The following is a 56,079-nucleotide window of genomic DNA, read 5'->3' on the forward strand; positions in this document are numbered from 1 at the left end:
GGTTCTTGAGACCCCAGTCATACTGGTGGCAGCCCTTGAGGAAGAAGCCTGGGGCCTCCTGGGGGACGTCGGTGAAGAATTCCTTTTCCTTCTTGTCTGCAGCGCTGGTTTGGATGTCGGCCATGGTGTGTGTTCAGTTTGGTTGAGCTTAAATCCTTAGCCACTCCCCGCTTGCCGTCCATGCACGGGCTCGCCAGATTTGTGTCGGATTTTGCAATGCCCATGCAGACGAACAAAAACATCCTGAGCCTCGTGCCCACCGGCTCCGCGCATCGCGTGCAGGGCCAGCGCACGGTGGCGCTGCCGGGGGTGACGGTGGACATCCTGACCACACGCAAGATCGAACTGCAGCAGTGGGAGCTGCGGCGGCTGAATGATCCCTACTGGCGCCTGTACTGGCCGGTGAGCCCGGGAGGGGTGGTGGAAATCGAGGGTGAGAAGACGCCGCTGGAGCCGGGCTTCATGTATCTGATTCCGCCACACACGACTTTCAGCACCACGACGACGCGGCCTTTCAGCAAGTGGTATGCGCATTTCAACCTGGGGCCGCTGGCGGACCGCGCGGCACCGGGCATCCACCGCTTTCGCACCACGACGCTGATGCAGAGCCTGATCCCGGGGCTGATCAAGCTGAGCAAGGAGAAGGTGGCGGCGAGGTTTCCCTGGCCCACGATCCAGCTGGTGATCGCCGCCGTGCAGTGCCTGCCGGACAGTGTCTGGGAAAAGCAGCATCTGGACGCGCGGGTGCTGCGGGCGATGGAGTTCATGCACCAGCACCTCGGCATCAAGCTGACCGCCGAGCAGGTGGCGCGGCACGCGGGGCTGAGCGTGCGGAATTTAAACCATCTCTTTCAGCAAGAGCTGCAGCAGGCGCCCATGCGAGTGCTTCTGGATTACCGGCTGGACGAGGCCTGCAGGCAGCTGAGGCACACGGAGAAGAGCATCGAATCCATCGCCGAAGAATGCGGGCTGACAAACCGCTACTACCTCAGCCGCATGCTGCGGCAGTACCGCAACACCTCGCCAGCGATGTACCGGGACGAGAGCTGGGGATGAGCCACGCTGCCGATGCTTGCTTCACCACCCAATCAGCCGTGTGATCGCCGCACGGAGGGCGGTTTCCAAGATCGCGGCTTCGGCATGGGTCACGGGTATGGTGACTTTCTTGACGCTCTTGGATGCGGCCTCCTGCCGTGACATGCTCATGAAGTAAGGTGCTTTCTGCGGATCATCGCGGAAGGTGAGCTCGAAGGCGCTGTTGGCCTTTTCAGACTGGTGGAAAAGCTTGGCCTGCTCCTGGCGGCCTTGGAGGGTGGCCAGCACCGTGCCGAGATCGGAGAGGCCCCATTTCATGGTGATCTTCTGCTCCCAGTCGAACTGCTTCTCCCCGCTCTGTGAGGCGGCGTCCACAAAGACGGCACCCTTGGCGCGGTTGAACTCGAAGCGGATCACGCCGCCGGCGCCGCGACCGTTGGGCTTGTAGATGGCGTATTCGGCGGACTGCTTGGTGGAGGCGCTCGGTTTCGAGGTCATGATGGCTGGAGGCTAGAATGCCACCCGGCTGGTGACAAGCTCCGATGCGGAATCCGACACAGCATTTGCTGAGATGTTTCTGCAAGACCGTTCGTTAACGGGGCGCATGTCCAACCTGTCTCTGTCGTTTATCTTCGCGTCTTTTTTGTGTCTGCCTCTTTTGGCGGCAGAGAAAACCGTGCCGCCAAACATCGTCGTCTTTATTTCGGACGATCACAGCATGCTGGATTCCGAGCCCTATGGAGCCACGGACATCCGCACGCCCAACATGGTGAAGCTGGCGGCGGAGGGGGTAAAGTTTACGCATGCGTTTGTGGCCTCTCCTGCCTGCGGCCCCAGCCGCACCACACTGTGCACGGGGCTGTGGCCAGCGCGGAATGGGGCGGAGCCGAACCACAAGGCGAAGATTCCTGGCGTGCCCTCGCTGCCACCGGTGCTGCATGCGCTGGGATATGAAGTGGCGGCGTTTGGCAAGGTAGCGCATGGGAACTACGGCAAGGACCATGGCTTTGATGTTCTCGGCGGGCAGCAGCAGGGCGATTCGGACACCGTGGAAGTGGCCAAGTTTCTCAACACTCGCGATGCCTCCAAGCCGCTGTGTTTATTCTTCGGCACGCGTCATCCGCATGTGCCCTGGGGTGAGAATGCGGGCTATGATGTGGCGGCGCTCAAGCTGCCCCCTAAACATGTGGATACTGCGGCGACGCGGGAGCAGCGGGCGCGATACTGCTCGGACATCACGCGTGCGGACACCCTGCTCGGCGAGCTGCGGGCGCTGGCCAAGGACAAGGTGCCCGGGGACACACTCTTCATCTACACCGCTGATCACGGCGGGCAGTGGCCGTTTGGGAAATGGAATCTGTACGATGCGGGCATCCGCATCCCCTTCATCGCAGCCTGGCCGGGGCATCTGCCACCGGCTTCCACGAATGATGCCATGATCGCCTGGCCGGATCTGCTGCCCACCTTCATCGAGCTCGGTGGCGGCACGGTGCCGGAGGGTATTGACGGCAAGTCGTTTGCAGGTGTGCTGCTGGGGAAAGTCACGACACACCGGGAGAAAATCTTCACCACGCACAGCGGGGATGGCGATTTCAATGTGTATCCCATCCGCAGTGTGCGCACGCGTGACTGGAAGTACATCCGCAACCTGCACCCCGAATTTCAGCACCACACGCATATCTCCCGCTCCAGCAAGGTGACCAGCGGCTTCAACTACTGGCAGAGCTGGCTCAGCGCCGCTGAGTCTAACACGGAAGCTGCGGCCAAGGTGAAGCGGTACTCAGTGCGGCCTGCGGAGGAGCTGTACGATCTGAAGAGTGATCCGAACGAGTTGCACAACCTCGCCGCAGAACCCGCGCAGGCGGAGCGCCTGCAGCAACTGCGTGAGGATGTGGACGCCTGGATGCAGCAGCAGGGAGACAAGCAGACCGTCTTTGGCAAACCGCTGCTGATTGGCGAACCGGTGACGATGGTCGATCCCGGCGCCGACAAAAAGAAGAAGTCCAAATGAAACCTTATCTCCATTCTCCTCTCATGAAAACCATCGCACTGCTTTTATCATCCCTTCTCCTTTCGGTATCGGCCTTCGCAGCCGAGAAGCAGCCTAACATTGTCTTCTTTTTGATCGATGACCTGGGCTATGCGGACTGCGGATTCAATGGCGGCAAGGAGATCCAGACACCGAACATCGACAAGCTGGCAGCCGGAGGTACCGTGCTGGAGTCGCTCTATGTGCAGCCGGTGTGCTCGCCCACACGTGCTGCGCTGATGACCGGCCGCTATGCCACGCACACGGGTGTGTACACCATCGTGCGTCCGCATGCCACGTGGGGTCTGCCGCTGACGGAACGCACGCTGGCGAATGCGCTGCACGATGCGGGCTACGCCACGTCGATCATCGGCAAATGGCATCTGGGTGAATTTGAGCCTGCCTACCTGCCCACCTCACGCGGTTTTGACCACCACTATGGGCACTACTTTGGCATGCTGGACTACTTTACCCACATGCGCGGCCCGGATCTGGACTGGTACCGCGACGGCCAGCAGATCAAAGAAGAGGGCTACACCACGCATCTCCTCGCACGCGAGGCCTGCCGCACCATCGCCGAAAAGGACAAGGCGAAGCCGCTGTTTCTCTACGTGCCGTTCAATGGAGTGCATGGCCCCCTGGAGGTGCCGGAGGAGTACTTAAAGCCTTATGGCGCTCTGACGGGCGGACGGCAAAAACTCGCGGGCATGCTGGCAGCGGTGGACGAGGCAATCGGGCAGATCGTGGCCGCTTTAGAAAAAAGCGGGGAGCGTGAAAACACGCTCATCATTTTCTCCACCGACAATGGCGGTCCGCCTCCTGGCAGCAACGGGCCGTTGCGCGCCTTCAAAGGCAGCATTTATGAGGGCGGTGTGCGCGGGTGCGCCTTTGCCAACTGGCCGGGGCATATTCCGGCTGGCAAGCGTATCAAAGAGCCCATGCATACTGTGGACTGGTATCCCACGCTGGTGAAACTGGCCGGTGGCTCCCTGGAACAGAAGACGCCGCTGGATGGCAAAGATGTCTGGCCCATGCTCACGCAGGGTGCGCCCTCGCCGCATGATGCGATCCTCTGCGTGCAGTCTCCCACCGTGGCCGCGCTGCGCATGGGCGACTGGAAGCTCGTCGTGAATGGCAGCGACGCCGACAGCGAAGAAGCGCCCGCAGAAGGCGCGAAAGCAAAGGGGAAGGGCAAAAAGGGCAAGGGGGGTGCGAAGAAGACAGCCAACACCGCAGACACTTTCGCCCTCTACAACCTCGCCAACGACATCGGCGAAAAGAACAATCTGGCCGCGCAGGAGCCCGAGCGTCTGGCCACGATGCGTGCCAAACTGGCCGAGTCCCTGAAAGACGCCGTGACACCGGGCCAGGTGGGCCACGAAGCTGCAGCGATGTTTGACCAGACCAAGAAAAAGAAAGCACCATGAAGCTCCGCATTCTCCTCGCTCTAGGCCTCGTCATTCTGGCTGAAGCAGCCAGTGCTGCCGTAAAGCCCAACATCATCGTCTTTTACACCGACGACCACGGCTATGCCGATCTCGGCATCCGCGGTGTGGAAAAGGATGTGAAAACGCCGCACATCGACGCGCTGGCGCGCAGCGGTGTCGTGGCCAAGCACGGCTACAGCACCGCGCCGCAGTGTGTGCCGTCACGTGGAGGACTGATGGTGGGGAAATTCCAAGGACGCTTCAATCTGGACAACAACAACTCTACGCTGGATGGCTTTAACAAGGAGACGACGATCGCCACGCGGCTGCAGCGGGCAGGGTATGTGACGGCGCAGTTTGGCAAATGGCACCTCGGCCCGCAGAGCGAGATCACGAAGCATGGGTTCAAGCATGTGTATTCGCAGCATGGGCAGCAGAAGTTTCCCGCCAACATCACGGTGGATGGTCAGGACCGGCCGATGAGCGAGATGAAGCCGGAGCTTTATCACGTCGATGGTTGTGCGAAGTCAGCGGCGGCAATCATTGAGCGCTACAAAGAGCAGCCGTTCTTTCTATATGTTGCCTTTCGTGCGCCGCACACGCCGCTGGATGCACCGCAGTCGTACAAGGACCGCTTTCCAGGCCCGATGCCGGAGCGCCGCCGTGCTGCGCTGGGCATGCTGGCTGCGGTGGACGATGGCGTGGGCCTGATCACGGACACGCTGAAGCAGCATGGACTGACTGAGAAGACGCTGATCTTCCTCATCGGCGACAACGGGGCGCCGTTGAAGATTCACAAGACCGACTCGCCGCTGGAAGGAGATGCGGGCGGCTGGGACGGCAGCCTGAACACGCCGCTGAATGGAGAAAAAGGCATGCTGAGCGAAGGCGGGATGCATGTGCCGTTTCTTATCGCATGGCCCGGCACGATTCCCGGCGGGCAGACGTATGAGCATGCGGTGAGCGCACTGGATGTCGCGGCCACCTCAGCGGCGCTGGCGGACGTTTCCGTCAAGCCGGGAGATCTGGATGGCGTGAATCTCATGCCGTATCTCAAAGGTGAAGACACGCGGCCACCGCATGTGGCGCTGATGTGGCGCTGGATGGCCCAAAGCGCCATTCGCGAGGGAAACTGGAAGCTGCTGCGCGGGGGCGAGCGCGAGTACCTTTACGATCTCTCCACCGACCTGGAAGAGAAACACAGCCTCGCCTCGCAGCATCCGGACATCGCAGCACGGCTGCGCGGCAAACTCACGGCTTGGTGTGGAGAGCTGAACCCGCCAGGCCTCGCACTCGGGCCTATGGCTGGGGTGTGGAATGCCTATTTTGACTTCTACCTCGAAGGAAAGCCTGCGCCGCAGCCTGAAGCCAAAGCCGAGCAGCCCGACACCAAGGCCACACGCGGCTGGCTGGCACGCGGAGGCAGCCTCATCAATAAGAATGGAGTGCTGGTGCTCACGCCAGACAAGGGTGGCAAGGGCACCTTCATCACCCGCAGCCAGATCAAGCTGGCCGCACCTGTGACAGCCAAAATCGTTTTCAAAACGGCTGCCGCCGGCCAGGGCGCCATCGCCTGGCGCATGGATGGAGACAAAGACTTTCTCCCTGCGAACCGCGTGCCGTTTGAAGTGAAAGCGGGCGATGAATGGCAGACGCAGGAGGTGGCAATCCCGGCGAAGGGGCGTGTCATCCATGTGCGTGTGCATCTGCCGCCTGGTCCTGCTGAGTTTCGCACCCTTGATCTTCTGCCTGCGTCACGATGAAAAAACTCTTGTTCTGCTTTCTGGCCCTTTGTCCGGCACTCCTCGCTGCTGCGAAACAGCCGAATGTCATCATCATTCTGGCCGATGATCTCGGCTGGAGTGACACGACGCTTTATGGCACAACGAAGTTTTACCAGACACCGAACGTGCAGCGGCTGGCACAGCGGGGCATGACCTTCACGCGGGCGTATTCCGCGAGTCCGCTGTGCTCGCCCACGCGCTCGGCTATTCTCACGGGGCTGAGCCCGGCCCGCACGGGCATCACCGTGCCGAACTGCCACATGCCGCAGGTGGTGCTGGAAGCGACGCTGCCGAAAAAATCTGCAGCGGACCAAAAGGCGATCCAGCCCACGCCGCCGACACGCCTGAAAACTGAATATCGCACGCTGGCGGAGACACTGCACGATGCGGGCTATGCGACGGGCCACTTTGGCAAATGGCATCTGGGCCCCGAACCCTACTCGCCGCTGCAGCAGGGCTTTGATGTGGATGTGCCGCACCATCCCGGACCCGGACCGGCGGGTAGCTACATGGCGCCGTGGAAGTTTGCCGATTTTGACGCGGACCCAGACGTGCCGGACCAGCACATCGAGGACCGCATGGCCAAGGAGGCCGTGGCCTTCATGGAGGAGCACAAGGACGGGCCGTTTTACCTGAACTACTGGATGTTCAGCGTGCATGCGCCGTTTGATGCGAAGAAGGCGCTGATCGAGAAACATCGTGCGCGTGTGAATCTCAAAGATCCGCAACACAGCCCGACGTATGCGGCGATGGTGGAGAGCATGGATGACGCCATCGGCACGCTGCTGGATGCGCTGGACCGGCTCAAGATCGCGGACAATACGATCATCATCTTCACCTCCGACAACGGGGGCAACATGTATGACAAGGTGGACGACACCACTCCCACCAGCAATGCGCCGCTGCGTGGGGGCAAGGCCTGCCTGTTTGAAGGTGGCACGCGCGTGCCGGGCGTGATCGTCTGGCCAGGTCTCGCCAAAGCGGGAGCACGCAGCGATGCGTTGATCCAGAGCGAGGACTACTACCCCACGCTGCTCGAAGCCCTCGCGATCCAGCCTGCGGCAGGGCAGATCTTTGACGGCCACAGCCTTGTGCCCGCGCTGAAAGGCGGCGATTTGCCAGGCAAGGCGGTCTTCCAGTACTTCCCGCATTCCTCTCCCAATGTGCCGGACTGGCTACCGCCCGGAGTGTCTGTGCATCGCGGCGAATGGAAGCTCATCCGCCTTTTTCACGGCGGGGAGAAAGGCGCGCACCGATACCTGCTTTTCAATCTGCACGATGACCCCGGCGAGAAGAGCAACCTTGCCGCACAGAAGCCCGAACTCGTGCAGGAGCTGGACACGTTGATCGAAGCGTTTCTGAAGGAAACCCATGCGGTGTTGCCGGTGCCGAATCCGGCCTTTGATCCGAAGCAGCATCATCCCGAGCTCGAAGGCAAGCCGCAGGCCAAGACAAAAGCCAAGGCACCTGCCAAAGATGACGGCGATCCCGCGCTGCAAGGCTGGAAGGCACGCGACTGCAAGGCCACGGTGAAGGACGGCATCGTGAGTGTGACCAACATCGGCTTTGAGTGCTTCTTCGGGTTCGCTGCTGGCAAGCACAGCGGGCCGACGACAGCGAAATTCCGCATCAAGGCCAAGGCGGGCACTTCGCATTTTGACTGGGTGCCAAACGGTGGCAAAGCGCAGCGCGTGCTCTTCACGCTGAAGGGAGGCGGCTGGGAGGAGATCAGCGTGCAGATTCCTGCTGCTGGACCGCTGGGCATCGTGCGGCTTTACCTGCCCATGCAGGAGCAGCGGATGGAGCTCGACTGGATCGAGCTTCGTTCGGAGGATGGCGGCAAGGTGACACGAACGGATTTTTGAAACACCTCCACCGGCAATGGCCGGCTTGCAAATGAGCGGGAAACGCGCAAGCCATCGACAGCATGAATTTCGCATCTCATCTGGACGCTCACGGGTTCGTCATCGTGCCGAATGTGCTCGATGCTTCAGCCCGCCATGCTCTGGCTGCCTTGCTGGGTGATGCGAACGGAGCGGGCTCCCGTGGCATGCTGCGCGTCCGCGAGGTGGCTGAGCTGGCGCAGTCATTGCTGGCAGATCTGGTGAGTCCATATCTTGCCTTCAACCCCGTCCCGGTTCGCGGCATCTACTTTGACAAACGCCCGGAAACCAACTGGCTCGTGGCCTGGCACCAGGACCTGACACTTGCGCTCAAAGAGCAGACGGAAATGACTGGCTTTGGGCCGTGGAGTGTCAAGGAAGGTGTGCCGCATGTGCAGCCACCCATGATGCTGCTAGAGCAGATGCTGGCCGTGCGGCTGCACCTGGACGATACAGATGCAGGCAACGGAGCCCTGCGAGTGCTGCCGGGTACGCATCGGCTGGGCAGATTGAGCGCGGAAGCGATACAGGGGTGTCGTGAAACGCGCGAAGAGGTGCTTTGCGAAGCCAAAGCCGGTGACGTGCTGCTGATGCGGCCGTTGCTGCTGCATGCGTCCTCGCGTTCCTCCAGCCCGAGGAGGCGCCGCGTGCTGCACATTGAATACGCAGGTTTCGAACTGCCGGCACCGCTGGAATGGCATGAGGCTCCTTGCCAAAGCTGCGACAGTCTGTGAACTGGTGCGGCAGAGCGATTGATTCCACTTTTATCAAACATCGTCCGCCATGGGTCTTGATAGCGTCGAGCTTGTTTTAGCCTTTGAGGAAACCTTCCAGATTTCGATCTCCGATCAGGAAGCTGAAAAGATGCGCACTCCGCGGGATGCCATTGAATGCATCGCCGCCAAACTGGATGCGAAAGCGCAAAGCGACACCGTTGTGCTTCGGGCCAAAGAAGAGACCGTCTGGGTGCAACTGACAAAAGCTCTGCGGGTTTTGGGCTTGGTTGACGGCGAAGTCAGCAGAATTCAGAAACTCGATGATGTGCTTGCTGATCGCAGCTCGCGCCGTCGGCAATGGAGCCAACTCAAACAAGAGATGGGGGTCAAAGCATGGCCGCGCCTGCGCTGGTTCGGACTCAGCACGGACTTTCCCGCCCAACTGAAAACACTCGGAGAGCTGTCTGACTGGACGTCTTATCATCTGTTGCAACGACTCACAGAGGACGAGTGCCATGCTTTGTCACGGGGTGACATTGCCTTGCTGATCAAACACATCGTTCTAGACCAGCTAGGCCTGCCGGAGGAAAAGTATGGCGAGAACAAGAGGTTCATAGAGGATCTGGGGTTGGATTAGATTATGCCGTGGGAAACGCTCCCTTGCGCGCGAGCCGATGGAGTGAATCATTCTCCTTTATGAAACGCCCCCTGCTGCTGCCGCTACTCCTTGCCCTCGCCAGTTGCACCACACCGCCCATCGGCGGGCCGCCAGACATCCCACCGCCGATGTCTTCCTGGGGCATGCCGCAGATCATCAATGTGTCGGCGTATGATCCGAAGGAGAAGCAGCGGCCGGGTCAGGGGTACTCGGAGCATGATGTGTCCGCGCTGCGAGCCAATGGGGCCAGCGCCTTGATCGCACGGGCGGGCAAGGGTGGCAATCTGGATGAGAAGTGTGCGCACTTCCTGGCGTCGGCGGATCGCAATGGGATGCTGCCCGGGATTTACTACCGGCTGCAAACGCATGTGGATGCGGTAAAACAGGCGGACCAGTTCTGTGCAAGGGCGCATTCCCTGGCACATGGCCGTGCGTGGAATGCGCCTGCGCTGCTGCTGTGCGCGGACTTTGACGCGAACTCGCGCATGTCGGACATCCTGCGCTTCATGGACCGGGTGGAGTCGCGCACGGGGGTGGTGCCGGTGGCGTATCTGGAGAACAGTACGCACCTGAAGCAGCTGCTGAGCAGCGCGGACCCGGCCACGAAAGCCAAGCTGCGCCGCATGCCGTACTGGCTGGCGCTGTATGCCCACGACAGCGGCGCGGGGCCGGTGTATCCCGCGCCAGGCAGTCCGCACGGGCTGCTGCATCAGTATCAGGTGTGGTCAGACTGGGCCCTGTGGCAGTATGGGGGTGTGGACTGGTCTCATGGCCGCTCGCAGCCGAAGGTGTACAACCATGGCATGAACCGCAACAGCCTTTACTTTGGCAACCTCGACCGGCCGGTGGAGCGCAATGTTTTCAACGGCTCGCATGCGGCCATGCAGTCCTTCTGGGAGCAGCATGGGCTGAGGCTGCGCTGATCCGCTCAGCGCAGCGTCGCCGCGACCTGCTTCAGGGCCTCCACCAGCGCGCGGGTGGCGGCGGAGGCGCGGCCTTTTTGCCAGAGCACGATGCAGTCCCAGCGAGCGCTGTCATCACTGACAGGAACAAAGGTGATGCCGGGGTGCTGGAGTTTTTCAAAATAACCGGGCAGCAGGGTGACTGCGGATTCTGAGACGACCTGCGAAAGCACATTGGAGATGCCGTCCACAATCACGGCAAAGCGCGGCTTGAATCCGGCGGCTTTGCACATGGAAGCGACCCAGCGATTGCGCCCGGGCACCTGCTCCTCGTCCACGCCGATGAAGTCGCGGCCCTTCAGCTCTTTCAGCGTCACGCTTTTGCGAGTGGAGAGGGCATCATCATCCGCCACGGCCACGCAGACATGCAGGGAACAAAGCCTGGCACTGTGAAACTCACGTGCCGCCAGCTGGCCCTCCTGGCCGATGAGCGCAAGATCCAGCTCTCCGGCGCGCAGGGCGTCGATCTGCTCACGCGGTGAGAGGTCCTGCAGTTTGAGCTTCACGTGCGGCTGGACTTTGCGGAGCTTTGCCAAAGCTGGAGTGAGGATGCTCTGAGCGGCCGAGCCCAAATACCCTACGCGCAGCTCGGAGCGCTCACCGCGCGCCTGGCGGCGCAGATCGGCGAGAGCAGCCTCATAATTTTCGACGAGAGGGCGCATGGACTTGACCAAGGCATGGCCAAGGCCCGTGGGCTTTACGCCGCTGGTCTCGCGCTCCAGCAACTTGCCGCCGAGTTCATTTTCGAGAGCCTGCATCTGCCGGCTCAGCGCGGGCTGGGTGATGCGCAGACGCACCGCAGCGCGGTTGACGCTGCCTTCGTCAATCACGGTGAGCAGGGCTTTGATGCGGTCCATCATATCACCAAGGTTATGCGCTTCCGGCATAACGGCAACAAGGAACCGGCATTACCCGCAGGCTGAAAGGCAGAGCAGCATACGCCTGCTCCAGAGAGAGCATTCAAACCCAAACACACCATCCCATGAAAATCGCAATCATCATCACCTCCGATCCTAAAAACGGCGAAGAAGCCCTTGGCCGCGCCTTCAATGGCCTCGCCCTCGCTGCGGAAGCGCAGGAAAAGAGCGACGAAGTCAGTGTCGTATTCGCCGGAACAGGCGTCCGCTGGCCTGCTGAATTCTCGAAGCCCACGCATCCGGCGCATGGTCTCTACAATGCTGTGCGCCCGGCCATCGCCGGCGCCTCCTGCGGCTGCTCCAACGTCTTTGGTGCGACGAAGGAAGTCGAAGCCTGCGGGCTGCCTGAGATCAAAGATTTCGCGCTGGCCGGCACTCCCGGCTTTGCGAGCATCCGCCGTTATCTGGCTGAAGGCTGGCAGACGCTCGTGTTCTGAAATTTCATCATGTCTTCACTTCACTGAAACATCCCATGAACGCACCGAACCTTACTCAACGCGCCCCGCGCAGCCCGCGCGTGCGCCTCGGCGGGTACACCATCCTGCCGCGCATGCTGGACAAAGCGCGCGCCACGCTCGCCGGCACCAACGGAGAGTATGTCTATGACACTCCCAATGACGGCCACTTCTTCCGTTTCACCGGCATTCAGCCCGAAGCGCTGCTGGAGCAGGTGAAAAGGGGAGCGGGCGACTGGGAGGTGCTGGCGTGGGTGCGTGAAAAAGCGCCGCTGCAGCGCACGCCACTTGAGATCAATCAGTGGTCCGACTGGACTGAAACCGTGTCTTTCAACGATGTGGAGATGCGCGAATGGTTCACGGAACAGATCAAACGCCTCAATCCGGCGCGCGAAGATCTGCGCGGAACCTTTGACTACCTTGATCTCGACGATTTTGTCAGCTTCGGCGGCGTCGCCTAAACAACCACCTCTCACTCCACCTCGAATATGGCCGACCGATACATGCACACCGTGCTCACGCCTGCCGTGTTCGAGGCGGAGCGACATTACTACGGGCGGACGCACCCCGCCTTTGAATCCACGCCTGAGCGTGACGTGTTCACGGCTGCAGAAGCGGAGTTCATCTCGCAGCGCGACTCGTTTTACATGGCCACCATCACGGAAAACGGCTGGCCGTATTTGCAGCATCGCGGCGGGGCCAAAGGCTTTCTGCGTGTCACCGGGCCGAACGAGCTCATGTTTGCAGACCATGGCGGCAACCGCCAGATGATCAGCGTGGGGAGCCTTGCGGCGAATGACCGCGTGAGCCTTTTCCTCATGGATTATCCAGCGCGTGAAAGGCTGAAGATCATCGGTCATGCGAAGGTGCTGGATGCGCGGGAACATTCCGAGCTGGTGGAAAAGACCGCGCCACCCGGAGGTCATGCCGCGAGAGTGGAGCGCATCTTTGTCATCGACGTTTTATCCTACGACTGGAACTGCCCCAAATTCATCACACCCCGTTTCACTGCCGCCGAAGTACAAGAAGCCGTCGCTCCACTGAAAGCGCGCATTGCCGAACTCGAATCCCAACTCAAACTGCAAACACCATGAACCCACGCCCACCCCTGCCACCATTCACTGAAGAATCGGCCATCAAGAAAGTCCAGGCCGCGGAAGACGCCTGGAACAGCCGCGATCCCGAGCGCGTCTCGCTGGCCTACACACCCGACACCGAGTGGCGCAACCGCGATGTGTTTCTCAATGGCCGTGCCGAAGTCGTCGAGTTTCTGAAAAAGAAGTGGGAAAAGGAGCAGGACTACCGGCTCAAGAAAACGCTCTGGGCCTTCACAGGAAACCGCATCGCGGTGCGTTTTGAATACGAGTGGCATGACGCGGCTGGTCAGTGGTGGCGCAGTCATGGCAACGAGAACTGGGAGTTTGATGAAAACGGCTACATGGCCAGACGCTATGCCAGCATCAACGATCAACCGATCCGTGAGGAGGAGCGTAAGTTCCGCTGGGAACGGGCGTGAAGCAACGCCGCCTGATTTCATCGCATGAAACCTGTCATTCTCATCACTGGAGCCACGCGTGGCATTGGCCTTGCTGCCGCGAAGCAAATGGCCGCACGTGGTGCGCAGGTCATCATCAGCAGTCGTGATGGCGCACGTGCTGCGGCGGCGGCTGAAAAAATCGGCGAAGGAGCTGTGGGCGTGGCGGCGGACATTACGGATCAGAACAGCGTGGATGCTGCAGTGAGGCAGACCACGCAGCAATTTGGACGGCTGGATGTGCTGGCGAACAACTCGGCCATCCTGCTGGACCACTACCAGAACCTGCTGGAGCTGAAGCCCGAGGCGCTGCTAGAGACGCTGAACACGAATGTCGTGGGCACACTGCGCGTGAGTCAGGCTTTTGCGCCACTGCTGGCCAAATCGAGCGCGCCACGGATCATCAATGTCTCCAGCGGGGCCGGGCAGCTCGATGGCGAGCCGCAGGCCTGGGCGCCGGCTTACTGCATCAGCAAGACTGCTCTAAACATGCTGACGCAGCAGCTCACCGCCGCACTGCCGCAGGTGATGGTGAACAGCATGTGCCCAGGCTGGTGCCGCACGGAAATGGGCGGCAGCGAAGCACCGCGCAGCCCCGAGGAGGGTGCTGACACGCTGACCTGGCTGGCGCTGGACGCTCCGCATTCCCTGCGGGGGAAGTTCGTCAAAGATCGGGTGGTGATTCCCTGGTAGACTGGAAATTTTGGTCCTGCGGCTACGTTCAAGGGGCCATGCCACGAACGCTTTTCCTCTGCAGCATCCTTTCCTCTTGGCTGGCTCCGCTGCATGCCGCCGACCTGGCGGGAGTTCAGGGGCCAGTGGGCACCCTGGCTGGGGCCAAGCTGGTGCACCGGCTGGAGATCACCAAGCCGGGAGTGTATGAAAACTACCGCGTGGATGCCCAGGGTGCGGGCGGCAACATTGTGAAGATCACCGCGGACGATGTGACGCTGCGCAACTGCGAGATCTTCAATGGCACGGGCAATGGCATTGGTGTGTTTGGCACGCATGTGGTGATCGAGAACTGCCGCATCCATCACCTGCTCAACGGCACCTTTGAAAAACAAACGGACGCACATGGCATCACCGGTCGCTGGGGCGATGTGACCATCCGCAACTGCGACATCTCCCACATCACGGGCGACTGCATTCAGTTTGATCCTGACCGCAAACAGCGCGGCAGCCTCACGATCGAAAAATGCCACCTGTGGACCAGCCCGCTGGCGGAAGACGCACCTGGGTTCAAAGCGGGGCAGAGCCCGGGGGAAAACGCGTTTGATTCCAAGACTCCGCCGGATGGCGAGCGCTGCAAGCTCATCATCCGCCAGTGCTACATGCATGGCTGGAACCAGCCCAGCCAGATCAGCACACGGGCGGCGCTGAATTTGAAGGAGCACATTGAGGCGCTGATCTCCCACTGCGTCTTTGATGACAATGAGGTGGCCATCCGTGCACGCGGCCCGGGCGGTCGCGGAGATGCACGTGTGACGGTGGAGGACTGCGCCATCTACCGCACACGCGTCGGAGTGCGGGCGGAGGACAAAATTGAAAACCTGAAACTCGTCCGCATGGCTTATGGACCGGAGGTGACATCACGCGAAGAACGGCATGGCGGCAAAGAGCTGCCCGGTTATGAAAACACAGGCGAGCATGAGGCGCCGCCGCTGGAGAGCCTGATCATCAAACCCCGGTGAAAGACGAGCTCTGAGTCCGCATGTCAGGAAAGACTTTGCCGCACCGACGTTTCAGAATTGAAGGAGTGCCGTGCATGATCGTGCCATTCGCCACGTATCTGCGCACAATCCCATGAAGACTCTGCTGCTCGCACTTCTGTCCCTTGCGTTTTCCATGCCGTGTCATGCAGCCGGGAGACCGAACATCGTCGTCATCCTGGCTGATGATCTCGGCTATGGTGACCTGGGCTGCTATGGCCATGTGAAAATCAAGACGCCGAATCTGGACCGCATGGCGGCGGAGGGCGCGCGCTTGACGCAATTCAACTGCCCGGCACCCTTTTGCGCACCTACACGTGCTGCGCTGATGACGGGGCGCTATCCTTTCCGCTGTGGCATGACGCAGAACCCTGCACCGGATGGCGGCCCGGAGGCAGATGCGCTGCATCTGCCCGAGAAAGAGACCACGCTGGCGCAGGTGCTGAAGGCCGCAGGCTATGCCACGGCCATGGTGGGCAAGTGGCACCTGGGGCACAAGGCAGGCTTTCTGCCCACGGATCGCGGCTTTGATGAGTATTACGGCATACCCTACTCCAACGACATGAGGCCGGTGCAGGTGCTGGAGGGCACGCAGGTCATTGAATATCCTGTGGTGCAGGCAACGCTGACGCGGCGCTACACGGAGCGCGCACTGGGCTTCATCGAGCGGAGCAAGGACCAGCCTTTCCTGCTCTACCTGGCGGAGGCCATGCCGCACAAGCCGCTGGCGGCCTCAGAGGCGTTTTATAAGAAAAGCGAGGCGGGGCTCTATGGCGATGCGGTGGAGGAGCTGGACTGGAGCGTGGGCCAGGTGCTGGCGAAGCTGAAGGAGCTGGGGCTGGATGAGAACACGCTGGTGCTTTTCACCAGTGACAATGGCGCATGGTTTGGCGGAAGCAGCGGCGGACTGCGCGGCATGAAGTCGGCGCAATGGGAAGGCGGCTACCGTGTGCCCATGATCGCCCGCTGGCCGGGGCAGATCCCCGCCGGGCAGGTGAGAGATCAGCTCGCGATCACGATGGATCTCTTTGCGACCGTGCTGGATGTGACCGGCGCCAAGATGCCGGATGACCGTGCGCTGGATGGCCGCAGCCTCATGCCGGTGCTGAAGAGTGCTGAGGCGAAGCCGCCGCATGAATACATCTTCGGTCATCTCAACTCGAAGCTGGGCAATGTCCGCGATGTGCGCTGGAAGCTGCATGTGCTGCCTGCCACGCAGATCAAGCTGAAGCCCGGGGCGGATGGCAAATGGCTGGACCCGCGCGCGCCGGATGGCGTCACCATCCTTGCGCCCTACGAGCAGTACAATCTGGACGCCTTCCCGGGGCTGAACACGGGCGATGCGGCGGCCAAGATGCAGCTCTTTGACCTGCAGAACGACCCCGGCGAGCAGCACGATGTGGCCGCCAAGCATCCTGAGGAGGTGAAGCGCCTCATGGCTGTTTACGAACAGATGAACAAGGACGTGCCCGTGATTCACGAAGTGAAGCGACCGCCTTACAAAAAGTAGCCTGTATCTCGCCTCCTGACTGCATTGCTTGAAAGAGCACCGCCGCGCCTGCGTCCTCACAGTTCCGACCATGAAACTCGCCCTGACCTTTTTCTTTGCCCTGGCCCTGCACGCAGTGGCCGACCTCGCCGGCAGCAAGCCGAACATCATCCTCGTCATGTCGGACGACCAAGGCTACGCGCAGATGGGATGTGTGGGCCACCCGTGGCTCAAGACGCCGAATCTCGACGCGCTGCATGCGAAAAGCCTGCGCTTCACCCGCTTTCTCGTGAGTCCGACATGCTCGCCCACGCGCAGCGCCATCATGACGGGGCGGCACGATCTCAAAAACGGCATCACGCACACCATTCTGGAGCGCGAGCGCATGACGCTGAACGCCACCATCCTGCCGCAGGTGCTCAAGACCAAGGGCTACACCTCGGGCATTTTTGGCAAATGGCATCTGGGAGATGAAGAAGCGTATCAGCCGCACAAGCGCGGCTTTGACGAAGCCTTCATCCACGGCGCGGGCGGCATTGGCCAGGCCTACGACTGCTCCTGCGCGGATGCGCCAAACAACAAGTACATGGACCCTGTGATCCGTCACAACGGCAGCTTTGTGAAGACTCACGGCTTCTGCACCGATGTCTTCTTCACCGCCGCGCTCGGCTGGATCAAGCAGCAGAAGGACAGCGGGAAACCTTTCTTCACCTACATCGCCACCAATGCGCCGCACGGTCCCTACATTGCACCGGAAAAGAATGCGAAGCGCTTCACCGATCTCGGCTTTGGCAAAGACCAGGCCGGATTCTACGGCATGGTCGAGAACCTCGATGAGAACATGGGGCGTCTGGCGGAGAAGCTGAAGGAGTGGGACCTTTATAAAAACACGGTGGTCATCTTCATGTCTGACAACGGCACCACCGGCGGTGGCCCCGGCGTTCCCGGCAAGGACATCGTGCCGGGCTATCCTTTCTTCAATGGCGACCAGGTCGGGCTCAAAGGCTCCACGGATGAAGGCGGCGTGCGTGTGCCCTTCTTCATCCGCTGGGACGGGCATATCCATCCAGGCCGCGACATCAAGACCATCGCGGCACACATCGACCTGCTGCCCACCTTTGCCGCCATGGCAGGAGCCGAGCTGCCCAAGAACCAGGTGGAGGGCCGCAGCCTGCTACCGCTGATCGAAGACAAGGCCGGGAACTGGGAGGACCGCTACCTCTTCAGCCATGTGGCGCGCTGGCCCACAGGCGTGGAGCCGGACACGCAGGAATTTCTCAACTACGGCGTGCGCAACCAGCGCTTCCGCTACGTGGGGCCACGGGCTGCAGGCGGGAATCCCAAAAAGAAAAAGCAGGCCGCCGGTGCTGCGGCGCAGCCTTCCAAGGGCGCACTCTACGATCTTGAGGCTGATCCTTATCAGAAGACAGATGTGAGCGGCGACTACCCTGAAGTGGTGCAGAAGATGAACGCCGCGTACGAGGCCTTCTGGAAGGAGGCACGGCCGCTCATGGTGAATGAAAGCGCGCCCATGTCTCCCACCAAGCCTTTCTGGGAGCTGTACGAGAAGCAGGAGAAGGCCGGCGGCATCCCCGACTGGACGCCGCCTTCGCTTTGATTCAGGCGTGGGGGGCTGCTGACATCTTTGCCGTGCCTTGCCTCGGCTGGTAAATGCAGGCCGGGTCTTCTGCAAAGGGGTCGCCCGTGACGCCGTAGGCGCGTGCTCTGGAGCCACCGCAGACGGCGCGGAATTCGCAGCGCCCGCATTTGCCTCCGAGGGCGTCGTTGTCACGCAGGGAGATGAAGAGCGGATGATGCCGGTAGATGTCTGCGGGGTGCTCCTCGCGCACATTGCCACAGTCAAAAGGCAGGAAGCCACTGGGGGATACCACACCCGTGTGGGAGATGAACATGACACCGCGCCCATCGCGAATGCCGAGCGGCGAGCGCATGCCCGGGCGCTGTCTGCCGCTGGCTCCGTGGCGCTGGATGAGCACGCGGCGGAAGTGGTGGCCCTCGGTGGTCTTGATGGCAAAGGGGGCTTTGCCCACGAGCGAGGCCATGTCCTGAAACACATGCTCGATGTCCAGAGGATCCGGCAGATCGGCGATGCCGGCACGCCCGGTTGGCACCAGCAGAAAGACGCTCCACATGGCGGGCTTCAGCTCAAACATGAGCTTCTTGAAGGCCTCGTATTCGCGCAGATTGCCGCGAGTAAGCGTGGTGTTGATCTGCACGCTGAGGTCGGCCGCATGGGCACGGTGCACGGCGGCGATGGTGCGGTCAAAGGTACCGCTGATGCCGCGAAAAGCGTCGTGCGTCTGCCGCGTGGCGCCGTCCAGACTCAGGGAAATGCGCTCCACACCTGCGGCTTTGATTTCGGAAAAGTCGGCATGCATGAGCCGTGCTGTGGCGGAGGGGCTGAGGCCCACATGGAGCCCTGCAGCGGTGGCCTCGCGCACTAGATCGAGAGCATCCGTGCGCATGAGCGGATCTCCACCCGTGAGGATGAGCATGGGCGGCTTCAGCTCTGCGAGCTGGCGGATGAGGCGGCTCGATTCCTCCCGCGTCAGCTCATCCGGGTGGCGGTGAGACTGCGCCTCGGCCCGGCAGTGTTTGCATGCCAGCGCACAGGCGCGCGTGATTTCCCAGAAGACGAGAAACGGGCGTTCGTCGAAGCCGTCATAGGCCATTGATTCCACCTTGGACCATTCGGGTCTGCTCAGCGCTGCGTTCATGCGGGAGTAAACCGAATCCAGAAGCTGCATTCCCACCTGCACGTGGGGAATGCTGTGCTGATTTTGCGGGGAGGCTACTCCTCATCCCGTTTGACGAACCGGCGGCAGTGCCAGAGCAGCCAGAAGAGGGCCAGCAGCGCCCAGGTCAGCGCGGCATAGATGTGATGGGAGACCGTGGTGGACGGCACCCAGGCGGGCGTGGCGCGGGTGATGGCAGCCAGCACGCTGAGAAAGACCAGGAAGCGTACCCATTTGCTCTTCACAAAGAAGCCGTCGAGATCGCCGCTGTGACCGAAGAGCACGCGGCTGCCCACGATGAGCATGAGCATGCCGAAGCCGCCGATGTAGAGCAGATGCTCGACGCTGACATGCTGGGCATAGAAAGGTCCGGCAAGCACCAGGCCAAGCGAGCCCAAAGCAAGCGACCAGAACAGGCCTGTGGTGAGAGATCCGCTTTGCGAAGTCTTCCAGCTGACCTCAACCAGCAGATAGCCTGCCGCAATGCCGGCCCGCAGAGCGTAACCGAAGATCACCCAGCCGTGCGCCTCGATGAAAAAGCTGAGCACCACCAGCACTGCCGCCGTCAGGGCGAGCATGAGCTTGGCGCGTCTTTGCGCAGCGGTTTTAGGATCGCCAAAATCTCCGCCCAGCATGCGTGGAAACACAAAGGCGCCGATGCCCAGCACCGGTGGCAGCAGCAGGCCCTGGTAGAGCAGCAGATTGGCCAGACGCAGGAGCTGGAGATTCACCAGGGTGGCGTTTGAAAGCAGCAGCGACGCGCCTGTGATGCCGCAGATCAAGCCGGTGAGCGCCAGGAGCAGCTGGGGAGGGGGCGCCTCCTTGCGGAACTTCACCACACGCACCACCAGGCACAGCAGCAGCGAGCCGAGCAGCGCGATGAAGCACGCATCTCCCCACGCCATGTGCAGCGTGAGGTGAGAGATGCCGCAGGCCTGATGCAGCACGAGGAGTCCGACAAGCTCCAGCGGTGTGAGCTTTGGCGCGGTGGCCATGCGCGGCCCGGCAGTGCCGAGAAAGCCCACCACGAACGCTGCGCCAAAGGCCTCGATCATGATCCGCGCATGCACCAGGCCCGGATAAAAGCCGAGCTGCTGCGCATAGTACAGCGGCCACAGAGCGACGCCGATGATGCTCCACAGCGCTCCGCTGAAAAAGAACACTCGATACGGCTCTGATGCGAGCCAGTGAAGCCCGTCGCGGCGCGGCCCGGTGGCACGGTGCTTTTTGTGTTTGCAGGCGGGAAACTGGCTCATGCGGCTGGCTGCTGATAACGTGAATAACGCGCGCGTTGTTCCAGGGTGAGGTTTGCGGGATCGAACCGGGGATCGGGCACACCATTAATGCGCGAATAGATGACATTGGCCATGTCTGCCGCGCAGTTTTTGATGTGCTCGGCACGCTCTCCGGCAAAGAGGTCGTCCACTGTGCCGCGGAAGAGCTGCAGCCAGCGGTCAAACTTGTCACGGCCCATGTCCGTGAGCGGCACCAGTCTGGCATGCGCTGCCAGGGGGTTGCCCGTGAAGCCGCCCGTGCGAAAGAGCACGGTCTCCCAGAAGGCATACATTTTGGGCAGATGCATGGTCCAGTTGGTCTGGGCGACTTTGTCGAAAATGAAGCCGAGGGTGTCATCGGCCCGCACACGTTCATAGAAGGTGTTGACCAGGGTTTCGATCTCGGCGCGGCCGACGATGTCAGATTTGAGCAGGGGTTCCGTCTTAAACATGCATTTATGATGCAACTATAAACGTGCAATGCTCTGCACTTCCTGCGTCGTTGTGCGCCGGAATTGGCGCGGAAAGCAGCGCGCAACAAATGCGCAGAGCTGCGCAGGATCGGTGCATTGATGTATTGCTGATGCAACTTATTAAATGGCCCAACCAAACCATGAAACTCATCCTCTCATCCATCGTCACCATCACCGCTGTCATGACTCTGCTGGTCAACGCCGCCGCGCTTGCCGTTGATCCCGCCGCTGTCGCCACAGAAGCAGCCACCAACACGATCTGCCCGATCAGCGGCAAGCCTGCCGATCCTGCAATCACCGCCAGCTATGAAGGCCGCAAGTGGTCCTTTGCCAAAGAAGAGTGCAAAGCCAAGTGGCTGAAGGCGCGCGAAGACAGCCTGTACCAGAAGCTGGGCGGCAAAGCCGCCATGGACGCCGCGATTGACGCCTTCTATGTGAAGGTGCTGGCCGATGACCGTGTGAAGCACTTCTTTGATGATGTGAGCATGGACAAGCAGCGCCGGAAGCAGAAGGAATTTCTCAGCGCTGCCTTCGGCGGCCCGCTGCCCTGGACCGGCAAGGACATGCGCAAAGCCCACGACGGCATGGGCCTGACCGAGGAGCATTTCAACGCCATCGCTGAAAACCTGGTGAACACCCTGAAGGATCTCAAGATCAGCCAGGATCTCATCGACCAGGTCGTGGCCGTGGCGCTCACGACCAAGGACGATGTGCTTGGCCGTCCGAAGAAGGCCAACTGAGAGCGGTCCATCTCTCGTTGACCCAAATGCCGCCGCAGTGAGTGCCAGGAGTCGCTCGCTGCGGCGGTTTTGTTTTTTGATGAAAAAGAGGGTGAATCGCGACCTGCCAGAGCGTTTGATCACCCGCCATGAGGTTTGCTTTCTTCTCCACCGTTCTCTGTCTTGCCACTTCCCTGCATGCCGAAAAAGTCGGCCCCTGGGATCTGGATGCGCTCAAAAGCAACGTGCCCGCCATGAAGTGGGTGAGGCAGGACCAGCCGATCCATTCACTGACCTACACGGGAGAGAAATACCAGGGCAAGGACACGGAGGTCTTCGCCTTCTATGCCTCGCCCGTCACGCTGGGGGAGGCGAAACCGGGCGCGAAGTTTCCGGGCGTGGTGCTCATCCACGGCGGCGGCGGCACAGCCTTTGCCGACTGGGTGCATCTCTGGGCCAAGCGCGGCTACGCGGCCATTGCGATGGATCTGAACGGCTCACGGCCGCCTGAGGTGGAGTTTGATCCCAAGACCGGCATGGCGATCGGCAACGGGCACCGTGGCGAACGCAAGCGCCTGGCCAATGGCGGCCCGCCGCATGGGCACCCGGAAAAATTTGACTGCATCCTGACACCGGACACCAGCGATGACTGGCCCTTTCATGCCGCAGCCAGCGTGATGCGCGCACATTCTCTGCTGCGCAGTTTTTCTGAAGTGGATGCAGAGCACACAGCGGTGACGGGCATCAGCTGGGGAGGCTACACAACGTGCCTCGTGGCCTCGCTGGATGACCGCTTCAAGGCGGCGGTGCCGGTGTATGGCTGCGGCTTCCTGCATGAGGGCGAGTCCGTGCAGAAGCCCAGCATCGACAAGCTGGACCCCGAACACCGCGCGCTGTGGGTGAAGGAGTATGATCCCGGCAGCCTGCTGCCCCGCTGCCGCGTGCCCATGCTCTTTGTGAACGGCACCAACGACGTGCACTACGTGCTGGACAGCTACATGAAGAGCTACAACGCGGTGCCCGGTGAGAAGCACATCCGCATCCAGGTGAAGATGCCTCATGGACATCCGCCAGGATGGGCGCCAAAGGAGATCGGGATCTTTATTGATTCGAAATGCCGTGGTGGAGATCCGCTGCCGAATCCGGCGGCACCTGTGGTCTCAGGTGACAAGGTCACGGTGAGCTGCGAGAGCAAGGTCCCGCTGAAGAAGGCTGAGCTGAACTACACCACGGACACGGGCCTGCGCTCGAAACGCGAGTGGAAGTCCATCCCCGCCACGGTCCAGGGCGGCACCATCACCGCGCCCAAACCGCCAGCCGAGGCCAACACCTGGTACATCGGCGTGACCGATGAGAGGGATGCCATGGTGAGCACGGTGGTGGAGTTTGCGAAGTGACTTCAGCCTGACGCACCGCCATGTCCGCTCCTGCGCAAAAAGTCCGACTTGTGTCCATCGACGCCTTGCGCGGTTTTGACATGCTCATGATTGCCGGGACGGGGCAGGTGATCCATCAGCTGCAGGGGAAAACGGGGCTGGCGTGGGTGGATGCGGTGGCGGGGCAGTTCACGCATCCGGCGTGGTTTGGCTTCACCTTTTACGACTGCATCTTTCCGCTCTTTCTCTTCCTGGCGGGCGTGTCGATTCCGTTTTCGCTGGCCAAGGCCGTGGCGCAGGGAACGCCGAAAGGTGAGCTGTACCGGAAGGCCTTCGTGCGCCTGCTCATCCTCGCCGCGCTGGGCTTTCTGGACAAAAACGCGCCCATCCCGTTCTTTGATCCGCACCAGATGCGCCTGGGCAGTGTGCTGGGGCGCATTGGGCTGGCGGGCTTTGTCAGCGTGGTGCTGTATTTGAATCTGAACTCCACGAAGCGCCTCTGCGTGGCGGGCGGCATCCTGCTGGCCTACTACGCCGCGCTTTTCCTGGTGCCGGTGCCGGGATTTGGCGCGGGAAATCTCTCGTTTGAAGGCAATCTCGTGGGCTGGTTTGACCGCAGCTTTCTGCCCGGACGTCTGCTGCAGGTGACGTATGATGAGCTGGGCCTGCTCACGCAGTTTCCCGCCATGTGTCTGACGATGTTCGGTGTCTTCGCGGGAGAGCTGCTCCAGAGCAGCACGAGCACGCCTGCGGCCAAGCTCCGCCAGCTGCTGCTTGCGGGGGCCGTGTGCCTCGCGCTGGGCCTGCTGTGGAGCCTGCATTTCCCCATCGCCAAGCGGATGTGGACGAGCTCCTTCATCCTGGTGACCACGGGCATCTCCTTCACGCTGCTGGCGGTGTTTTACGGCATCATCGATCTCCTGAACTTCAAGCGATGGGCCTTCCCGCTGGTCGTCGTGGGCATGAACAGTCTCACCATCTACATGGTGTATCACTTCGTGAATTTTGGGCACACTTCCAAGCTGCTCTTCAGCGGTCTGTACCAGCCGCTGGATCCCAAATGGCACGGCGTACTGGAAAGCACCGGTGGTCTGCTGCTGGTGTGGCTCTTTCTCTACGCGCTGTACCGCAGGCAGATCTTCTTCAAGGCGTGATGGGATCTGCGGCTGCGGTCAAGATACGCCTGCCAGGAGCGTATACAGACCATGCCTGCAAAGATTGCCCGTTTCCTCGTGCTCCTGGCCGGAGGCATGGTTCATGCCGCCGACCTTCCCCCTGTGATCGAGACCGAGGGCCAGCCACTGGCGGCGAATGCGCAGCGGCTGGTGCAGGCGCTGGATTTTCTCGGTGCGCCGCTGCCACCTGAGACGCGCACGAAGCTGCAGACCGCGATCACCGCACGTGATGGCGCGGGCGTGCAGTCCGTGCTGGATCCGCAGGTGCTGTGCGTGGTGGACATCAATCCCGAATCCCGCGTGAAAGCGCAGCGCGGACCGGCTGCCGCACGACTTCAGCAAGCGGGCTACACGCCGCTGTTGATCAAGGTGATCAATCATGCCACCAGCGTGGCGGCATTGCACATCAGCAGTCCGCAGGCCGGGCCCTCCTATGCGGGCGTGGCCAAGGGCACCATGGAGAGAGAACGCCAGACGCACCTGCGGGAAAATGAGAACACGCAGGGCGCAGACCGGTTTCTGGAGGTGGGCCTGCATGACTCTGCGCCGATGACTGCGAATCTGAGCGGGCTGGAGGTGGAGTACGCCATCGCGCTTGTCTATTCCAGCGAGTCGGGGAAACGCGAAGCCACGCTCGCTTTTGACATCGGCCAGGGCACGCAGGACCTGGGGTTTCGTGCCGAGGTGCCGGTGCTGTTTCAGATTTCACCTGCGGTGACGGTGAAGCTGGATGTCAAAGACCATGACGGCAAGGACACCACAGCGCGGCTGACTTTCACCGATGCGCAGGGCCGCGTCTTCCCGCCACAGGCACGCCGGCTGGCGCCGGATTTCTTTTTCCAAAAGCATCTTTATCGGGCCAGCGGAGGCAGTGTGCTTCTGCCTCCGAGAGAGTTTGTCATGGAGGCATCTCGCGGGCCGGAATATCGCACGGTGAAGACGAAGGTGACGATCCCATCAGCAAAGGAAACGACGCTGCCGGTAAAGCTGGAGCGCTGGATGAATGCGGCGGATTTTGGGTATTACAGCGGCGATCACCACATCCACGCGGCAGGCTGCGCACACTACACCACGCCCTCCGAGGGCATGCGGCCGGAGGACATGTTTCAACAGGTGAAGGGCGAGGGGCTGAACGTGGGATGCGTGCTCGCGTGGGGTTACTGCTTCGACTATCAGAGGCAGTTCTTCGGCCCCCAGGTGGACCAATTCAGCGAACCGCTGACGCAGATGAAGTACGACATGGAGGTCAGCGGCTTCGGCTCCGCAGCGCTCGGCCATGTATGTCTGCTGAACCTGCGCGAGCTGGTGTATCCCGGTGCAGAAGGGATCAAAGGCTGGCCCACCTGGACGCTGCCCGCGCTGCGATGGACCAAGCAGCAGGGCGGCTTCACTGGCTACCCGCATTCCGGCAGCGGCATGCAGGTGAATGCTGGTGTGGCGGCCAGGCGCCTGCTCGGGCTTTACGATACAGACAAGGATGCGCGACTCTCGGCTGCTGAGGCGCAGGCCGTGCTGCTGCCGGAACCGTTTGACAAGATCGATGCTGATCGTGATGACGGGCTGAATGAGGCCGAACTCGCCAACAGTCATGAGCGTGTACTTGATGCGCTGCCCAATGTGGCGATCCCGGACGCAGGCGGGCATGAGATCTTTGTGACCACTGCGCACGGCGTGTGTGATTTCATCAGCACCATGGACACGGCGCGGCTGCTGGAGTGGAACGCATGGTACCATCTCATGAACTGCGGCTTTCCGCTGAAGGCTGCGGGCGAAACGGACTTTCCCTGCATGAGCGGCACCCGCGTGGGCCAGGGGCGCACCTATGTGAAGCTGGGCAAGGTGGACCGCATTGATTTCACGAAATGGTGTGAAGGCCTTGCGCAGGGCCGCAGCTATGTGAGCGATGGCTATGCGCATGCGCTGGACTTCATGGTTGCAGGCCAGCCGGCGGGAGACGAAGTGCGCCTCGCCCAGCCGGGCCGTGCGGAGGTGCGCGTGAAGGTCGCGTTCAGCTCCGAGACTCCGCTCGAAATTGCGTATGGCGGCGCAGTGCCCGTGGCGGGTGCGCGCCTGACCGGAGACACGGTGAACTATCACGACGTGACTGCCGCGCAGCCTTACGCTGGCGGTAAGCGCAAGGTGGAGCTGGTCGTGAATGGTCTAGCCGTGGCCACGCGCGAAGTGCCTGCGGATGATCAAGTGCACGAGATCCGCTTCAACGTGGACATCCCCCGCAGCAGTTGGGTGGCGGTGCGGCAGTTTCCGCAGATGCATACGAATCCGGTGAACGTCATCGTCGCTGACAAGCCCATCCGTGCCTCGCGCCGCAGCGCGCAGTGGTGCCTGGCCTGCATCGAGCAGCTCTGGCGCATGCGGGAGAAGAACATCGCGCCTGCGGAGCGGGACGTGGCAAGGCGTGCGTATGAGGCCGCGAAGGAAATCTATCGCCGCATCGCCGCGGAAGCTCCGGCAGCGAGCTGAGGCAAAAAGGGTGAAATTCGCTGATGGGTGCGGTGCATGAGCAACGTTGCATCGCACTCATGAAACGAAACATCTCCCGACGCACCGGACTGAAGCTGATGACGGCAGGAACCCTCATGGGCCTTGGCACCCGTGACAGAGCCACTGCCGCACCGTCCAAGCCCGCAGCTGCAACGGATGCCTGGGCAAAAACACATGACCGCGTGTTTCTCGGCGGGGAGTATTGGGCCAATCCCATGGAAGACTGGCGTGTGAGCGAGGGCGGTGCAGAGTGCCTCAGCATGGCCGGCGGGCGAAGTGTGCATTCGCTGACGCACCAGATCACACAAAACGGGGCTTTCACCATGAGCGTGACATTGACGCGGCTGGAGACCGGCAAGACCGACGGCGGCGCGGGCTTCCGCATCGGCATTCGGAGTGAGATCAATGAATACCGGAGCAACTGCTTCGTGCAGAAGGGCATCAACGCCGGATGGCAGGGCGATCAGCTCATTCTGGGCCCGAAGACCGCGCCCGTTAAAGATGGCAGCGCTTTGAAGCAGGTGAAGCTGACGCTCAAAGGCACGGCAGAAGGCGACAAGTGCGCGCTGACACTCACGGCCTACGCGGCAGACTCGGGCGCGGAGCTGGCAGCCATCATGCATCCATTTTCGGCAGACGAAATCCTTGGCAATGTCTCGATGGCCAACAACTTCGCCGCCGGTGCGGTGGCGGGGGCCAAGAAGAACAAAGCCAAGGCGGGTGCCGCAGGCGCAGGGCGCTACCGTTTTCAAAACTGGACGATGGAGGGCAATGCCTTCGCCGTGTCGCCGCAGAATCAATTTGGCCCGTTGCTCTGGTCGATGTACTCGCTGAGTGATTCACGCACAGACGAGGGCTTTGTGATGAAGCTCAGTGCGCTGACGGGACCGATGGGAGCGAAGGACAACCAGGTGGTGGAGCTGCTGGTGAAGAAGGGCGGTGCATGGAAATCTCTCGGACAGGCAAAGCTCGATCCCGACGCCTGGGTGGCGACCTTCCGAATTCCCAAATGGGATGCAAAGCAGGCCACGCCCTACAAGGTGGTTTACCGAGAACAGCACACGGACGGCAGCGAGACGCCGCATGAGTGGACCGGCACGATCAAGGCGAACCCCGAAGGCCGTCCGCTGCGCATGGCGGCGCTGACTTGTCAGAACGACTACGGCTTCCCCTACGCGCCTGTGGCGGAGAATCTGCTGAAGCTGGATCCCGATCTCGTCTTTTTCTCCGGCGACCAGATTTATGAGAACCACGGCGGCTTTGGCATCATCCGCACGCCCGAAGAGCCTGCGATCCTGAACTACCTGCGCAAATTCTACCAGCACGGCTGGGCCTTCCGCGAGGTGATGCGCAATGCGCCGACGCTTTGCCTGCCGGATGACCACGATGTCTTCCAGGGCAACATCTGGGGCGAGGGTGGCAAAAAAATGGACGTGGGCGACACAGGCGCCTCTTCAAAAGGCGGCTACATCGAACCGGCGCGGATGGTCAATGCGGTGCACAAGACGAATGTGGCGCATCATCCCGATGCCTACGATCCCAAGCCGGTGCAGCAGGACATCAGCGTGTACTACGGCGACATGGTGTATGGCGGGGTGGGCTTTGCCATCATCGCCGACCGCCAATGGAAGAGCGGCCCCGAGCATGTGGAGACTGGCGCTGGCCGCGCTGATCATGTTCCAGACCCCGGCTTTGACACTTTGAAACTCGACAAACCGGGTCTCGTGCTCCTCGGAGAGCGTCAGGAGGAGTTTCTCAAAAAGTGGGCCCAGGACTGGCGCGGGCATGCACTGAAGGCGGTGCTGAGCCAGACGGTGTTTGCGAATGTGGCGACGCATCATGGCGGGCCCGATGGATACCTGAAGGCCGATCTCGACTCCGGCGGCTGGCCGCAGACGCCGCGCAACCGGGCAGTGGAAATCATGCGCCCCTCCATGGCACTGCACATCAATGGCGACCAGCATCTCACCACGCTGACGCAATACGGCGTGGAGAAGCAGCGCGACAGCAACTGGTCCTTCTGCACGCCTGCCATCTCCGCCGGCTATCCGCGCTGGTGGCGGCCGGATGAGCTCAAGATGCCGCATGAAAACCGCCCCAAACATGGCCTGCCGGACACGGGTGAGTTCATTGAAGGCCTGGGCAACAAGGCCTATGTGTACGCCGTGGGCAATCCCGAGGTGGGCAAGGCCGCGAACCGCTACGAGAAGGCGCACGAGAAGGGCAGCGGATTTGGCTTCATCACCTTCGACACGGAGAAGAAGACCTACTTCATTGAGTCCTTCCGCTTCCTCATCGACGCGACGGATGGCAAGCCCGGCAACCAGTTTCCCGGCTGGCCGGTGACGATCCAGCAGAGGGAGAACCGCGGGGAGAATGTGATCGGGTGAGCGAAGGCAGTGGGGGGCAATCCTGCCCGCGAAGAACGCGCTCTTCACGGGCAGGATTGCCCGTGCTACTTCCAGGCGGCTGGTCTGCGCATAGAACCAGAACGCCATGAGTACAAGGGAGTGATTCCATGCGTACATGAGAGCCACCATGAGACTTTCTCTTCTCCTGCTGCCGCTGCTCAGCATCCACGCGTTTGCTGCTGACTCACCCACGCTGCACCCGAAGGCCGCTGCGCTGCCTTTCACCCATCAGGGGCCCTTTGTCACCACGGCAGACGGTGGCGTGCTGTGCATCGATGCGAAGAACGCTCTGCGCAGCACGGATGAAGGCCGCACGTGGAGCAGCACGCCGCTGTTTGCAGAAGGAGCCAAGTTCAATGTCAGCAACGAGCGCGCGCTGCTGCGCACACGTGAGGGCATCGTCATTTCCGCCTGGATGAACGGTGCGGAGCGCCAGGCGCCCAAACGCTGGGGCTGGGGTGAGCCGGGGATAGATTGGAAGGCCTTTGTGCTGCCCACCTACTCCTGCCGCAGCACCGATGATGGCAAAACCTGGGAGACGCCCGTGCGGCTCAGCACACCGTGGTGCGGCTGCATTCACTCCATGATCCAGATGAAGTCGGGGCGCATCGTGCTGGTGGGGCAGGAGATCATCCCGCAATGGCGGCATGCCACGGTGATGTGGGTTTCGGATGACCTCGGCAAAAGCTGGCAGCGCGGTGATATGCTCGATTACGGCGTGGGAACGCACGATCACGCCGGCTCTCTCGAAGGCAGTGTGATCGAGCGCAAGGACGGATCTCTCTACCTGCTGCTGCGCACGGAATCGGGCTTTCTGTGGGAGGCGATCTCGCGCGATGGCCTGAAGTGGCAGGGGCTGAAGCAGACGCAAATCGCCTCCGTCACCTGCTGCCCGCAGATGGCGCGGCTGAGCGACGAGCGCATCGCGCTGCTGTGGAACGCGCCGCCGCGCCATGACCCGAAGAATGGCACCAGCCGCGTGGAGCTAGCGCTGGCGTTTTCAGACGATGAGGCAGCCACGTGGTCCAAGCCGGTGATCGTGGCGGCGAACTACGTGCCCGGCGGCCGTGTGTCGTATCCTTACCTCTACGAGCGCAAACCCGGCGAGCTGTGGATCACCACGATGCAGGGCGGGCTGCGGATGAAGGTGAATGCCGCGGATCTCGGGGCAGGGGAGATTCCGGTGTTTGTGCCGCCGCCCAAGCCGGTGCCAAAGCCGGGCGGCATCGTGATGTTTGGAGACTCCACCACGGCCCCGCGCGGCAGCCTCAAGGTGTATGCCACTCGGGTGGAGCAGGGGCTGCAGAGCATCGGCTCCTCCATGGGGGTGTACAATGCGGGGATCAGTGGCAACACCACGCAGGACGCGCTGAAGCGCCTGCAGGCGGACGTGCTGAAACACCAGCCGCGCGTGGTGGTGATGCAGTTTGGCATCAATGACTCGGCGGTGGACGTGTGGAAAAAGCCGCCCGCCACCACCCCGCGCGTGCCTTTGGATGCCTTCATCCGCAACTACCGCACGATGATCCAGGCTGCGCAGAAACAGGGGGCCAAGGTCATCCTCATGACGGCCAACCCGCTGCGCTGGACCTCCAAGCTGCGCGAGCTCTATGGGCACGCGCCCTACGATCCCGCTGCCGAAGACGGCTTTGAGTCCGCCACGCTGGTCCGCTACAACGAGGCCGTGCGCCAGCTGGCCGCCGAGCTGAAGCTGCCGCTGCTGGATGTGCATGCCGCCTACCCGGCCTTTGCCGCGAAGCACCAGACCACCCTCGACGGCATGCTGCTGGACGGCATGCACCCGAATGACCTGGGCCACCAGCTCGTGGCGGAGCTGCTGGTGCCCGCCATCCGCGATGCTGTGCGGGGCGGATAGCCCCATGGTGTGACGCGCAGCATTGGCACTCAATCCATTGTTTATCAATGCATTAAATCAACACACTCAATAAGGAACGTTTTGAACGCAAGTTCCAAGCCCCCTCCTCGAAAAGCTTCAAAAAAGGGGGCTTTTTGAGGCTCTTCGATTGTTTGCACTCTGAGAGCAAAGCATATTGGTACGGGTGCATGAAATCCAAAAAGCACCCACGAACTCCGAAGCGAACTCCCAAGGAGACCAACGAACTCGTCCGGATTGTCCTCACCCATCTGCCGGCAGTCATCAGAGCCATCGCCATCCTGGCCTTGGCAGTTGGCGGTACCGATCAACTGCGGCCACTGATGCAGGAATTCACGGCGAAACGAACGCTCAAGCTGATGAGCAGGTGGAGTTCAGGAATTTGAACTCACGTTCACATTTTGCATCCCGGCATGTTCTCAAAAATTGGAGAGCCCCCAAGCCGCGCCCAGTGCGGCGCAGAAGCTGCGGCACCTTGGGCATTGCGCAGCTGCGTGGTCGCGTTTAGCTCTTCCGCTCTTCATTCTCCCCCCTCCAAATCATGTCCGCCAAGATCATCTACACCCTGACCGACGAAGCTCCCCTGCTGGCCACTTTTTCCTTCCTGCCTATCGTGCAGGCCTTCACCAAACCGGCCGGGATCGAAGTGGAAACGCGCGACATCTCCCTGGCGGGCCGCATCCTGGCGAACTTCCCCGATTTCCTGACCGATGCGCAGAAGCAGTCTGATGACCTCGCCTACCTCGGCAAGCTCTGCCTGGAGCCCACCACGAACATCATCAAGCTGCCAAACATCTCCGCCTCCGTGCCGCAGCTGAAGGCCGCGATCGCCGAACTGCAGAGCAAGGGCTACGCCGTGCCAAACCTGCCCGAAAACCCGCAGACGGACGCCGAGAAGGACATCAAGACCCGCTACGCCAAGGTCATGGGCAGTGCCGTGAACCCTGTGCTGCGCGAGGGCAACTCCGACCGTCGCGCGCCGAAGGCCGTGAAGGACTACGCCAAGGCCCACCCCCACTCCATGGGCAAGTGGAGCGCCGACTCCAAGACCAGCGTGGGAACCATGGGCAAGGACGACTTCTTCTCCAATGAGAAATCCGTCTGCGTGCCAGCCGCCACGGATGTGAAGATCGAGTTCATCGGCAAAGACGGCAGCACCAAAGTGCTGAAGGACAAGACCCCGCTGAAGGCCGGCGAGATCCTCGACGCCACCCGCATGAGCAAGAAGGCGCTCGTGGCCTTCATCGAGACCCAGCTGGAAAAAGCCAAGGCCGAGGGCGTGCTCTTCTCCCTGCACATGAAGGCCACCATGATGAAGGTCAGCGACCCCATCATCTTCGGCCACGCCGTGCGTGTGTTCTTCAAGGACGTGCTGGCCAAGCACGGCGCCGCGCTGACGGAGATCGGCGTGGAGCTCAACAACGGCTTCGGCGACCTCGTGGCCAAGCTCTCCAAGCTGCCTGCGGAAAAGAAGGCCGAGATCGAGGCCGACATCCAGGCCGCCTACGCCAGCCGCCCCGCACTGGCCATGGTGAACAGCGACAAAGGCATCACCAACCTGCACGTACCGAGCGATGTCATCGTGGATGCCTCCATGCCCGCCATGATCCGCGGTGGTGGCAAGATGTGGAACGCCGCCGGCAAGGAGCAGGACACGCTGGCTGTCATTCCTGACAGCAGCTACGCCGGCGTGTACCAGGCCGTGATCGACTTCTGCAAGAAGAACGGCGCTCTGGACCCCAAGACCATGGGCAGCGTGCCAAACGTGGGCCTCATGGCCCAAGCCGCCGAAGAGTACGGCAGCCACAACAAGACCTTTGAGATCCCCGCCGACGGCACCGTGCGCGTGACCGACAGCGCCGGCACCGTGCTGCTGGAGCACGCCGTGGAGGCCGGAGACATCTGGCGCGCCTGCCAGACCAAGGACGCACCCATCCAGGACTGGGTGAAGCTGGCCGTGAACCGCGCCCGCGCCTCCAAGACCCCCGCCGTCTTCTGGCTGGACAAGAACCGTGCTCACGACGCCCAGATCATCGCCAAGGTGGAGAAGTATCTCAAGGACCACGACACCACTGGTCTGGACCTCCGCATCCTTCCGCCTGCCGAGGCCTGCACCTTCTCGCTGGAGCGTATCGTCAAAGGAGAGGACACCATCTCCGTGACCGGCAACGTGCTGCGCGACTACAACACCGATCTCTTCCCCATCCTGGAAGTGGGCACCTCCGCCAAGATGCTTTCCATCGTCCCGCTCATGAACGGCGGGGGCCTGTTTGAGACCGGCGCCGGCGGCTCCGCGCCGAAGCACGTGCAGCAGTTCCTCGAAGAAAACTACCTGCGCTGGGACAGCCTGGGCGAGTTCTTCGCACTGGCACCGAGCTTTGAGCACATCGCCGAAAACTTCAGCCTGCCGAAGGCCAAGGTGCTGGCCGACACGCTCGACGCCGCCACGGGCAAGTTCCTGGAAAACGACCGCAGCCCCGGCCGCAAACTGGGCACCATCGACAACCGCGGCAGCCACTTCTACCTGGCCCTCTACTGGGCCCAGGCACTGGCTGCCCAGACGGCTGATGCGGAGCTGCAGGCCAAGTTCAAGCCCGTCGCCGAAGAGCTGACGGCCAACGAGGCCAAGATCGTCGCCGAACTCCTCGCCGTGCAGGGCCAGCCCGCTGATGTGGGCGGCTACTACAAGCCGGACACCGCGAAGGCGGATGCCGCGCTGCGTCCGAGCGCGACGTTCAATGCGGTGCTGGCGAAGGTGTAAAAGCGTCAGCCATTGACAAGGTGATGTGTGGATGAGCCTGTGGTGACACAGGCTCATCTTATGTCAGACCTAAGCTCTTCACAAGTGGGGCATTACTAAGTTTGCTCATGCAGCTCTTGCGCTCTTACGCATGGGCGGCTATCATGCACATGCCTCGACCAAGTTAGGAGGCAGGCTCCAAACAGGTGGACATGGCATTCATTGAACACGCCAGGTCCTCCACCCAATCTGGGCCGCCTGTTCCACCATATCGGCTTGGTTCCGAGGTCCATTTCATTCGATCATGACAGGAGAGCTCATCATCAAAGACACGCACCGCGGCCTGTTTTATCAGGACGGTGTGTTAAAGAAAATTCTGGAAGCCGGACGCTACGAGATCAAAGGCCCTCGCCCTGCGCTGCTATTCATGCCTCGGCGGCCTGTCGAGTCTGTGGTGGTGGTGGATGTGCGCGAGCGTGAGCTCACCATCAAAGGCCAGGAGATTCTGACCTCCGACAAGGTGGCCATTCGTGTGAGCATCATCGTTCAGTTCAAGGTCTCCGACCCCAAGGCGGCGATTCACCAGGTGGTGAACTACGAGGAGCGGCTTTACAGCGATGTGCAGCTGGCCGCGCGGCGCTCGCTGGCATCCATGTCGCTGGAGGAAATCCTCACGAATCGGAACCGCCTGAGTGAAGACATCATGCGAGATGTCAAAGAGGCCGCGAGCAGCTACGGTGTGGCTATTCTCCGTGCGGACGTGAAGGATCTGGTGTTTCCTGGGAATCTCCAGGAGATCATGAACAAGGTGCTGGCCGCAGAGCGCCTGAGCGAGGCCAGACTGGTGGAGACACGCACCGAATTGGAGAAACGAAAATTGGAGGCTGCCAACGAAGCCGAGGTTCAGACGCTGCGTGCAGAGGCAGACGCCAAGGCCAGCCGTGCTCGTGCGGAAGCGGCTGCGGAAGCAGAACGCATCACCGCTGAAGGCGAAAGCGCCGCCATGGCTGCTCGTGAAGCTCTGGCAAAATTCTACCAACAAAATCCCGCCATGCTTCGGCTGAAAGAGCTGGAGGCCATGGCTGAGCTTGGCAGAAACGCTTCCGCACGTCTCTTCATCGGCTTTGACAAACTGCCCACACCTGCCGCCGAGTGATCACAACCTGATCTTCAGCCCCAGCTCATCCTTCATCGTCAGCAGCGCCTCGGCGTTGCCGATGGCATCATCCACGGGATGATGCGTGTGCTTGGTCCGGCGCAGGTGCTTGAAGGTCTGGAAGGTGTCTTTCACCATTCCTTTGTACAAGCTGCCGAGATTGGTGGAGGAGAAGCCGAAGGGATTGGCCCCGGTAAAGTGGTGGAAGTACCAGTTGATGAACTGCCAGTCGAATCCGTTGTTGTCTGACACGAACATGAGACGGTCTTTGGAAATACCGCTCAGCCATTCGGCGAAGTTTTGCATGACCTCGACAGGTTCAGGAAACTGCAGCGTCTGCTCCCGCGTGAAGCCGCTGACGGCCAGCGCCTCCGGCATGAAGCGCTCCGAGATCGGGCGCAGCCGCCCGTAAAAAGTGCGGCTCAGCCCCGGCTCCACCACCACCGCACCAAAACAGATCATCGAGTAATCTCCCGGAATCGGACCGTCCGACTCCACATCCACCATTATGTAGCTCATAAAATAATATCGGAGCTACTCATGCCACAGGGTAGCGGGAGTTGCATGTGGATTTAGAAGTTCCAAAGCCAATTCACTTTGGCTCCGTGCTTATGGGCGTTGCGGCACGCACCCCTGTTCCACAGGAACAGGGCTACTTTACTCAAACTTCAGCGAGTACAAATCCACATCGTTCAGGACAAAGCGCAGGCGCACGGGTTTGCCGGAGAGGGCGCTTACATCGGGGCCGGTTTTCCAGGTGACGGTGCGGTCAAGGGAATCGCCGAAGACAGGCTGGGAGTCGGCAAGGGTGAAGCCGGGGAGCGGCTTGCCGTCTGCATCTTGGATCTCCACCTGGATGCCACCAGCGGCGGAGCTGGCGAAGTTCAGGGTGAGTGCTTTGCCGGTGAAGGTGAGCGGCTTGGTGATGAGCTCGCCGCCGCTCCTGGGGGCGTGGATGGAGACAAAGCCGTCGAGCCGCAGCGTGTAGCGGCGCAGGGCGCTGCTCTTGCCGGTCCAGTAGCTCTCGGTGGCGTAGAGGCTGAGCTCATTGGGTGCGCCTTCCAGAGCGGACTTGGTTTCCACCGGATGCCAGGCGATGTACTGGTGGCCGTAGTTCCAGGTGCCGGGGCGCTCGATGCCGGGCGGCAGGAAGGCTTCATTCCAGCGCTTGAACTTCAAGCCGTCGCGGCTGGCCATGAAGAGGCCTTCGGTGATGGCCATGCCGTAGCGGTCGCTGGCCTTGGAGCGCCACTCACGGTGCTCGCGCTCGGGCAGTGCGCGCATGCTGTCTGACCAGCCGCGCTCGGTGTAGCGCGTGGGAAAGCCCAGCAGCAGATGCGGTGCACGGTGGTAGGGCTTGACCTGATTGGTGTAGAGCTGCTCGGACGGGGAGTCCACATAGGTGAGGTCGTGCTGGTTTTCCCAGTGGAGGAAGTCTTTGGACGTGGCGGTGCGGATGGCGCGGTCGCCTGAGGGCTTCCAGTTTTTTTCATCGGTGGTGCCGGCGGTGAAGTAGCGCCAGTAGGCGCGATACACGCCGCTCTGCGCATCCCAAAACGCGAGGTTCTGCGAATCAAACGCTCCATCGGTGATGACGGGTGCATCGGCCATGGGGGACCAGCGGAGGCCATCGGGCGATTTCAGCGCGAGCAGGCCCTTGGGTGAATTGGAGCGCACGATGGCCTTGTATTTCGCATCTGCGGGTGCGGCGGGATTTTCATCTTTGAAAACTGCGGGGTGTCCGCCATCGGGGTTCACCTTTCCCATCATGCCGTGGGGAATGACGATGTTGTTGGCCTTGGAACCTTTGAACTCATGCAGGCCCAGCTCGGGCTTGCGCCAGTGGATGCCGTCGTCGCTCTCCGCGTAGCAGGTGAAGAGCGGGTGCTCGCCGGTGTTTACCTTGCCAGGGGCTGTGACGGTGAGCTGCCAGCTCTTGTAGTACATGCGGTATTTGTCCCCGTCTTTGAAGACGCTGTGGTAACCGCTGCCGCTGCCCTCCCATGGCGCATCATGCGTCAGCGCGATCTCCTGGATCTGAGGATGGTGCAGCCGTTGCTCGGCCTTGCCGGTGAGCTGGCCGATGAGGAAATCATCGACAAACAACTCACGGCGCGAGCCGATGTCGAGAACGCTGTCTGCGGCACCGAGGGATGAGAATGCGGCGAGACCGAAAGCGAGTGCGGTGACAGGAAAGCGGCGGCGATAAATCATCATGGGGTAAATTACGTGCCAGGCCCATGGGCTTTCGCGGCAACCTCGTGGTCTGAAAACCGCACCAGCGGCCCCGGGGGGGCGTAATGTGCATGGATTGGGGAAGGAGATTCATGACATGATGAAAGTTGGAGGTCCGCCATGCCTTTGATGTGTGATGCCTGAACTCTCCCGCACCGAAGATCCCGCACCGCAAAGCCGGTGCCGATTTGCACTCTCCTGGTGCGACATCACGCCACCGGCGGACATCTACCACCGCATGTGGGGCGCGGCGAAGCACGAGCGCGCCACCGGGGTGCACCGACCGCTGCGCGCCACGGTGGCGGTGTTTGCGCCGATGGAGGGAACGGGGCGGCAAATCATTCTAGCGCTGGATCATTGCGTGATGGGGGCCACGGAGCATGCGCAGCTCGTGGCACAAGCGGCGGAGATCGGTGGTGTGGCAAAGGAGGAGGTGCTTGTGGTCTTTTCCCACACCCACGGCGCGGGGCTGATGGGACTGGACCGTGCCACGCTGCCGGGTGGCGATCTGATTCCGCCCTACCTGCACGCACTGGGGGAGCGGGCAGGGCGGCTGGTGAAGCAATGCATGGCCTCGCTGGTGCCTGCGGGCATCGTCTATGGCCGTGGCCGCTGCAGTCTGGCCACTCAGCGCGATTTTTGGGACGGCATGCAATACATCTGCGGTCACAATCCCGGTGTGCCTGCGGATGACAGCGTGGTCCTGGCACGTGTGACGGCGGATGACGGGAAGACGCTGGCCTGCATCGTAAACTATGCCTGCCACCCCACCACACTGGCATGGGAAAACACGCTGATCAGTCCCGACTACATCGGTGCGATGCGCGAGCTCGTTGAACGCGACACCGGCGCGCCCTGCCTCTTTTTGCAAGGCGCCAGCGGCGAACTGGGTCCGCGCGAGGGCTTCGTCGGTGACACCGCTGTGGCGGATCGCAATGGGCGCGAGCTGGGTTATGCCGCGCTCTCGGCCCTCACGGCGCTGCCAGCGGCGGGCACGGTCTTTGTTTATCAAGGCGCTGTCGTGTCCGGTGCGACGCTGGGTGCGTGGAAGCACGAGAAGATCGATCTGGAAACCAAGGCGGGTTGGAAGCTGCAGCGCTGGCATGAGCCGCTGCGCTACCGCCCCGGCCAGCCGACGGTGGCGCAGGTGCAGGCGGAGCTGGATCATTTCCAGGCTGCCGAGGCCACCGCGCGTGCTGCGGGCGATGAAGCCCAAGCCGCCGACTGCCGTGCGATGAGCGAGCGCAAAACGCGCCTGCTGCACAAGCTCCACCAGCTGCCGCCGGGAGATCGCTTTCCGCTGCAAGTCGTCGTTTGGCACATGGGCGATGCGGTGTGGGTGGGTGTGCAGGGAGAGAGCTACAGCGTGCTGCAAACCGAGCTGCGCCGCCGCTTTCCAGAGAAGATCGTCATCGTGGCCACCATCGCTGCGGACTGGGGCGCCTCCTACCTGCCGCCTCGTGAGCTTTACGACACGGGGATCTACCAGGAGAGCATCGCCGTTGTCGCGCCGGGCAGCCTGGAGCAACTCATCGAATCCATTTCCAACCACATCGCCTCATGAAAATCACCGCCATCGAAACACTCGTCTGCCATGCCCGAATGCGAAACTGGGTCTTCGTGAAAGTCGTCACGGACCAGCCCGGTCTCATCGGCTGGGGAGAGGCGACGCTGGAGTGGCACACGCGCAGCATCGTCGGCGCGATCGAGGACATGTCGCATCTCCTCATCGGCGAAGACCCGACGCGGGTGGAGTATCTGTGGCAGGTGATGTACCGGCAGCACTTCTGGCATGGGCACGGCATCGTGCGGGCCACGGCCATCGCAGGCATTGATCTCGCGCTGTGGGACATCGTCGGCAAGGTGGCGAACATGCCGCTCTCCAAGGTCTTCGGCGGTCCGGTGCGTGATTTTGTGCGCACCTACTGCCATCTCGGCGGCGGCAAGATGGAGGACTTTTACCAAACCCCGGCGGACAACGCCAAACGTTTTGCCGAGCTGGCGCAGGCCGCCGTGGCGGATGGCTACACCGCCTTCAAAAGCATGGCGGTGCCCAGCACGATGCCCATCGAGGGCCAGAAGCCCGTGCGCGCCGCAGCCGCAGCCGTGGCCGCCATGCGGGAGGCCGTGGGGCCGGACATCGACATCATGGTGGACTGCCATGCGCGGCCCTCTCCCGCGATGGGGCTGAAGTTTGGCAAGGCCCTGGATGACTTCGGTCTCTACTTTTTTGAGGAGCCCTGCTGGCCGGAATGCGTGGACGGGCTGGCCCGCATCAATGCCGCACTCACCACACCCGTGGCCAGCGGCGAGCGCGTGACAAACCTGGAGGCCTTCAAGGACATGTTTGAAAAACGCGCGGTGGAGATCTGCCAGCTGGACATCACCCACTGCGGCGGGCTGAGCGCGGCCAAGCGCATCGCCGCGCTGGCGGAGGCGCACCGCATCTCCCTGGCGCCGCACAACCCACAGGGGCCTGTGAGCACCGCCGCATCGCTGGAGTTCGGCTTTTCACAGCCCAGCTACATCATCTGCGAAACCGTCCACAACGATGTGCCCTGGCGGCAGGACGTGGTGGAGGAAGGTTTCACCATCGAGAAGCAGGGCCGCATCGTCCGCCCGAATACGAAGCCCGGCCTCGGCATCACGATCAATGAAGCGGAGGTGAAGAAGCATCCCTTCCAGCAGGAGATCGTGCTGCGAGAGTTCAGCCCTGATGGAGCTGTGACGGACTGGTAATCTACCGGCCATGAAACCCACCCGCACCCGCTTCATCGTGCTCGCAGGCATCTGTGCGGCGGCAGCGCTGGCGTATTTCACGCGCAATGGGGTGGCGCCGGCGGAGAGCACGATCCGTGCGGAGCTGGGCATCACCAAGGAGCAGTCGGGCATGCTCATGAGCTCGTTCTTCTGGCCGTATGCGCTGTGCCAGATCCCTGCGGCCATGCTGGCGCAGCGGCTGGGAGCACGCTGGTCGCTGTCTTTGTATGGTGTGCTATGGTCCGTGGCCACCGCCTTCCTGGCGTGGGGAAATCTGGCGGTGATGACAGGCGCGCGTGCCTTCATGGGCATGGCGCAGGCGGGGCTGGTGCCGGTGGGCACCACGGTGATGGCGCGGTGGTTTCCACGCACGGCGCAGGCCTCGGCCTCCGGTGCGTTCAGCGGCTTCATGTCCGTGGGCAGCATCATCGCGGCACCGCTGACAGCGTGGCTGGTCGTGAGCATCGGCTGGCGCTGGATGTTCGTGTGGTATGCCGTGCCCGGTGTGCTGTGGGCGGCGTGGTTTGCGGTCTGGTACCGTAACCGGCCGTCCGAACATCCAGGAGTGAATGCAGCGGAGCGCGCGCAGATCGAGCAGGACGCGCCGCCGGGGGCTGCGATTGAAGCTCCGCGCGTGCCATGGGGTCTGCTGCTGCGGAGTCCGGCGCTGTGGTGCCTGTGCCTGCAGCAGTTTTGCCGGGCGGCGGGGTACATCTTTTTTGCCAGCTGGTTTGCCACTTATCTGCAGGAGGCACGCGGGGTGACGATCCTGGGCTCCGGCTGGCTGACCACGCTGCCGCTGCTGGCCGATGTGACGGGCTGCATGGCCGGAGGCGTGCTGTCAGACGTGCTGCTGCGCAAGACGGGCAGCCAGCGCCTCGCGCGGCAGGGCCTGACCGCCACGGCGCTGCTGCTCTGCGCCGGTTTGATTTTCTGCGCGTGGCTTGTTGCCAATCCTGTGATGGCCGTGCTGGTGATCAGCGCGGGCATGTTCTGCGCTGCCACGGCCAATCCCTGCCTCGGTGCCACGGTGATGAATCTCGGTGGCCCGCATGTGGCCACCGTCAGCGCGGCAACCAACATGTGTGGCAATCTGGGCGCGGCGGCCTTTCCGGTCGTGGTGCCCTGGCTGCTGGTGCACGCCGGTGGCTGGGATGCGGTGCTGGGCGGCTTTGGCGCGCTCTACATCGTTGCCGCCGTGTTCTGGCTGCTGCTGCGCAACGAGCGCATCGGTCAGTGACCAAACGCGCTGAGCTGCTTGTTGGTGCGCACGTAGATCACTCCATCCACGATGGCGGGCGAGGCAAAGACCGGGGCCTTCATGTCATTTCTGGCCAGCACCTTCAGCGTGTCGCTTGCGGCATCCAGCACGGAGATGACGCCGCGCTGGGAGGTTACATACACGTGGCCGTCGGCGGTCACGGCAGAGGCGTAGTATTCGCCGGAGGCATCGAGGCGCTCGCCTTGGAAAAGCGGGCTGCCGCTTTTGGCATCGTAGGCTGAGGCGAGGCCGCCGCCCTTGACGGTGAAGACGCGGCCATTGGCGATGACCGGAGAAAACACATACGGCAGGTGCTTCGTCTGCCGCCAGATCACGTGAGTGTCGGTGATGTCGCCGCTGCCGCCGGCCTTGATGGCAAAGAGTTGATTGGCCGCCTGGGCAAAGATGGCGCGCATGGCGTCATACTCCGACTGCGTGACCTTGCCGTCCTTGTCGGCGTCGATGATGGTGAAGCGGTCGCGCAACGGGCCTGCGGGAAATTCCATTTCGCTGAGCGTGCCGTTTTTGTCCGCGTCATTGGCAGTCATGAAGGAATCGAAGGCCTCCATCTCCACACGGTCGTCGGGATCTCCGCCCATGTTCCAGCCGCAGACGAGCAGGACATCTCCCAGCGCGGTGGGGCTGGTGTTGGACACACGCGCCATGCCGCCGGATGACCAGCGCTGTTTGCCATCCTTGAGATCGTAGCTGCGAGTCCAGAGAGAGCCGCTCACCACCAGCTCCTCGATGCCATCATGCCGCCACACAAACGGCGTGGAAAAGCTGCGGCGAAACTCGCTGCGATCCACGCGCCACACCTCTGCTCCCGTCTTCACATCCAGCGCGATCATGTAGCTGCCGACGTCCTGATCCGCGACGATGATGACCTTGCCATCCGCGATGATGGGCGAGGCGCTCGTGCCAAACTCCACAATCGGCGGTGGCAGGGGCTTCTGCCACAGCACCCTGCCATTCCAGTCATAGGCCAGCACGCCGTAGGAACCGAAGTAGGTGATGAGATGCATGCCGTCCGTGCAGCACGTCGGCGTAGCCGGGCTGCCGATGCGGTGCGCTGCTTCCACCTTCTCCGCTGGAGCCGCTGCGCGCCACAGCTCGTGCCCGTCTGTGCGGCTGAGGCAAAGCGTGACCAGCTTGCCGGCATCGAGACCGGTGAGCGCAATCTTGTCCTGCCAGATGCAGGGAGATGAATGGCCAAAAGGCACCTCGACCTGCCACTTCACATTCTTTTGCGCATTGAACTCCACGGGCGGTTTCCCTGTGCCGATGCCGAGCCCGCCTTCGCCGCGAAACTGCGGCCAGCTGGATTCCGCCAGGGCGGTGGAAGTGAGCAGCGTGGAGAGCAGAAGGTGGCGCAGGAACATGGTGAGCATAAGAAGCGGAAGCAGAGTGCTAGTCTTTCGAGCTTCTGTGATTTCCTGGAAGCGCGGACTTCAGTCCGCAGCAAAAGTCTGCTCCGAGTTTTGCAGCCTGCTCGGCCGCGCCGAGGATCAGTGTGTTTGCGCATGTTCAATGTGCAGCAACACCCGCCGCGTGCCGGTGACCTGCTGCGGAATAAATTCCGCGCTCCGTAAGCTGCTTCGTTCTTGTGACAGCACACTCCTCACTCGATACGCCAGGTGGCCTGGCGGAGGACTGCGAGCCTGGGCTCCTTCATCGTTTCATACCAGACGGTGAGGAGGGTGCCGTCTGCCAGCTCGACCGTGCTGGGGTAGCCGAGGTCGCCGCCGATGCCGTCGCCAGAAATGATCATCGCCTCGCTCCAGGTCTGGCCGTTGTCGGTGCTGAGGCGTGCCTGATTGCCGAAGGGCTTGCGGCGGTGGCCGTAGGTCATGAGCAGGCGGCCATCGCGCAGGCGCAGCAGGTGGGAGGGCAGGCCCCAGACGCCGATGCTGTGCGGCTCGCTCCAGGTCTTGCCGCCGTCCTTGGATTCTGTCTGCAGGGTCTCGCCTTTGTTTGCCGTGTTGTGATTGCGGATCTGAGCGATGAGGGTGCCATCAGCGGCCTCGACGGCGTGGAGTTCGTGATAGGAATTGGAGGCAGTGTCGCCTTTGCGTGTGGGAATTTCGGCGAGCCATTGCCAGGTCTGGCCGTCGTCTTTGGACTCGGCCACACCGATCTTCTTGTCCTGCGTCCAAAGCTGCTTGCCCGCGTAGAGCAGGCGGCCGTCCTTGAGCTGGATGGGGCCGTGCGGGCTGTTGACGATGGTGGGGATGCGGGTGGACCAAGATTTGCCGCCGTCGGTGGAGCGGATGGCCCACTCTCCCAGCTCGGCCTTGCGCTCTTCATCGCCCAGACGCACGTGCGCGGCTTTCCACCTGGCGTAGCGCTCTGCGGGCATGGCCTTGGAGACCCAGCCCTTGTCTGTGAGCTCCGCCATGGCAGCGGCTTTTTTAAACGAGTCCTCATAGGCCAGCGAGGTGAAGGTGGTGACGATGAGGGAACCCTTGGCGGTTTCGAGCACGCCGGAGTCGCGGTCGTCGGTGGCGGTGTCCAGCAGCACGCGCGGCCAGGTCCAGGTGGCGCCGTTGTCTTTGGAGGTCATGGCATGCACCTGGCCAAAGGGGCAGACATGGGACTCACGACCGCCCGACCAGGAGAGCCAGAGCTCGCCATTTTGCCGCCGCACGACGGTGGACCAGCCATGGTAAAACTCGGGCTGTTGGGAGATGACCTTCGTCTCAAGAATCTTCGCCGCAGGCGAGGCCGCGCGGGCAATGAAGGGAAAGGCGAGTGCAGAGGTAGTGGTGGCGAGGAAATGGCGGCGGCTGGTCATGATGCCGGAGAATACGACGCGGACCGGTTTGCTTTCGCAGCAAAGCCGCTGGTTTGAACAACGGACCAGAGGAGGGAGATGCCTGCCACACAGAGGGCGCGAACTCACTCGGCTGCTTTTTTGCGTGTGAACTTCTGCACGCGGGCACCGGTTCCCTCCGCCACATAAACGGCACCGTCCGGGCCGACGGAGAGGTCATGGCCGAGCTGGAACTGACCGGGGGCTTTGCCGTAGCTGCCGAAGGTGTCGAGCACCTGCCCGGCAGAATCGAGTTCCACCGCCTTGCCGCGGAGCTCCTGCTTCAGGGAAGGAGAGCCGCCATCGATGATGAAGAGGTGGCCGTCGGGACCGGTGGCAATGCCATACGGTTTGCCGATCTGCGGGCCTTTCCATTCGTGCAGAAAGGTGCCTTTGGCGTCGAAGACCTGAAGGCGCTCGTTTTCGCGGTCGCAGACGATGATGCGACCCTGGGGATCCAGGGTAATGCCATGCGGGAGGTGGAATTGGCCCGGCCCCTTTCCTTTGGTGCCCCACTGAAACTCGAAGCGGCCTGTGGCGGTGAACTTCAGCACGCGTGTGTTTTGGTAGCCGTCGCTGACATAGAAGGAGCCGTCTGGCAGCACGGCCACATCGGTGGGCAGATTGAAATGGGAAGTGTCGTCGCCGGGCACGCCTGCCTCTCCCAGCGTGAGCAGCACCTCGCCTGAAGGTGAACATTTGAAGACCTGATGCAGGCCGACATCGGTGAGCCAGAGATTGCCGGCGTGATCCACCGTGAGCCCGTGCGGCATGATGAAGCGGTTTGCGCCCCAGGTGCTGAGGAGACGGCCTGTGGCCCCCTCAAACACGCTGACGGTGGGCGCTGCGATGGGCTCTTTGGGAAAGGGCTTGGTCCAGACGCGACCGCTGCGATGGAAAACGAACACGCGGTTTTGGGCGTCTACTCCAACACCGGCGCAAAGGCCGAGGGTGTGGCCCTCCGGAAGCTGCGGCCAGCCGGGGACGACCTCGTGCGATGGTTGAGCGAGAGAAGCGGTGGCGAAAAGGGCAAAGAAGAAAACGAAGCGCATGGAGGGAGTGCGATGCTCACTTGAGCTTGGATACCTGTACGTCATCCACGTCCGCCGACTTGTTTACGGCGAGGGTGATCATGCGTTTCGTTGGATGCGCGATGCCTTCGCTGCTGAATGAAACGGCTTCCATGTCGTCGATGCGGACGGTCATCTGATCGGCGACGATCTTGATGTTCAGGGTGTGCCACTCGTTGGGCTTGAGGTCGAGCTTGAAGGATTTGGTTTTGGATTTGAGCAGCGCAGCGAGTTCGGGGGATTTGTCTCCTTTCTCGCGGCGGGCGCGGATTTCATTGTCCATGCCGCCGGTTTTGGAGTCGGTGATGGTGACGGCTTTGTTGGTGACGCGGGCGATGCAGAGGTGTCCAGCGTGCACGGTTTTGAGCTCGCGATCGACGAAATCGACGCCGAGGTCATCGCCCTCGCCGAGGCGGAATTTCAACTGCACGATGCCGTCTTGAAACTCGGCTGCGTGGAAGATGGCGACGCCGTGGTCGGCCTCGGCGTGCTTAGTGACGTGCATGTGGCCGTCGATGAGATCGACCTGCTGATGGCCCTTCGCACGCCAGGCGCTGTTGCTGGTCCAGCCATTGCCGATGTCTTCCTTGCCAGGAGTGGCTTCATCGCGGGAGAAATCGTCGGAGAAGAGCGGGGTGATGAAGTCGGCGTGGAGGGGGAGGCAGAGAGTGAGGAAGAGGAGGAAGTGTTTCATGACATTATTTTTTGGGCGGATTGGGCACGGTGCTGGCGGTGTATTCGGCCTGATCGATGGTGCCGCTGCCGTCCACGTCGCGGGCTTTGAACCACTTTGCTGCGTCTTCTGCATTACGTCTGGCACTGAACTCTTCTTTGGTGAGCTTGCCGTCGTGGTCGGTGTCGAGGCGCTTGAACTGCTCGGCGCGGCTGGGGTTGTTTTTGGGCTGGGCGTTGGCTTTGCCTTTGGGTTTGGCGTCTCCGGCGATGGGGAGCGGCAAGTAGTCGTAGTCGAGGATCATCTTCTTTTGCAGGGCGGTCTTGAGCTCGAGGGTGGCTGCCTCCAGACCTTTCTGGCCGTAGAGATTGTGCAGCTCGGCGGGGTCTTCCTGGAGGTCGTAGAGCTCATAGACGGGGCGCGGGCTGGTGAACCAGAGGTCTTCAAATTCGGTGGCGAGGGTCTTGTCCTCGTGCGCCTTGGTGATGTCTTTCCAGCTGGGATCGCCACCGCTGTCCACGGGGGTGTAGCGGAGGTTTGGGGTGACGTTGTAGATGAGCTTGTAGCGGGCGCTGCGCACGCAGCGGCTGTAGTCCACGCCGCTGGCGGTGGTGCCCTCATTGAAGGTGGCGCTGCCGTGGGGGCCGCGCTCGGCGAAAATGTGCTGGCGCTCTTTTTCAAACTTGGCGCCTTTGAGCAGCGGGAGAAAGCTGATGCCGCTCATGCGCTCTGGCACAGGGAGACCGGCGGCTTCGAGGCAGGTGGGCGCGATGTCTTCTCCTGAGATGAGCGCGCTGGAGTCGCCGCCGGGTTTGATGACACCGGGCCACCAGGCGAGGAGGGGGACGTTCAGGCCGGGATCGTGCAAGGAGCCTTTGCCGCTGGGGAAGGCCATGCCGTTGTCTCCCATGAAAATGATGAGGGTGTTTTCCAAACCGGCACGCTCTTTGATGAGATCGAGCACGCGCTGGAAGTCGCCGTCGCAATGCTCGATCTCGCCTTCATAGGCGGAGAGGTCGTTGCGCACGCCGGGAAGATCGGGGAGAAAGCCGGGGACTTTGAGCTTGGCGGGATCGGGCGGGTTTTTGCCGGTGTTCCAGGCGTGGTGGGGATCGCTGAAGCCGACCCAGAGGAAATAGGGCTTGTCCTTTGGCTTCTGATCAAAGAACTCATTGATCTTGGTGGGCAGGGTGTCCTGACCGCTGGCGTCCACGTAGTCGAAGCGGTCTTTGAAGGTGACGAGGTGGTGCTCCTCAAAGACCTGTGACGAGGCCTCGGGGCTGCGACCGGAGCCATCGAGGTGATAGGTGCGGCCGCAGCAGCCGACGAAGTAGCCGGCGTCTTTTTTGAGGATCTCGGGAAAGGTGATCTCATCGCGCGGCAGCGGCGAGGAGAAGCGCGTCATGCGGCAGGCAACTGGCGAACGGCCGGTCATGATGGTAGCGCGTGAGGGAACGCACTGCGGCGCACCGGTGAACATGCGGCGGCACATGATGCCCTCTGCGGCCAAGCGGTCGAGATTTGGCGTCTTCATCTCCTCGCGCCCGTAGCAGTGGATGAACGGGTAGCTGTGGTCGTCTGAGAGGACGAAGAGGATATTGGGCGCGGCGGCGTGTGCCGCAGGCAGCGCGAGAGCCGAGCCAAGCGAGACAGCCAGCACGGCGAAGCGCGTGCTGCTCCGAAGGAGTGAGCGAAGCGAAGCAACGGACGAAAAAGCGATGAAAAGAGCGCGGAGTTTCATGACGGAAGACGCTTATTTCGCGGCGGGCTGCATGGGGTAGTCGAGCGTGAACTGATGCTGGTCGAGCTCGTGCACATAAGGGGTGTCGGAGACGAGGACGTTGTTTACGACATCGTAGGTGAGGGCGTGGATGCGGTTCTCTGCGGGCACAAAGCGCAGGAGACGGAGTGCGGGCTGGGAAAGGTAGTCGGTAAGCATGGAGGTGACGGGGTGGCCGTCGTCTGCAGGGGTGGTGAGCTTCAGCGCGGTGACGCGGCTCTGGTCTCCACAGAAGATGAGGCGAAGGTTGGGATGTTTGCGGAAGAGCTTGTCCCACATCTGCTCGCCGGTGTTTCCGCGCGCGCCGTGGATTTTGACCCACCGCATGCGGCCTTTGGGATCGTGGATGAAGCCCTCCTCGGTCTTGGGCTTGTCGAGAATGCCGAGGTCCATGTGCGTGGTGATGAGCGCACGGCGTGCGGCGTTTTTGCCGAGGAGATCGCCGGCCCAGGCGAGCACGTCGTCGGGTGCATTGCACTCGAGGCTGAGGTGAATGAAGTCCATGCCGCCGGCGCTGAAGAGCTGGGCGCTGTTCACGTTGTTGGCGGAGACGTTCTGGTCTTTGCGGGCGTGGGTGTAGCTGCCGAGATACCAAGGGTAGTCCTTGAAGCTGGCGGCGGGAAAATGCTCCTGAAACAGATGTGCATCGCCCTTGGCGGTCATGTCGTGGTTTCCCACGGTGAGACTGAAGGGAACCACGCCGCGCAGGGTGTCGATATGCTGCCTGGCCACGGCCCATTCGCTGGCGTTGTTTTTGTCCACGATGTCTCCGACGTGGCTGACGAAGACGATGTTTTGATCGTCACGATGCGCAGCGATCCATTTCACCTGTGCTTCCAGGTTGCTGTTTGTCACAGGGTCGGTGCTGTCAGGCGTGGCCTTGCAGCCTTTGCCGGTGTAGGCCTGGGTGTCTGGAATGATGACGACGGTGAAGGCCGCCGCAGGCATGGGTGGCAGCGGCTGGGTACCGGTGAGTTTTTTGGACGCGGCAAAAGCAGGGATGCAGAAGAAAAGGCAGAGCAGGATTCTCATGGCAGCACGGGCTTCGGTTCGATGTCGCTCTGATTGATCCAGTTGGCTTTCACGGGCTTCCCGCTCATGAATTTTTCATAAAAGCCGACGTTACCCGGCTGCGCGTGCTTGTATTCATCGAAGATGGCACCCTGGCCGGACATGCGGGGATCTCCCTGCTGGGAGAGCTCGGCGTGGAGCTGGGTTTTCAAGGCGGTGGCGCGGGGATCGGCAGGGAGGTTATGTACGAAATCGGGGTCGGCTTTGAGATCGTAGAACTCGGTGCCGGGGCGCAGGCCGAAGCAGAGCTGCCAGAAGGGATCGGCGGGGTTTTTGCGATGGGCGTCGAGGATGAAGGTCTTGGTGGCTCCGGCATCGCAGTCCATGTAGCCGGTCTCGGGATTGCCACCGGGCCAGCGGGTGGGCTCGAAGTTTTCGATGAAGACGCTGTCCTGGGTGACGATGGCGCGGATGGGGTAGCCCCAGTCGTGCGGACGGCCCACGTCGGTGCGCTCCTTGCCGAGCAGCACGTGATCACGCACATGGGCGGGTTTGTTGGCAAAGAGATCGGTGAGGCTGCGGCCGGGGGACTCGGCCATGCCGGTGTCTGACCACTTCATGCCTGCGACCTCGATAAGGGTGGGAGCGAGATCGACGAAGCTCACGAAGTCGCTCAGCGTGCGGCCGGGCTGGAGGATGCCTTTTTTCCACATCATGGCCAGCGGCACGTGATTGGCCTGCACGTTGGCGTTTCCCTTGCTGCGCGGGAAGGGCATGCCGTGGTCTGCGGTGACGATGATGAGGGTGTTTTCCAGCAGGCCGCGCTTTTCGAGGTCGGCGATCATGCGGCCGAGATGGCGGTCGAAGTGCTCCACCTCGAAGGCGTAGTCCAGCATGTCATTGCGGATGACGTCGTTGTCCGGCCAGTAGGCGGGTACGTGGTCGATGTCGGTGAGCTTTTTGCCGCCTTTGGCCACGCCGCTGCCGAACTCGTAGCCACGATGCGGCTCGACGCTGCCATACCAGAAGCACCAGGGCTTGCCTGCGGGCGCGGCATCGAGGAAGTCGCTGAAGTTGGCGGCGTAGTCGCAGTTTAGAATCTCGGGTGTGGGGGCTTCGGCGCGGCGTTTGTTGTAGGGCTTGCCGGTCATCTGGCGTGGCTTGCCATTGGCATCATTCGCCACGCCGGGGCCCCAGCCCTTAGTGGTGTAGCCCACGTTCCAGCCTTTTTCCGCGAGGGCCTCGCCCCAGCCTTTGAATTCGGGCGGGAAGTAGCAGATGTGATTGGCCGCCTCTTTGAGCTGCCAGGAATTGCGCCCGGTAAGGATGCAGGCTCTAGAGGGGGCGCACTTGGCATTCGGTGTGTAGGCCTGGGTGAAAAGGAGGCCTTCCTTTGCCACGCGGTCAAAGCTGGGTGTCTTCACCCAGGGCGTGCCGTAGGCGCTGGCGTGAGGGCCCCAGTCGTCGGCGATGGCGAAGAGGATGTTGGGCGGCGGCTCAGCGGCGAAGGATGAAGCTGCGAGGCTGTATGCCGCAAGAACGAGGGCGGTGAAAAATGCTGGTCGGCGCATGGCGAGGGAACGATGCGCAGCAGAGCTTCCTTCGACAAAGGCGCGAGAATTGAAAGGAACATTCCCCCAGCCGAAGATGGATCACACGCCAAACATCTGCGCCGCGCGGATGAGGAGCGGATCGGCGGGCAGGAGGGCCAGGCCGCTGCGAATGGCGGCGCGGGCTTCGGGAAGGCGCTCCTGCTGGGCCAAGGCGGTGGCTTTGGCACAGTAGGCACCAGGCAGGCAGGGGTCGAGATCCAGCGCGGTGGAGGCCGATGTCTGCGCCTCCGCAAACCTGCCCAGCTCGATGAGCGCATTGGCGCGGTTGGTCCAGGCCTTGGCATACGCGGCATTGAGGCCTATGGCGCGGTCTGCACTGGCCAGCGCCTCCTCAGGCAGCCGCATTCGGCGCATGAGGATGGCGCGGTTGTTCCAAGTGATGGCGGAACCGGGCTGCGCTGCGAGGATGTCATCGAGCACATGAAGCGCCTTCGGCGCAGGCAGGAGCTCGATGAAAAGCATGGAGATGCCATCCAGCTCCCCCAGACGGCCTGCCCCCTCGGCGGTGCTGAAGGCATCCGTGGCCCAGCGCAGAGCCTCCTCGTGCCGGCCTAGTCCCATGGCCGCCTGTGCGAGACTGGCCGGAGGACCAGGCTCATCCGGGGCCAGTTCGCAGGCTTCACCGGCACTGCATGCGGCGGCGTCAAAGTCGCGCCGCTCCAGGTGGATGCAGCACTGGATCTGATGCGCCTTCCAGTTGGCGGGGTTCAGGCGCAGGGCATGCCCGATCTCTGCCTGCGCTTTGCGCGGCTGGCCGAGGTTCAGCCAGGTCTGCGCGGCATTCACCAGGGCATCCGCCCGCAGCGGCGCATCGGGGGCGGCAGGCTGGGACGGCGCGCAGCCTAGGAGAGAGGTGTGCAGGGCTTCCAGGCGTGAGGCGATGATTTGGAAATCTGCGGGTCGTGCGGCGGGATCTGTGGCGAGGCACGCGCGCAGCAGCGCGGCCAGCGGCTCGGGCATGTGCGCGGTGTTGCAGAGATCCGCCGGGCGCGGGGCCTCGGGGAAACGGCCCAGCACCGCGCACAGCAGCGTGATGCCATACGCATACACATCCGCCGCCGTGCTGCGGCCGGAGCGGCGGGCGACCATTTCAGGGGCCATGAAGCCGTCTGTGCCGGCGATGAGACCATCGGCACCGGCAGCATCAGCCGAGAGTGAAAGCCCGAAGTCGCTGACCTTTGCCATGCCCTCGCCAGTGATCAAAACATTCGGGGGCTTCAGGTCGCCGTGGATCAGCTGCGCCTCCTGCGCGGCATGGGCCAGACCGCGCGCCATGTCGAGTCCATGCCGGAGGGTGGTGCGCCAGTCGGTGCGGCCCTTCTCGATCTCCTCCACCAGAGTCCGCCCACCGCTGATGTGCTCCATCACCAGGAAAGGAATGCGATTGTGCATTTCCACGCCGTAGGCCAGCACGAGGTTGGGATGCGGCGTGAGCGCCACGGAGTTCACCGCCTCGGCCACAAAGAGCTCGCACAGCTCGGGATCGGTCAGGTGCCGGGGCAGCGGACACTTCAGCGCGGCGAGCGAGTCGCCACGGTGATACATCTCCGGCGCGAGGCTGCGGCAGAGATACACCAGGCCAAAGCCCCCGCGCAGGATTTTGCGCACCTCATATTTTCCGCCGATGCAGGAGCCGGGCTGAAAGGGCACCCCTTCCAGAAACTGGCACTCGCTCTGGAGCTGCCGCAGCAGGTCGTCATCGCGCTGCCCGGCATCGCTCAGCCCCAGCAAGTCCGCCAGTCCACCAGCCTCCAGCGGACCGCCTCGCTCCAGCCGCCCACGGACGGACGAGCGCGCTTCATTTGCGTCGATCAGCCCACGCCTCAGGGCGGAGAGGAGATCGCGCAGGCTGGCATCATCGGATGACATGAGAAAAAATCATGCGGGGCGGCTCAGCGCGGCAAAGAGGTCGCGCACTTCGTCATCCACCTCGGTGCTGTCCGTCGCATATTGGGCGATCTCATCGCGCAGCAGCCGCTGGTAGGCGCGACGTGCGGTGACGAGGCGGTTGGCCACTTCTTTTTCGGTGAGGCCGAGCTCCTCGGCCATCTCACGCTGAGAAGGCGCGGCCACGCCATCGAGGATGGGCAGAAGCATGAAGCGTCTGAAGATGCTGAAGTGCGCCTGCTTGCCGGTGGAGGCGCACTCGCGCTCCAGGCCCTCCACCACACGCGCCAGCAGCATGCGCGCCCAGGACTGCGTGAAGGCATCCTCCGGCGTGTGTCTGTCCACTCCCAGCACGGCGGTGCTGCCGCCCTCCGCCAGCACCTCGTCTGCGGAAATGAACCCGCCCGCCGGACGCCGCTGCTGCGCCTGATCATGCCGGTGCGCATTGGCGGCGTAATGCTGCAGCGCGGAGAGCATCAGGCCGCGGAATCGCCCGCGCGAGTTCTCGGCTTTTTCAAAGAGGCCGTGCTGCATGGAGTGGAGAAAAAAGTCCTGCACCAGGTCCTCGGCCTTCTCATGGCCAAAGCCGCGCCGCGCCAGGTAAGCCATCACCGGCTTGCGGTAGAGCTGGTAGAGCGTGCCGAGCACTTCGCTTTTGGTGGTTTCATCACCTTCTCTGAGCCGCGCCAGCTGTGACCAGCGCGTCTGCGGAAACATTTCGCCCTCGTTGCTCATGCCATGCAGGCTACGGGGCAAAGCGCAAACGGCAAGTCCGTGTGAAGGGGCCTGCCGTTGGGCGTGTCACTGCCTGGCTCTTTCAGGGAGCAGGCGGCGGCACCGGGTTGAACTTCAGGTGGTAGCTGGAGGCGGGACCGGATTCTTTGTACTCCTTGATGGCCTGCTCCGGAGTGCGCGTGCCGCCGGTTTCGCGGGGCGGCTGGGCTTCGCTGATGCGCTCCACCAGTTTTTTGGCGGCGTCGAGCTTGTCATCGGAATCCGCTGCGGAGAGCGAGACATTCAGGGTGGCAAGTGCGAAGAGTGCGAGATGGATGGATGTTTTCATGATGGATGAAATTGAGGGGGGATGGTGAAGAAGAAGGCGACTTCAGGCCGCGAGCGTGATCGCCCCTGCGGGGTGAGGCCGCGCGGGCTTGCCACCGGGCTGCTTCACGCAGCCATCGTCGTTACCTGTGACGGCAAAGCCGTGGCAGTGGCGATGATGGTGATGGCGGTACCAGCAGCAGCCGTCATCGCGGTCATTGAAGACGACCTGGTCCCAGGGGTCCGCTGTGGGCGGAAGCGGGATGCATGGGCGGATGGGCCGGGGCATGTCCGGCAGATCCGGCGGGCACACGGGCAGCGTGCGCACCGTGTCTGCATGAGCGCCTGCGACTGCGACAGCCACGAGGCAGAGATGAAGAAGTGATGTTTTCATGGGATGTGGATGGTGAAGGGTGGATGAGGCAGGGGATTAACCGCGCACAGCGGCGACAGCGGCGGGCCCACGGGGGTGGGGCGGGTCTTTGAAAAAGTCCTTCACACGGTCGGTGAGAGATTCATCGGCGCGGGCGGAGGTGAGGGAGGTCAGGGCGACCAGGAACAGCAGAGCTTTGAGGGATGTCGTTTTCATGGGATGCGGATGTGTTTGAGTTTGTGTTATTGTTTGTTTTGGGATCGGCAGATTTGCCTCTCTGCTACTGGTTTACCCATCCGCGTCCCAACTCTGCGCGGAGGGTGAAACTTTTTTTCAGCGGCAGTCCGAGGAGGGAGACAGAGGTCTCACGACCGGCCGTTTCGAGACTGCTGGGAGATTCGATTTTGCCCCTCTGCGGCCAGCCGAACGTCATCAAAGCCGACCGCCGACTCCTACAAAGACCATGAACTATTATTTCTTGGTATTATTAAAAAACTGCTGTGCTGCCGTTGTATCATGATAGCACAGCTCACTCCCAGTTTCAGGCGCGCAGCCTGCGGACCACCCGCGCCAGCGGATTCACAAAGAAGCGTCGCACCAGATGCTGCCTCTTCTGTGTTCCCGCCACCCACTGAGCCAGCGGCGGGGAGAGGCGGTGGTAGCTGCGGCTGAAGAGCCGGCCGCAGGCTGAGCGGTTCAGCACCTCATCCCGAAAAGCACGCAGCGCGCGCACCTCCCACGCGTCCGGCGTGGCGCAGGCCGCCGTGGCGATGAAGCACGAGGCCTTGCCAAACTGCGGTGGGTACGAGGTCAGGCTCTTCGTGCCCTTTTGATAGACCAGCACCTTGTGGTAGCCGCCCTTCCAGACAATGGCGTGGTAAGTGCGCATCATCTTGGCCATCTCCGCCTCACAGTAGCTGTAGGACCGGGTGGGATCATCCTTCGCAGGCATGACAAAGTTGCTCTCCATGTCCACCAGCACGACACGCCCCTTCAGCAGGCCCTGCAGCCGGCCGTAGTCGGCGGCCTGGGTGAGGTCCCGCAGATCCACAAACTCCACCGGATCGGTGATGAAAAAGCGCCCGTAGGCCAGGCTGGCACCGGCGGGGCCGTCCGGGGCCACATAGACCATGCTGCTGCTGGTCACCGCACTGAAAAGCGGCACCAGGACAAAGAAGATGAAGACATGCTTTCTGGCGTCCTCATCCAGTTCGATCGCGAGTTCGTAGGCCGGCTTGTCACGCTGCTGCGCCATCTGCGTGGTCAGCGTGTGAAAGGCCAGCAGCTCAGACGGGCGCAGTCCCGTGATGCGCAGGCCGTTGCGGTCCTTGTATTCAACCTTCTGAAATCTTTCCTCCACACTGCGGATGAAGTTCTCCGATGCATCCAGAATCGACAGGGCCATGGTGATCTCGGTGTTGGGTTATGAGAGTTGCCTTTTCAGGCACCCTGAGAAGGCTTCCTCAATAGGTGTCGCAGGATGGTTAGCATGGCACGGCGGATTGTCCATGCCCGACGGGTCCGCAGGTCTTTCGAGGTGGATGTACGTAAAAATGGCAGGCCCGCGTGGAAGCGGACCTGCCATTGGGTATGACGCGGTCTCTCTCCGGGGAGAGTCGGCGCCACCGGGTGGCTCTGTCAGACGGCCGCCGTGAATGGCAGCGGACGCGTGGGTTTTCCCGGCAGCCTGACGCATCCGTCATCTGTTCCGGTCACCGCCACCTGATCCCTGAGAGCTGCGGCAGGAGCCAGCGGGCAGGGCTTTGGCACTACGGGGACAGGTGCTGGGCAGACGGGCAGCGGAAAAGTGGGAGTCAGCGGGAGGGGTGGCGGGCAGATGGGCAGCGGGTGGACCCAGGTCTCCGCATGCGCGCTCGGATGAAAGGCGAGTGTGGCGGCGGTGAGCAGGCAGAGATGAAGCAGTGATGTTTTCATGGGATGAATGAGGTGAAGGGTGGGAGGAAGCGGCGGCGGTTATCCGCGCACGGCGGCGACGGCGGTGGGGGCATGGGTGTTGCGGGGCTCTTTGAAGAAGTCCTTCACACGGTCGGAGAGCGATTCATCGGCGCGGGCTCCGGTGATGGAGGCGACGGTGACAAGGAGCAGGAGGGTTTGGGTGAGTTTCGTTTTCATGGGATGCGGATGTTGTTTGTGTTTGTTGGGTTAAGTTCGATCGGCTGATGCGCCTCTCTGCTTCTGGTTTACCGCTCCGCGCCCCAACTCTGCGTGAGGCTTGAAAATAATTTTACGCCCTGCCGCAGACCATCCAGCAATGACCTGCGCAGAGATGGTGGATGAACCGCTGCGTTCTGTGCGGACAAGTGATGCGGGCACTCCTGACCGCAAAACGAGCGTTCCAAGACTCGGTTGCAGGCAGGAGTGCCGCATCACTTCAAGGCTGGGAATAAAAATCCGGCTCCTGAATTCCTGCTTACAGCCCCGTGTCCCACACCATCACAGAGAGGTCGTCCCCTCCGCTGATGACA

Annotated in this window: 51 protein-coding genes (1 of these 51 only partly in view); 28 read left to right on the forward strand and 23 right to left on the reverse strand. The window is 62.0% G+C overall.

Features of this window, described 5'->3' with window-relative positions; all coding sequences use genetic code 11:
• Nucleotides 1–222 precede the first annotated feature (222 nt).
• Nucleotides 223–1,056: an AraC family transcriptional regulator gene (locus ACFQDI_RS23025; RefSeq protein ID WP_377171428.1), complete on the forward strand. Its 834-nt coding sequence runs from the start codon at nucleotides 223–225 to the stop codon at nucleotides 1,054–1,056.
• A gap of 21 nt (nucleotides 1,057–1,077) precedes the next feature.
• Here ACFQDI_RS23025 and ACFQDI_RS23030 read toward each other — a convergent pair whose 3' ends face one another.
• Nucleotides 1,078–1,533, reverse strand: coding sequence for a hypothetical protein (locus tag ACFQDI_RS23030; RefSeq protein WP_377171430.1), 456 nt, complete (start codon nucleotides 1,531–1,533; stop codon nucleotides 1,078–1,080).
• A 106-nt stretch (nucleotides 1,534–1,639) separates the two neighbouring features.
• Here ACFQDI_RS23030 and ACFQDI_RS23035 point away from each other — a divergent pair, with 106 nt between their 5' ends.
• The 7 genes from ACFQDI_RS23035 to ACFQDI_RS23065 all read left to right on the forward strand — a co-directional run bounded on the left by ACFQDI_RS23035 (nucleotide 1,640) and on the right by ACFQDI_RS23065 (nucleotide 10,455).
• Nucleotides 1,640–3,046, forward strand: a complete 1,407-nt coding sequence (locus ACFQDI_RS23035) for a sulfatase family protein (protein ID WP_377171432.1) — start codon at nucleotides 1,640–1,642, stop codon at nucleotides 3,044–3,046.
• Between the two features lie 23 nt (nucleotides 3,047–3,069).
• The gene (locus ACFQDI_RS23040; protein ID WP_377171434.1) at nucleotides 3,070–4,491 is read left to right on the forward strand and encodes an arylsulfatase B; all 1,422 of its coding nucleotides are present in this window, start codon (nucleotides 3,070–3,072) and stop codon (nucleotides 4,489–4,491) included.
• Entirely contained in the window at nucleotides 4,488–6,254 is a 1,767-nt protein-coding gene (locus ACFQDI_RS23045; protein WP_377171436.1) for a sulfatase family protein, read from the forward strand. The genes ACFQDI_RS23040 and ACFQDI_RS23045 overlap by 4 nt, the downstream gene beginning before the upstream one ends.
• Nucleotides 6,251–8,140 carry a sulfatase gene (locus ACFQDI_RS23050; RefSeq protein ID WP_377171438.1) on the forward strand — a complete coding sequence of 630 codons (1,890 nt, stop codon included), beginning with the start codon at nucleotides 6,251–6,253 and terminating at the stop codon, nucleotides 8,138–8,140. Before ACFQDI_RS23045 ends, ACFQDI_RS23050 begins: the two co-directional genes overlap by 4 nt.
• Nucleotides 8,141–8,202: 62 nt before the next feature.
• Nucleotides 8,203–8,892: a phytanoyl-CoA dioxygenase family protein gene (locus ACFQDI_RS23055; protein WP_377171440.1), complete on the forward strand. Its 690-nt coding sequence runs from the start codon at nucleotides 8,203–8,205 to the stop codon at nucleotides 8,890–8,892.
• 49 nt (nucleotides 8,893–8,941) lie between these two features.
• Nucleotides 8,942–9,511: an acyl carrier protein gene (locus tag ACFQDI_RS23060; protein ID WP_377171442.1), complete on the forward strand. Its 570-nt coding sequence runs from the start codon at nucleotides 8,942–8,944 to the stop codon at nucleotides 9,509–9,511.
• Between the two features lie 59 nt (nucleotides 9,512–9,570).
• Nucleotides 9,571–10,455 carry a GH25 family lysozyme gene (locus ACFQDI_RS23065; RefSeq protein WP_377171444.1) on the forward strand — a complete coding sequence of 295 codons (885 nt, stop codon included), beginning with the start codon at nucleotides 9,571–9,573 and terminating at the stop codon, nucleotides 10,453–10,455.
• A gap of 5 nt (nucleotides 10,456–10,460) precedes the next feature.
• On the opposite strand, the gene ACFQDI_RS23070 is transcribed toward ACFQDI_RS23065, so the two are convergent.
• Nucleotides 10,461–11,354 (reverse strand): LysR family transcriptional regulator, encoded by an 894-nt coding sequence (locus tag ACFQDI_RS23070; protein WP_377171446.1) that lies wholly within the window; start codon nucleotides 11,352–11,354, stop codon nucleotides 10,461–10,463.
• Between the two features lie 122 nt (nucleotides 11,355–11,476).
• Between ACFQDI_RS23070 and ACFQDI_RS23075 the strand changes: the two genes are divergently transcribed.
• The 8 genes from ACFQDI_RS23075 (at nucleotide 11,477) to ACFQDI_RS23110 (ending at nucleotide 18,219) form a co-directional block, all read left to right on the forward strand.
• The gene (locus tag ACFQDI_RS23075; protein WP_377171448.1) at nucleotides 11,477–11,848 is read left to right on the forward strand and encodes a DsrE family protein; all 372 of its coding nucleotides are present in this window, start codon (nucleotides 11,477–11,479) and stop codon (nucleotides 11,846–11,848) included.
• A 35-nt stretch (nucleotides 11,849–11,883) separates the two neighbouring features.
• A complete protein-coding gene (locus tag ACFQDI_RS23080; RefSeq protein WP_377171450.1) occupies nucleotides 11,884–12,327 on the forward strand; it encodes a DUF5069 domain-containing protein in 444 nt (147 codons plus the stop codon).
• 27 nt (nucleotides 12,328–12,354) lie between these two features.
• A complete protein-coding gene (locus ACFQDI_RS23085) occupies nucleotides 12,355–12,960 on the forward strand; it encodes a pyridoxamine 5'-phosphate oxidase family protein (RefSeq protein ID WP_377171452.1) in 606 nt (201 codons plus the stop codon).
• Complete coding sequence (locus ACFQDI_RS23090) at nucleotides 12,957–13,382, forward strand: nuclear transport factor 2 family protein (RefSeq protein WP_377171454.1); 426 nt, start codon at nucleotides 12,957–12,959, stop codon at nucleotides 13,380–13,382. The genes ACFQDI_RS23085 and ACFQDI_RS23090 overlap by 4 nt, the downstream gene beginning before the upstream one ends.
• A gap of 24 nt (nucleotides 13,383–13,406) precedes the next feature.
• Complete coding sequence (locus tag ACFQDI_RS23095; protein ID WP_377171456.1) at nucleotides 13,407–14,093, forward strand: SDR family NAD(P)-dependent oxidoreductase; 687 nt, start codon at nucleotides 13,407–13,409, stop codon at nucleotides 14,091–14,093.
• A gap of 38 nt (nucleotides 14,094–14,131) precedes the next feature.
• Nucleotides 14,132–15,094: a right-handed parallel beta-helix repeat-containing protein gene (locus ACFQDI_RS23100; protein ID WP_377171458.1), complete on the forward strand. Its 963-nt coding sequence runs from the start codon at nucleotides 14,132–14,134 to the stop codon at nucleotides 15,092–15,094.
• 112 nt (nucleotides 15,095–15,206) lie between these two features.
• Nucleotides 15,207–16,622 carry a sulfatase family protein gene (locus tag ACFQDI_RS23105; protein WP_377171460.1) on the forward strand — a complete coding sequence of 472 codons (1,416 nt, stop codon included), beginning with the start codon at nucleotides 15,207–15,209 and terminating at the stop codon, nucleotides 16,620–16,622.
• Nucleotides 16,623–16,692: 70 nt separating this feature from the next.
• Nucleotides 16,693–18,219, forward strand: a complete 1,527-nt coding sequence (locus tag ACFQDI_RS23110) for an arylsulfatase (RefSeq protein WP_377171462.1) — start codon at nucleotides 16,693–16,695, stop codon at nucleotides 18,217–18,219.
• A gap of 1 nt (nucleotide 18,220) precedes the next feature.
• Here ACFQDI_RS23110 and ACFQDI_RS23115 read toward each other — a convergent pair whose 3' ends face one another.
• The 3 genes from ACFQDI_RS23115 to ACFQDI_RS23125 form a co-directional block, all read right to left on the reverse strand.
• Entirely contained in the window at nucleotides 18,221–19,339 is a 1,119-nt protein-coding gene (locus ACFQDI_RS23115) for a radical SAM protein (RefSeq protein WP_377171464.1), read from the reverse strand.
• 74 nt (nucleotides 19,340–19,413) lie between these two features.
• Nucleotides 19,414–20,613, reverse strand: coding sequence for an NnrS family protein (locus tag ACFQDI_RS23120; RefSeq protein WP_377171467.1), 1,200 nt, complete (start codon nucleotides 20,611–20,613; stop codon nucleotides 19,414–19,416).
• A complete protein-coding gene (locus ACFQDI_RS23125; protein WP_377171469.1) occupies nucleotides 20,610–21,083 on the reverse strand; it encodes a group III truncated hemoglobin in 474 nt (157 codons plus the stop codon). The genes ACFQDI_RS23120 and ACFQDI_RS23125 overlap by 4 nt, the downstream gene beginning before the upstream one ends.
• 161 nt (nucleotides 21,084–21,244) lie before the next feature.
• Here ACFQDI_RS23125 and ACFQDI_RS23130 point away from each other — a divergent pair, with 161 nt between their 5' ends.
• The 9 genes from ACFQDI_RS23130 (at nucleotide 21,245) to ACFQDI_RS23170 (ending at nucleotide 35,077) form a co-directional block, all read left to right on the forward strand.
• Complete coding sequence (locus ACFQDI_RS23130; RefSeq protein WP_377171471.1) at nucleotides 21,245–21,844, forward strand: globin domain-containing protein; 600 nt, start codon at nucleotides 21,245–21,247, stop codon at nucleotides 21,842–21,844.
• 128 nt (nucleotides 21,845–21,972) lie between these two features.
• The gene (locus ACFQDI_RS23135; protein ID WP_377171473.1) at nucleotides 21,973–23,220 is read left to right on the forward strand and encodes an alpha/beta hydrolase family protein; all 1,248 of its coding nucleotides are present in this window, start codon (nucleotides 21,973–21,975) and stop codon (nucleotides 23,218–23,220) included.
• 20 nt (nucleotides 23,221–23,240) lie between these two features.
• Nucleotides 23,241–24,353, forward strand: coding sequence for an acyltransferase family protein (locus ACFQDI_RS23140; protein ID WP_377171475.1), 1,113 nt, complete (start codon nucleotides 23,241–23,243; stop codon nucleotides 24,351–24,353).
• A gap of 51 nt (nucleotides 24,354–24,404) precedes the next feature.
• A complete protein-coding gene (locus ACFQDI_RS23145; RefSeq protein ID WP_377171477.1) occupies nucleotides 24,405–26,855 on the forward strand; it encodes a CehA/McbA family metallohydrolase in 2,451 nt (816 codons plus the stop codon).
• A gap of 59 nt (nucleotides 26,856–26,914) precedes the next feature.
• On the forward strand, nucleotides 26,915–29,266 hold the full coding sequence (locus ACFQDI_RS23150) for an alkaline phosphatase D family protein (protein WP_377171479.1): 2,352 nt from the start codon (nucleotides 26,915–26,917) through the stop codon (nucleotides 29,264–29,266).
• Between the two features lie 148 nt (nucleotides 29,267–29,414).
• Entirely contained in the window at nucleotides 29,415–31,163 is a 1,749-nt protein-coding gene (locus ACFQDI_RS23155; RefSeq protein WP_377171481.1) for a GDSL-type esterase/lipase family protein, read from the forward strand.
• 188 nt (nucleotides 31,164–31,351) lie between these two features.
• On the forward strand, nucleotides 31,352–31,567 hold the full coding sequence (locus tag ACFQDI_RS23160; RefSeq protein WP_377171483.1) for a hypothetical protein: 216 nt from the start codon (nucleotides 31,352–31,354) through the stop codon (nucleotides 31,565–31,567).
• Nucleotides 31,568–31,722: 155 nt separating this feature from the next.
• Nucleotides 31,723–33,942, forward strand: a complete 2,220-nt coding sequence (locus ACFQDI_RS23165; RefSeq protein ID WP_377171485.1) for an NADP-dependent isocitrate dehydrogenase — start codon at nucleotides 31,723–31,725, stop codon at nucleotides 33,940–33,942.
• Nucleotides 33,943–34,225: 283 nt separating this feature from the next.
• Nucleotides 34,226–35,077: a slipin family protein gene (locus ACFQDI_RS23170; RefSeq protein WP_377171487.1), complete on the forward strand. Its 852-nt coding sequence runs from the start codon at nucleotides 34,226–34,228 to the stop codon at nucleotides 35,075–35,077.
• Here ACFQDI_RS23170 and ACFQDI_RS23175 read toward each other — a convergent pair whose 3' ends face one another.
• Nucleotides 35,078–35,596, reverse strand: a complete 519-nt coding sequence (locus tag ACFQDI_RS23175) for a 3'-5' exonuclease (protein ID WP_377171489.1) — start codon at nucleotides 35,594–35,596, stop codon at nucleotides 35,078–35,080.
• A gap of 138 nt (nucleotides 35,597–35,734) precedes the next feature.
• Nucleotides 35,735–37,294, reverse strand: coding sequence for a glycoside hydrolase family 32 protein (locus tag ACFQDI_RS23180; protein ID WP_377171491.1), 1,560 nt, complete (start codon nucleotides 37,292–37,294; stop codon nucleotides 35,735–35,737).
• Between the two features lie 154 nt (nucleotides 37,295–37,448).
• Between ACFQDI_RS23180 and ACFQDI_RS23185 the strand changes: the two genes are divergently transcribed.
• Genes ACFQDI_RS23185 through ACFQDI_RS23195 form a run of 3 tightly spaced genes read left to right on the forward strand, consistent with a single transcriptional unit; the run spans nucleotide 37,449 to nucleotide 41,312 of the window.
• Nucleotides 37,449–38,876: a hypothetical protein gene (locus ACFQDI_RS23185; RefSeq protein ID WP_377171493.1), complete on the forward strand. Its 1,428-nt coding sequence runs from the start codon at nucleotides 37,449–37,451 to the stop codon at nucleotides 38,874–38,876.
• On the forward strand, nucleotides 38,873–40,051 hold the full coding sequence (locus tag ACFQDI_RS23190; protein ID WP_377171495.1) for an enolase C-terminal domain-like protein: 1,179 nt from the start codon (nucleotides 38,873–38,875) through the stop codon (nucleotides 40,049–40,051). Before ACFQDI_RS23185 ends, ACFQDI_RS23190 begins: the two co-directional genes overlap by 4 nt.
• A 10-nt stretch (nucleotides 40,052–40,061) precedes the next feature.
• Entirely contained in the window at nucleotides 40,062–41,312 is a 1,251-nt protein-coding gene (locus ACFQDI_RS23195; RefSeq protein ID WP_377171497.1) for an MFS transporter, read from the forward strand.
• Here the strand turns inward: ACFQDI_RS23195 and ACFQDI_RS23200 are convergent.
• From ACFQDI_RS23200 to ACFQDI_RS23275, 16 genes are all read right to left on the reverse strand, one after another.
• Nucleotides 41,306–42,715 (reverse strand): outer membrane protein assembly factor BamB family protein, encoded by a 1,410-nt coding sequence (locus ACFQDI_RS23200; RefSeq protein WP_377171499.1) that lies wholly within the window; start codon nucleotides 42,713–42,715, stop codon nucleotides 41,306–41,308. The two genes, ACFQDI_RS23195 and ACFQDI_RS23200, sit on opposite strands and share 7 nt — an antisense overlap.
• Before the next feature lie 239 nt (nucleotides 42,716–42,954).
• Nucleotides 42,955–44,127 carry a sialidase family protein gene (locus ACFQDI_RS23205; RefSeq protein WP_377171501.1) on the reverse strand — a complete coding sequence of 391 codons (1,173 nt, stop codon included), beginning with the start codon at nucleotides 44,125–44,127 and terminating at the stop codon, nucleotides 42,955–42,957.
• Between the two features lie 104 nt (nucleotides 44,128–44,231).
• Complete coding sequence (locus ACFQDI_RS23210; RefSeq protein WP_377171503.1) at nucleotides 44,232–45,197, reverse strand: peptidyl-alpha-hydroxyglycine alpha-amidating lyase family protein; 966 nt, start codon at nucleotides 45,195–45,197, stop codon at nucleotides 44,232–44,234.
• Nucleotides 45,198–45,213: 16 nt separating this feature from the next.
• Entirely contained in the window at nucleotides 45,214–45,909 is a 696-nt protein-coding gene (locus ACFQDI_RS23215) for a 3-keto-alpha-glucoside-1,2-lyase-like domain-containing protein (RefSeq protein ID WP_377171505.1), read from the reverse strand.
• A 4-nt stretch (nucleotides 45,910–45,913) separates the two neighbouring features.
• Nucleotides 45,914–47,629 (reverse strand): sulfatase-like hydrolase/transferase, encoded by a 1,716-nt coding sequence (locus ACFQDI_RS23220; RefSeq protein WP_377171507.1) that lies wholly within the window; start codon nucleotides 47,627–47,629, stop codon nucleotides 45,914–45,916.
• 12 nt (nucleotides 47,630–47,641) lie between these two features.
• On the reverse strand, nucleotides 47,642–48,700 hold the full coding sequence (locus ACFQDI_RS23225; RefSeq protein ID WP_377171509.1) for a metallophosphoesterase: 1,059 nt from the start codon (nucleotides 48,698–48,700) through the stop codon (nucleotides 47,642–47,644).
• A complete protein-coding gene (locus ACFQDI_RS23230) occupies nucleotides 48,697–50,250 on the reverse strand; it encodes a sulfatase family protein (protein ID WP_377171511.1) in 1,554 nt (517 codons plus the stop codon). The genes ACFQDI_RS23225 and ACFQDI_RS23230 overlap by 4 nt, the downstream gene beginning before the upstream one ends.
• 81 nt (nucleotides 50,251–50,331) lie before the next feature.
• Nucleotides 50,332–52,161 carry a serine/threonine protein kinase gene (locus tag ACFQDI_RS23235; RefSeq protein WP_377171513.1) on the reverse strand — a complete coding sequence of 610 codons (1,830 nt, stop codon included), beginning with the start codon at nucleotides 52,159–52,161 and terminating at the stop codon, nucleotides 50,332–50,334.
• A 9-nt stretch (nucleotides 52,162–52,170) separates the two neighbouring features.
• Nucleotides 52,171–52,914, reverse strand: coding sequence for an RNA polymerase sigma factor (locus tag ACFQDI_RS23240; RefSeq protein WP_377171515.1), 744 nt, complete (start codon nucleotides 52,912–52,914; stop codon nucleotides 52,171–52,173).
• A gap of 82 nt (nucleotides 52,915–52,996) precedes the next feature.
• Nucleotides 52,997–53,242 (reverse strand): hypothetical protein, encoded by a 246-nt coding sequence (locus ACFQDI_RS23245; protein ID WP_377171517.1) that lies wholly within the window; start codon nucleotides 53,240–53,242, stop codon nucleotides 52,997–52,999.
• Between the two features lie 42 nt (nucleotides 53,243–53,284).
• Nucleotides 53,285–53,614, reverse strand: a complete 330-nt coding sequence (locus ACFQDI_RS23250; protein WP_377171519.1) for a hypothetical protein — start codon at nucleotides 53,612–53,614, stop codon at nucleotides 53,285–53,287.
• Nucleotides 53,615–53,650: 36 nt separating this feature from the next.
• Nucleotides 53,651–53,809, reverse strand: coding sequence for a hypothetical protein (locus tag ACFQDI_RS23255; protein ID WP_377171521.1), 159 nt, complete (start codon nucleotides 53,807–53,809; stop codon nucleotides 53,651–53,653).
• Nucleotides 53,810–54,134: 325 nt separating this feature from the next.
• Nucleotides 54,135–54,998, reverse strand: coding sequence for a CFI-box-CTERM domain-containing protein (locus tag ACFQDI_RS23260; RefSeq protein ID WP_377171523.1), 864 nt, complete (start codon nucleotides 54,996–54,998; stop codon nucleotides 54,135–54,137).
• A 233-nt stretch (nucleotides 54,999–55,231) separates the two neighbouring features.
• On the reverse strand, nucleotides 55,232–55,528 hold the full coding sequence (locus tag ACFQDI_RS23265) for a hypothetical protein (protein WP_377171525.1): 297 nt from the start codon (nucleotides 55,526–55,528) through the stop codon (nucleotides 55,232–55,234).
• A 39-nt stretch (nucleotides 55,529–55,567) separates the two neighbouring features.
• Nucleotides 55,568–55,726, reverse strand: coding sequence for a hypothetical protein (locus tag ACFQDI_RS23270; RefSeq protein ID WP_377171527.1), 159 nt, complete (start codon nucleotides 55,724–55,726; stop codon nucleotides 55,568–55,570).
• Nucleotides 55,727–56,024: 298 nt separating this feature from the next.
• Nucleotides 56,025–56,079: the end of a WD40 repeat domain-containing protein gene (locus ACFQDI_RS23275; protein WP_377171529.1), read on the reverse strand. 1,514 nt of this gene lie beyond the right edge of the window; 55 of the gene's 1,569 nt are visible here — the last part of the coding sequence; its start codon lies off the right edge, out of view; it ends in the stop codon at nucleotides 56,025–56,027.

The organism is Prosthecobacter fluviatilis (assembly GCF_042655725.1).
Taxonomy (GTDB): domain Bacteria; phylum Verrucomicrobiota; class Verrucomicrobiia; order Verrucomicrobiales; family Verrucomicrobiaceae; genus Prosthecobacter; species Prosthecobacter fluviatilis.

What these genes read in the sequence shown, in the direction of transcription:
- ACFQDI_RS23070 (WP_377171446.1), bottom strand. Translation starts at nt 11,354, where the DNA reads ATGATGGACCGCATCAAAGCCCTGCTCACCGTGATTGACGAAGGCAGC.
- ACFQDI_RS23135 (WP_377171473.1), top strand. Translation starts at nt 21,973, where the DNA reads ATGAGGTTTGCTTTCTTCTCCACCGTTCTCTGTCTTGCCACTTCCCTG.
- ACFQDI_RS23120 (WP_377171467.1), bottom strand. Translation starts at nt 20,613, where the DNA reads ATGAGCCAGTTTCCCGCCTGCAAACACAAAAAGCACCGTGCCACCGGG.
- ACFQDI_RS23150 (WP_377171479.1), top strand. Translation starts at nt 26,915, where the DNA reads ATGAAACGAAACATCTCCCGACGCACCGGACTGAAGCTGATGACGGCA.
- ACFQDI_RS23255 (WP_377171521.1), bottom strand. Translation starts at nt 53,809, where the DNA reads ATGAAAACGACATCCCTCAAAGCTCTGCTGTTCCTGGTCGCCCTGACC.
- ACFQDI_RS23160 (WP_377171483.1), top strand. Translation starts at nt 31,352, where the DNA reads ATGAAATCCAAAAAGCACCCACGAACTCCGAAGCGAACTCCCAAGGAG.
- ACFQDI_RS23265 (WP_377171525.1), bottom strand. Translation starts at nt 55,528, where the DNA reads ATGAAAACATCACTGCTTCATCTCTGCCTGCTCACCGCCGCCACACTC.
- ACFQDI_RS23060 (WP_377171442.1), top strand. Translation starts at nt 8,942, where the DNA reads ATGGGTCTTGATAGCGTCGAGCTTGTTTTAGCCTTTGAGGAAACCTTC.
- ACFQDI_RS23230 (WP_377171511.1), bottom strand. Translation starts at nt 50,250, where the DNA reads ATGCGCCGACCAGCATTTTTCACCGCCCTCGTTCTTGCGGCATACAGC.
- ACFQDI_RS23080 (WP_377171450.1), top strand. Translation starts at nt 11,884, where the DNA reads ATGAACGCACCGAACCTTACTCAACGCGCCCCGCGCAGCCCGCGCGTG.
- ACFQDI_RS23030 (WP_377171430.1), bottom strand. Translation starts at nt 1,533, where the DNA reads ATGACCTCGAAACCGAGCGCCTCCACCAAGCAGTCCGCCGAATACGCC.
- ACFQDI_RS23200 (WP_377171499.1), bottom strand. Translation starts at nt 42,715, where the DNA reads ATGTTCCTGCGCCACCTTCTGCTCTCCACGCTGCTCACTTCCACCGCC.
- ACFQDI_RS23050 (WP_377171438.1), top strand. Translation starts at nt 6,251, where the DNA reads ATGAAAAAACTCTTGTTCTGCTTTCTGGCCCTTTGTCCGGCACTCCTC.
- ACFQDI_RS23190 (WP_377171495.1), top strand. Translation starts at nt 38,873, where the DNA reads ATGAAAATCACCGCCATCGAAACACTCGTCTGCCATGCCCGAATGCGA.
- ACFQDI_RS23220 (WP_377171507.1), bottom strand. Translation starts at nt 47,629, where the DNA reads ATGAAACTCCGCGCTCTTTTCATCGCTTTTTCGTCCGTTGCTTCGCTT.
- ACFQDI_RS23170 (WP_377171487.1), top strand. Translation starts at nt 34,226, where the DNA reads ATGACAGGAGAGCTCATCATCAAAGACACGCACCGCGGCCTGTTTTAT.
- ACFQDI_RS23095 (WP_377171456.1), top strand. Translation starts at nt 13,407, where the DNA reads ATGAAACCTGTCATTCTCATCACTGGAGCCACGCGTGGCATTGGCCTT.
- ACFQDI_RS23055 (WP_377171440.1), top strand. Translation starts at nt 8,203, where the DNA reads ATGAATTTCGCATCTCATCTGGACGCTCACGGGTTCGTCATCGTGCCG.
- ACFQDI_RS23245 (WP_377171517.1), bottom strand. Translation starts at nt 53,242, where the DNA reads ATGAAAACATCCATCCATCTCGCACTCTTCGCACTTGCCACCCTGAAT.
- ACFQDI_RS23140 (WP_377171475.1), top strand. Translation starts at nt 23,241, where the DNA reads ATGTCCGCTCCTGCGCAAAAAGTCCGACTTGTGTCCATCGACGCCTTG.
- ACFQDI_RS23210 (WP_377171503.1), bottom strand. Translation starts at nt 45,197, where the DNA reads ATGCGCTTCGTTTTCTTCTTTGCCCTTTTCGCCACCGCTTCTCTCGCT.
- ACFQDI_RS23175 (WP_377171489.1), bottom strand. Translation starts at nt 35,596, where the DNA reads ATGAGCTACATAATGGTGGATGTGGAGTCGGACGGTCCGATTCCGGGA.
- ACFQDI_RS23115 (WP_377171464.1), bottom strand. Translation starts at nt 19,339, where the DNA reads ATGAACGCAGCGCTGAGCAGACCCGAATGGTCCAAGGTGGAATCAATG.
- ACFQDI_RS23225 (WP_377171509.1), bottom strand. Translation starts at nt 48,700, where the DNA reads ATGAGAATCCTGCTCTGCCTTTTCTTCTGCATCCCTGCTTTTGCCGCG.
- ACFQDI_RS23090 (WP_377171454.1), top strand. Translation starts at nt 12,957, where the DNA reads ATGAACCCACGCCCACCCCTGCCACCATTCACTGAAGAATCGGCCATC.
- ACFQDI_RS23185 (WP_377171493.1), top strand. Translation starts at nt 37,449, where the DNA reads ATGCCTGAACTCTCCCGCACCGAAGATCCCGCACCGCAAAGCCGGTGC.
- ACFQDI_RS23215 (WP_377171505.1), bottom strand. Translation starts at nt 45,909, where the DNA reads ATGAAACACTTCCTCCTCTTCCTCACTCTCTGCCTCCCCCTCCACGCC.
- ACFQDI_RS23260 (WP_377171523.1), bottom strand. Translation starts at nt 54,998, where the DNA reads ATGGCCCTGTCGATTCTGGATGCATCGGAGAACTTCATCCGCAGTGTG.
- ACFQDI_RS23110 (WP_377171462.1), top strand. Translation starts at nt 16,693, where the DNA reads ATGAAACTCGCCCTGACCTTTTTCTTTGCCCTGGCCCTGCACGCAGTG.
- ACFQDI_RS23065 (WP_377171444.1), top strand. Translation starts at nt 9,571, where the DNA reads ATGAAACGCCCCCTGCTGCTGCCGCTACTCCTTGCCCTCGCCAGTTGC.
- ACFQDI_RS23045 (WP_377171436.1), top strand. Translation starts at nt 4,488, where the DNA reads ATGAAGCTCCGCATTCTCCTCGCTCTAGGCCTCGTCATTCTGGCTGAA.
- ACFQDI_RS23100 (WP_377171458.1), top strand. Translation starts at nt 14,132, where the DNA reads ATGCCACGAACGCTTTTCCTCTGCAGCATCCTTTCCTCTTGGCTGGCT.
- ACFQDI_RS23155 (WP_377171481.1), top strand. Translation starts at nt 29,415, where the DNA reads ATGAGACTTTCTCTTCTCCTGCTGCCGCTGCTCAGCATCCACGCGTTT.
- ACFQDI_RS23105 (WP_377171460.1), top strand. Translation starts at nt 15,207, where the DNA reads ATGAAGACTCTGCTGCTCGCACTTCTGTCCCTTGCGTTTTCCATGCCG.
- ACFQDI_RS23025 (WP_377171428.1), top strand. Translation starts at nt 223, where the DNA reads ATGCAGACGAACAAAAACATCCTGAGCCTCGTGCCCACCGGCTCCGCG.
- ACFQDI_RS23040 (WP_377171434.1), top strand. Translation starts at nt 3,070, where the DNA reads ATGAAAACCATCGCACTGCTTTTATCATCCCTTCTCCTTTCGGTATCG.
- ACFQDI_RS23035 (WP_377171432.1), top strand. Translation starts at nt 1,640, where the DNA reads ATGTCCAACCTGTCTCTGTCGTTTATCTTCGCGTCTTTTTTGTGTCTG.
- ACFQDI_RS23205 (WP_377171501.1), bottom strand. Translation starts at nt 44,127, where the DNA reads ATGACCAGCCGCCGCCATTTCCTCGCCACCACTACCTCTGCACTCGCC.
- ACFQDI_RS23130 (WP_377171471.1), top strand. Translation starts at nt 21,245, where the DNA reads ATGAAACTCATCCTCTCATCCATCGTCACCATCACCGCTGTCATGACT.
- ACFQDI_RS23180 (WP_377171491.1), bottom strand. Translation starts at nt 37,294, where the DNA reads ATGATGATTTATCGCCGCCGCTTTCCTGTCACCGCACTCGCTTTCGGT.
- ACFQDI_RS23235 (WP_377171513.1), bottom strand. Translation starts at nt 52,161, where the DNA reads ATGTCATCCGATGATGCCAGCCTGCGCGATCTCCTCTCCGCCCTGAGG.
- ACFQDI_RS23250 (WP_377171519.1), bottom strand. Translation starts at nt 53,614, where the DNA reads ATGAAAACATCACTTCTTCATCTCTGCCTCGTGGCTGTCGCAGTCGCA.
- ACFQDI_RS23145 (WP_377171477.1), top strand. Translation starts at nt 24,405, where the DNA reads ATGCCTGCAAAGATTGCCCGTTTCCTCGTGCTCCTGGCCGGAGGCATG.
- ACFQDI_RS23270 (WP_377171527.1), bottom strand. Translation starts at nt 55,726, where the DNA reads ATGAAAACGAAACTCACCCAAACCCTCCTGCTCCTTGTCACCGTCGCC.
- ACFQDI_RS23125 (WP_377171469.1), bottom strand. Translation starts at nt 21,083, where the DNA reads ATGTTTAAGACGGAACCCCTGCTCAAATCTGACATCGTCGGCCGCGCC.
- ACFQDI_RS23195 (WP_377171497.1), top strand. Translation starts at nt 40,062, where the DNA reads ATGAAACCCACCCGCACCCGCTTCATCGTGCTCGCAGGCATCTGTGCG.
- ACFQDI_RS23240 (WP_377171515.1), bottom strand. Translation starts at nt 52,914, where the DNA reads ATGAGCAACGAGGGCGAAATGTTTCCGCAGACGCGCTGGTCACAGCTG.
- ACFQDI_RS23085 (WP_377171452.1), top strand. Translation starts at nt 12,355, where the DNA reads ATGGCCGACCGATACATGCACACCGTGCTCACGCCTGCCGTGTTCGAG.
- ACFQDI_RS23165 (WP_377171485.1), top strand. Translation starts at nt 31,723, where the DNA reads ATGTCCGCCAAGATCATCTACACCCTGACCGACGAAGCTCCCCTGCTG.
- ACFQDI_RS23075 (WP_377171448.1), top strand. Translation starts at nt 11,477, where the DNA reads ATGAAAATCGCAATCATCATCACCTCCGATCCTAAAAACGGCGAAGAA.